The sequence below is a fragment of the Coprococcus sp. AF99-45 genome (genome assembly GCF_027663865.1).
GTDB classification, from domain to species: Bacteria; Bacillota; Clostridia; order Lachnospirales; family Lachnospiraceae; genus Allocoprococcus; species Allocoprococcus comes.
Genome location: NZ_JAQDGZ010000020.1, coordinates 1 through 54,999 on the forward strand (window position 1 = coordinate 1; position 54,999 = coordinate 54,999).

The following is a 54,999-nucleotide window of genomic DNA, read 5'->3' on the forward strand; positions in this document are numbered from 1 at the left end:
CGCTGATACCGTCTGGATTGTGCTTTTCCTTTCGTTTTTTGTTCCAACTAATTAGCCATGAGCTGCTTAATGCCCTGTGATTTTGCACCCGGATTGTCGTTTCCATATCCCTCCAAGAGATTGATAACGCCCCAAATGCCTAAGCCTGCGCCCAGTGCGATAACAAGGGTCTGTAATACGTCGATAGCAGAGTTAAAAAATTCCATAAAGCTCCTTTCTGCCGCAAATGCGGCTTGCCCCCTAAAAAGGGCATAAAAAACGGCGGTCAGTTTTGTAACTGCCGCGGTCGTAAGTCCCCACGCTGCGTAAAATTCTGCCGCGCGGCGGTATTCAGTTTTTAAGTGTGGGCGTTATGGATTTTCCAGTAGGGGCGCGTATTCTGCACCCACTCATAAATTTTGTTACTGCGTCAATTCCTCCTTTCTTTTCGCTGCTGCTCATACAGGGCTTCACACCGTTTCACAAACTGCTGGATAGCAGCCTGCCGCTGTCTTTCCTGCCACTCGGCAATGGAGATAAGTCCGTTTATGGCTTCTGTGATTTTCTTGTCCTTTTTCTTTCTGATACGTCTATTCATGGTCGGTGTCCTCCTGCAAATCGCTTTCGCTGATTTCGTAGTAGTCAAATACTTCGTCCGGCTTCACAAGGGCGGGTCTGCGCCTTAAATGCTTTTCCATATCAAAGGTATTTTTCTTGTCATAGTCGGAAAGATATTTATAGTTGGGGTGCTTTGTAATGTCGTACTTATCAGAGAAGAACGGGCGCACCCCTCGTAGCTGTAAAATACATTTCCCGCCGTCCATGACTGCTATTTCATCTTCCGTCATAAGCTGCTTGCCTAACTTCTGATAGTTCAGCCCATGCGATACCTCGCGCCCCCGGTTCTCGGAAGTGTTGAAGCTGTCAATGGTTTCTTTCCCCAAGATTTCCGACATTTCTTTGAGGGTGGTTTTCTCCTTGCCGCCCAAGAAAAGGGTGGTGTCGCAGTTGCCGACTATGGTATCGGCGTTGTCCTTATAGATTGCCTTTAACTGGCTTTGCGACTGTAAGATAATCGACGCGGAGATTTCCCGGCTTCGTATGGTGGCTATGAGCTTTTCAAACTTCGGTATCTGCCCGATATTTGCAAACTCGTCTAACAGACAGCGCACATGGACGGGCAGCCTGCCGCCGTATTCATCATCTGCCTTGTCGCAAAGCAGATTGAAAAGCTGCGTGTAAAGAATACTCACGACAAAGTTAAAAGTATCGTCGGTGTCGCTGATGATAACAAACAGGGCGGTCTTGCGGTCGCCTATGGTGTCAAGCTCCATTTCGTCAGTTTCCATAAGGTCGCGCAGCTCCTTAATGTCAAAGGGTGCAAGCCGCGCCCCGCAGGAAATGAGGATAGAGCTTCTTGTTTTTCCCGCAGATAACAGGAATTTCTTATACTGCCGGACGGCAAAGTGTTCCGGGTCTTTTTCCTCCAACCGTTCAAACATGAGGTCAACGGGGGACTGAAATTCCGGGTCGTCCTCGCGGGCTTCACTGGCATTTATCATTTCAAGCAGCGTCGTGAAGTTCTTTTCTTCCTCCGGGGCTTCGTACCAAATGTAGCCGATAAGGGCGCAGTAAAAGAGCCGTTCCGATTTTACCCAAAAATCCTCCCCGGCTTTTTCCCCGTCCCCTTTGGTGTTGGCAATCAAGGTATTTACCAGTTTCAAAATGTCTTTTTCGCTGCGGAGATAGGCAAAGGGATTGTATTTCATACTTTTTTTGAAGTTTATCGTGTTTAGCACCTTTATCCGATACCCGCCGCGCTGTAAGAGCTTCCCACACTCGACTAAAACCGTACCTTTCGGGTCGGTTACAACGTAACTTGAGTGCATTTGCATTAAGTTGGGCTTCACAAAAAATCTCGTCTTGCCGCTGCCGCTTCCCCCGATAACAAGGATATTTTTATTCCTTGCATACTTCGGCTGCTTCGGGCGGCTGTTCATGGTAAGCTGTTCCGTCTGTGTCAGCAGCACGTTATTTTGAAATATCGGGTCGGTGTAGGGCTTTATATCTTCGGCGTTGCCCCAACGGGCTGAACCGTATTCGATACCTTTTCGATATTTCTTCGCGTTCTTGCCTTTGAAGTACACCATAAGCCGGATAAGGACAGCCCCCACAATACCGATAAGCAAATCCATAGGGGCAAGGCTCGGAAGCGGGGTTGCAAAAGCCATAGAAAAGCCCTCCCCAAGCGACAGCACCTTGCCGGATAGGTCAGCCCCCGGCGCAAGGCGTACCGCCTGTCCGACTTTATCAAAGAGATACACAAAGAGCAGATAGGGAATGTTGGGAAGTAGCAGCTTTTTCCAGTTGATAGCGTTCATCTTACAATCCCCCTGTCTTTGTTTTTTACTTTGTCCCGCTGTGCGTTCAGAGCCGCCGCCTTTTCTTTGAGGGAAACAATCAGCTTGCGGATAGAGGGCTTTTGTCCCTGTGTCAGCTTCTTTGCGGAAAACTCCTTGAAAGCTGCGGTCAGTGCGTCCGCGTCCCGTCCCTTGAAAAACACAAGATAGCGGGGTGGGGTTTCGGTGCTGTCTTTCTTTAGTGCAAAATCAATCCCGTATTTTTTCGCCGTACTCTCAAAGGCTTTGATATTGTCCTTTGTGATTTCAATGTTGGAAACACCCGCGTTCTGCTTCATAAGCTGCTTTAGGGTCTGCTTTCCATGCGGGATTTTCTGTTTGTCATGCTGCTTTTTCATCTGTGCAAGCAGAGCTTTCATAGCCTTTTGGAGCTGCTGCGCGGTCAGCTTCCCGGTCTTGATGTAAAGGGCTATGGTCTTTTCGTTGGTTTCCTCCTGCAATGGGTGTCCTCCTTTCGTGTTCTATGGTGGTATGCCCGCCGCTGGGAAGCGGGGCGGGCATGAAAAAAGAGCGTCCGCTTTCACGCCGCCCTGTTAAATCCGTACTCGCAGCCCGGAAAGGTCTGCCGCCCGAATACCCACAAGATACCAGTTGTCCCCGTACTCCATACGGGTCGGCTTCCACTTGCCCCGCACAAAGACTTCCATGCAGTCGCCGCAATGCAAGCCCCCGTAATAGTCGTTTACGTCAAAGCGAATGTCGTAGCGGTCAGCGGTTTCATCAAAAATCAAAGCTCCTGTTTTCTGCGTCATAATCAAATCCTCCTTTGGGTTGGTTTACAGGCTTTCGCCCTCGTTGCAAGAATAATAGTCCGGGTCGCCAAACTGCGGCTTCTTCGGTGCCAGTGCGCCGCTTGCCATGTCGTGCGCTACAAGGGACGTATAGTAGCTGTTCATAGTGGACGGGGCATTGAAAAGCACTGCCCGCAGGTATTGTTTGATGTTGCGGATTTTGGTGGTGTTCTCGCTCATGCAGGCAAGGACAAATTCAATGTGGCTGCTGTCAAGTTTCATAAACCTTGCCTTGACAAGCCCTGCCGGATAATCGTCCCCGGCGATACGGATAGTTTTTCGTTTAGTGCAGACCGTTTCAAGTATGAGGGTCACAATCTCATTGATGAGGTCTTTATCAAGGCGGTTATCCTGCATGAGTATGTCATACTCGATATTGTCCTTGATGATTTCCTCATAAATATCAAATGCGCTCGGTTCCGTTTCCTTTCGCTTCCGTTCCGGCGGCTGTGCCGCGTCCTCTAAGGGAGAGGGATTTAGGGAACGGAAAGGAATGGAATGGGTACTTGATATATCTGTATTTAATTTTTCTTTTTTTGGTAAGTTAGTCTTTAATAGTTCTTTATTTAATTGCGTTGGATTTTCCAACGTAGGTTTTTCCAATGTTGGATTATCCAATGTTGGTTTTTCCAATGTAGGTAAATCCAACTTAGGCGGCTGCTCATAGATAACATACGTTGTACCGCGTAAGCGTCCTTTCTCATCACGTTCCCTTGAACGCTGTATATATCCGGCATTTTCCAGTTCCCGTACTGCTTCCCGGATAGCGTCAATTTTTTCCCGGTTGATAAGGGACAGTCCTGCAAGGGTGTAGTCCCAATCTTCGGGAAGTGAGAGCATTTGCGACAACAAGCCCTTTGCCTTTAGGGAAAGTTCCTTGTTGCGTAAATGGTGGTTGCTCATAACCGTATAACCTTTGTTCTTTTCCACGCGGAAAACTGCCATAGCTTCGTCACTCCTTTTCGTTGGATTTGTTACGCAGTAGAAACGCGGTTTTGAGGGAAAAGGTATCAACCCTTGTCCTTCTCATTTCCGCGCGCTAAGAGCCGCATAAATCAAGGCTTTGTTTGCCCTTACTGCGTAACATGAGGGCATAAAAAAAGCAGCGTTCCTGTTCTCCTGTGTAGGAGTGAGAAACGCCGCCTTATAGGTGGTGCTTATTTTATTTTTTCTTTTCGACGTGCCGCGTAAGGTGGTGCAGCGGTCTATCCGGCAGCCCGCAGGTGTTTTTTGCATATCAAGGCTCAATTTGTTAAAAGTAGTAAATGAGTAGTAAAATCAATCTGCAACCCTGCGAATATGCCCGTAAATCAAGCATTTTTCAAGACAATCAACTAATTTATTTTAAAATATAAATATAATAAAGTAAAACTAGTAATTGTGTAAAATGATTATAGTATTACTTAAAATAAAGATTAAAAGCAAGGGGTGAACGGATGTGGAAAGTGCCAGATGCAAGGCCTTTATGTATGCCGCGGATACAGGCAGTTTTACAAAGGCAGCGGAGAGATTAAATTATACACCATCGGGAGTCAGTCAGCTTGTTGGGACTTTGAGAGAGATTATCCGCTTATTAATTGTGAGACAGATTCTTTTATAATGCCGGCACTCGGAAGAGATGATGATGTGGTTTCACTGTTTGACAGAAATGGAATTGTGCCAAATATTCATTTTACAACACTGGAGAATTTTGCAACAATGGCAATGATTGAAAAGGGACTTGGAATGAGTGTGATGAATAATCTGATCACGGAAAAATGGAATTGTGATGTAGTGAAGATTCCGGTAGATCCACCATCAAGGATCACACTTGGACTTGCAGTTCCATCGTATAAACAGGCATCACCTGCGGTGAAAAGATTTATCAAATATGCGGTTGAGAGACTGAAAAAGATAGAATAGAGGAGAACAGAAAATGGCAGATTTATTTCATCGTGTAAGTATCAGAAAATATCAGGACAGACCAGTGGAGAAGGAAAAGATTATGGAAATCCTCCGCGCGGCAATGGCAGCGCCGTCTGCAAAGAACCAGCAGCCGTGGGAATTCTATGTAATTACCAAAAAAGATACACTGGAAAAGTTATCAAAGGCAAGTCCGTATGCAGGGATGACAGCGAATGCACCGGTGGCAATCGTATCAGCATATCGGAAAGACTGTGCAGTTCCATGCTATGCGGATATTGATATGAGTATTGCAATGGAGAACTTATGGCTCAAGACAGATGAGATCGGACTTGGCGGAGTCTGGCTTGGAATTGCTCCGATCGAAGAGCGTATGAAAGAAGTGGAAGAGATTGTTGGGATTCCGGACGATCAAAGAGCATTTGCAATCTTTCCACTTGGATATCCGGCAGAAGAAAGAGCGCAGCAAGACAGATTTGATGAAAGCAGGATTCATTTTGATGCGTAGAAGCTCTGTGAAAATGTTTAGGTAAAACATAAGAAAGCAGGACAGATATTTGATATCCTTATTCCTGAAAATGGGAAAAAAGTGATAGATGATATCTGTCCTGTTTGTGTATACGATGAGCCAAGTGCAGATCGAGTAGGGGGTCAGCCTACTCGATGATTACGACACAACCGGCGTCAGAAACTCCTTGATGTAATAAAGTGCTGCGCCGATTGCTGGTGTGTATTGTCCGTGATTCCCTACCAGAAGCTGATCTTCGGTCATCTGAAAGAGAGAACTTTCATTGACTTTATTTAGCAGATACTGCATATCCGCATCCAGAAAATACGGTGCAAGATATCCACTGATGATTACCGGACTGTCGATCACAAGGTTCAGATTGCGGATCGCAAATGCAAGATGGTCAAGATAGTCTCTCCAGATTTGTGTGAGATTCAGAGCATGTGTCTGATGCAGGAGGTTAAAAAATTCTTTGACCGGCATACCGGAAGCTGCTTTCAGGGCATTTGCAGAACAGTAAGTTTCCAGACACCCGTGATTGCCGCAATAACATTTCGGACCATTTGGATCAATGCAGATGTGTTCAATCAGACCACTACGCATATGATCGCCCTGGTGAACTTCATGTCCGGTGATGATCGCACCGCCAAGGTTAGGATTCAGAAGAAAAATCAGGGCACTGTCAAATTGTGGATGATTCCAGAGTTCCAGATCTGCAGCGGCTTTTGAATCGTGTTCCAGATGACATGGATACGGAAGTCTGGAAGAAAAATCAGACAGCTGCATGTTTGCATTTCCCATGATATCGCCGTAGGTTACGGCAGTTCCATCCGGTGAGATGATTCCCTGTGTGGCAATCGAAATTCCCTCAATTTTTTCAGGAGCGTAATGATTCTTCTGGATAAAGAGCTCTACATTTGCAGCAAGGGCAGTGTAGTAAGCATCGCTGTTCTCATATGGGAGTTCAATTGTCTCTGTTGCAACTGCATCTCCATATAAATTCACGGCTACAATATGAAACATATCTTTTAAAATCCCAAGTCCGATCGAAATACGGAAATCTTCAACAATTTTTATAATCTGGGCCTTTCGTCCGCCGGTTGATTCAAAATATCCATTCCGGCTGATCAGACCGTCATTTTCCAGCTCATTTAAATTCTGGCTGACAGTAGAAAGTCCCATCTGCAGATCCTGAACGATCTGGAGTTTGGATGTTTCTTTTTGCTGATAAATATATTGGTACACTTTTTCCCGATTGATTTTTTTCAGGGTAATCGTGGTCATTCCTTTTTCTTTCATGATATTCTCCTTTACTTATGCGTGAATCATACACACAAGATATGAACTTATTCTAATATAGATGTGCGGATAAAACAAGAGCTTTCTGATTCGCTTTGTGAAAAATAGATAAAAATAGAATTGTAAAATTGTATTTTTTGTCAATAGACAACTCACTTTTGTGGTTATATACTACACTTACAACTTAGATATAAGCGTAAGTCAAAAACATAACTAAAAAGAAAAAGTAAAACGGGAGGTAACAAAATGAAGTTAACAATCGAAGGAATCAAAGACCGTGCGGCATGGGAGAAGGCAGGAATTGCACTTCCGGGATATGATGTGGAGAAGATATCTGAAAAAGCAAAAGAAGAACCGGGATGGGTTCATTTTGGAATCGGTAATATTTTCCGTATTTTTATCGGTGGAATTGCAGACGGACTTCTGGAAGAAGGTGTACTGGACAGAGGAATCACCTGTGTAGAGACATTTGACTATGACGTAGTAGATAAAATTTATGATCCATATGACAATCTGGGACTGAGCGTAATTCTGCATGGGGACGGAACACGTGAATATAAAGTACTCGGATCCCTTGCAGAAGCAGTAAAAGCACAGTCTTCTGATTTGGCACAGTGGAACCGCCTGAAAGAGATCTTTACAAGCAAATCTCTTCAGATGGTATCCTTTACAATTACCGAAAAAGGATATGCTCTGCAGAAAGCAGACGGAACCTGGTTTCCATTCGTGGAAGCGGACATTAAGAACGGACCGGACAAAGCGACAGGAGCCATGGCAGTACTGGTAGCAATGCTTTATGAAAGATTCAAAGCAGGAAGATATCCAATTGCACTGGTATCTATGGATAACTGTTCCAAGAATGGTGCAAAACTCCGTGAATCTGTTCTTACAATGGCAGAAGAGTGGAAGAAGCAGGGATTTGTAGATGATGATTTCATTACATATGTAAGTGATGAAAAAGTCGTTGCCTTCCCATGGACCATGATCGACAAGATCACTCCACGTCCGAGCGAACAGATTGCAGATGATCTTGAAGCTCTCGGTGTGGAAAAAATGCAGCCGGTCATCACCGGAAAGAAGACTTACATTGCTCCATTTGTAAATGCAGAAAAACCGCAATATTTGGTCATTGAAGACAGTTTTCCGAACGGACGCCCGGCACTGGAAAAAGGATTTGGAGTTTATATGGCGGACAGAAATACAGTAAATCTTTCGGAACGAATGAAAGTAACGGTATGCTTAAATCCGGTTCATTCAGCCACAGGTCCGCTTGGTGTCGTACTTGGATATGATCTGTTCGCACATATGCTTAATACCAATGAAGATATGATGAAGATGGCAAGAATGGTTGCTTATGACGAAGGACTTCCGGTAGTGGCAGATCCTGGAATCCTTTCTCCACAGGCATTTGTGGATGAACTTTTTAATGACCGTTTTCCGAATGAATATCTGGGAGATACAAATCTCCGTCTTGCAGTTGATGTGTCACAGATGGTTGGTATCCGTTTTGGCGAGACGGTAAAAGCTTATGTGGCAAAATACGGAGATGCATCAAAACTGACAGCAATTCCGCTTGGTATTGCAGGCTGGCTCAGATATATGCTGGCAGTTGATGATGAAGGAAACAAATTCGAACTGGCACCGGATCCGATGAATGAAGAAATCGGAGAACAGCTTGGTGACATCGTAGTTGGAAAGCCGGAGACATTGAAAGACCAGCTGAAACCGATCCTGTCCAATGAACGTCTGTTCTTTACCGATCTTTACAAAGATGGTGTCGGTGAAAAGATTGAAGAAATGTTTCGTGAAATGATCGCAGGACCAGGTGCTGTAAAAGCAACGATCCACAAATATGTTCACTAATCAGGAAGAATACGGGAGGAAATGAAAATGTCAGAAACAGTATTTGCAGCAGATCCGACAAGACTGCTGATCGCAGCTCTGGTAAGAGCATCGGTTGGAGCGGCAGTGGTTGCGATGACGATGGCAGCCGGAATTATGGCATCCATGCCGGCGGTTGCAGGACTTTCGCCATTATACCTTGCAGCGATGGTCTGTGCGATTACCGGTGGTGCAACGGCATTCAGTCATGTGAATGATTCTGGTTTCTGGCTGGTAAGCTCCTTGCTGGAAATTGATGAAAAGACAACCTTAAAATCATGGACGATGATGGAGACGATTATCGGATTTACCGGTCTTATCTGTGCCCTGATTATCAGCATATTTGCTTAGGAGGAAAAAATGATTGCGAAAGTAATATTGGGAACCATGACAAATGCACGGAAACTGGTCAGCATTGCAGAGCGGATTTCCTGTGACGTAGAGCTTTGCAGTGGCAGATATGTGGTCAATGCGAAATCCATGCTCGGTGTTTTAAGTATGCCTGAATTTGAATACGGAGAACTGCATATCCACACGGACGAAGAAAATGAATGCAACCAGGTTCTGGAGAGACTGCTTGAAGAAGGACTTCTTGCAGATACCAATGATGCGGCAAAACGGTCGCTTTACGACATTACAACATTTGGTGAGATCCTGATCGATTTTACCTGGCAGGGAGTAAATGAAGACGGGCAGACACTATTTGCCCAGAATCCGGGTGGCGCTCCTGCAAATGTTGCAGTTGCGGTGGCAAAACTTGGTGGACATACCGCTTTTATCGGGAAGGCAGGAAAGGATATGCATGGAGAGTTTTTGAAATCTGTGCTGGAAAAAGAAAACGTGGAAACGGAAGGAATGCTTCTGGATGAAAAATATTTTACGACTCTTGCGTTTGTAAATATTGATGAGAATGGAGAGAGAACATTTTCTTTTGCAAGAAAACCGGGAGCAGATACCAGAATGGAAAAAGAAGAAATCGATGTTGATATTCTGGATAAGACACATATTTTCCATGTCGGTTCTCTGTCACTTACGGAACAGCCGGCAAGAGATACCACACATTATGCGATCCGGCGCGCAAAAGAAAAAGGAAGTATTATCTCGTATGATCCGAATTACAGAGCCTCTTTATGGAAGGATGAGGAGACTGCAAAGAAACAGATGAGAAGTCTGGTTCCTTACGTGGATATCATGAAAATTTCAGATGAAGAAACGAAGCTTCTGACAGACAAAAAAAGTCCGGAAGAAGCGACAGAAATTTTATTCCGGAAGGGTGTCAAGATCGTTGCAGTCACGCTGGGAAGCGATGGAGCATATCTGTACTGCAAAGAAGGCGGTGTACATATTCCGGGATTTGTGAGCAAAGCGGTGGACACCAATGGGGCAGGAGATTCCTTCTGGGGAGGATTTTTATACTGTATCAGCAAAGCCGGAAAGAGACCGGAAGCATTTACCATGGATGAACTGAAAGAGTATGTACGGTTTGGCAACGCGGTGGCAAGCCTTTGTGTAGAGAGGAAAGGCGCGATCCCTGCAATGCCGGAACTTGCACAGGTTGAAGAAAGGATGGGACGTTAAGATGGATCTGAAAACATATACAACAGGGATTCAGCATATCGGGATTCCGACAAATGATATTGAAAAAACAATTGCTTTTTATCAGAAACTGGGATTTGAGATTGCACTTCAGACGGTGAATGAAGAAGCAGACGAAAAGGTTGCATTTCTGGAACTGGAAACGCTTGTGATCGAGACTTATGAAAATAAGGCTGCAAAGATGGAGAGCGGAGCAATTGATCATGTGGCGATCAATGTGAAAGATATCGAAGAAGTGTATCGGTATATTGAAGCCGAAAAAATGAACACAGCGAAGGATACCATTCATTTCCTTCCGTTCTGGGATAACGGCGTGCGGTTCTTTACGATTGAAGGACCGAATAAGGAGAAGGTAGAGTTCAGTCAGTATTTATAAAATTGTAGATTTTTCGATGGCTTATTATGAGCGGATGGATGAAGCAGTGAGATATGGACCGGTTTGCAGAAGAGATATCCGTCTTTATAGTGAACAGGAACAACAAATTTATAAATATGTATTGGAAAATGGCTTTATTACTACTGCTGAAACAGTTGGAAGAAAAAGAACCACTGTCGGATAAAGAAGCAGATCAAATGGCATGGGTAAGAGCTGCTAATCAGCACAGACTTATACCTTTCTGGTGGACAATCAGGATATTGCACTTAATATTGTGATGTCAGGTTATCAGGCACTTTGTCTGGTGCAGGAAGATGACGGGTATTATTTCAGTGCAGATTCTTTTATAGAGGAAATGAGAGCTATTCAGTTTACTGGCAGCTGTTCAAAGAGAAAGAGTATCTTGGCAAACTGGATAATCAGAAAGAATTATGATAGTAATGATTGCAGAAGCAATAAAACGATACAAAAAAATGTGGGATAAAATTTCTCAGATGTTTTTACTTGGAAGTCTTTCGGGGATTGCAGTGCTAGGAGATGTAATCAGAGAATATCTGCTTGTGAATTTAATTGTGTTATCAAAATTTGGTTGATTAACCAGGTAAAAGTGATATACTGAATGCATAAGAAAAGAATCCGTGTGGAATTACAGTTTTGTTTTCACACGGTTTTTTAGAAAATGAGAGTTAGATATTACTAACATGAGCGCTGGCATTTTTTTGAAAATGAAAAAGAGGACGGATTTCTATGAGAATATTGATTTATGGTGCAGGTGTGATTGGATCCTTGTAGGCGGTCTTATTTGCAGAAACTGGTTATGATACTTATGCTTGCTGTTACATTCGAAAGTAGCTTTGGAGATAAATTTATGTATCAACATGCCAGGAAGGCACCAGATGAAATGAGGGAGCCGCATAAGCAATTTTATGCTTATATGAAAAAACTAAAGGAGGCCAGATATGAAATTTTATGAAAGTGGAGACAGTAGTAAACCAGTGATATTTTTATTTCCTGGTACCTGTTGCCTGTATAGTAGCTTTGATCATATACTGGATAGATTACATTCTTATTTTTACACGGTAACAGTTTCTTATGATGGATTTGATCCAAATGAAAAAACAGAATTTTATTCAATGGAAGATGAATGCGAAAAGATTGAGCAGGAAATCAAGAAAAAGTATGATGGAAGAATTAAAGCAGCGTATGGGTGTTCTCTTGGAGGAAGTTTTGTATCCCTTTTGATTCAGCGAAAAAGAATTCATATAGATCATGGCATTATTGGGAGCAGTGATATGGACGAAGCAGGTCGTCTTGTGGCAAAAATCAAGTCATCCATGGTAGTCCCTTTCATGTATAAAATGATACATACAGGTGCTCTTCCGAAATTTATGCAGAAAAAACTGAATAAGACAGATGAGGTTAAAAAAGAATTATATAATGGATTTTTGAATATGTTTGGAATCGGTAAAGGAGGAAATCCGTGGATTACAAAACAGAGTATTTATAATCAGTTCTATTCGGATCTGGTTACGAAAGTCCAGCATGGAATTGATGTGCCGGGAACAACTATCCATGTGTTTTACGCTACAAAGATGGGTAAAAAATATGAAAAGAGATATTGGACTTATTTCAAAAATCCGGATATTCGGAGACATAACATGCAGCATGAAGAACTGTTTTGCTGTCATAGTGCAGAGTGGGTGGAAGAAGTAAGAAAGGCAGTGGAAGGCGACAGATAATGAAAGAAAAAGTGAATGTGACAGGTGTGCCGGAAACGATGGTACAGACCCTGTATGCAAGAGCAAAAGAAACAAAAAAACAAAATGCAAAGATCAAAGATGAGATTGCAGTAGAACTTGTGGAAAAGCTGGACTATGACTTTTCTATAGCAGATAAAGATAACGCTATGAACTATGGTGTGATTGCAAGAACAATTGTATTAGACCGGATGGTTGAGCAATATTTGAAGAAGCATGAAAATACAGTTGTCGTAAATATTGCATGCGGACTGGATACCAGATGCTACCGGATGAAGGGAAAATATCTGCGCTGGTATAATGTAGACCTTCCGGAAACAATGAAAATAAGGAGCCAGTTCCTTACCGAAACTGATCCGGTGTATCAGATTGCAAAGTCTGCAATGGATGATTCCTACATAGATGATATCGATTATCACGGTAAGAATATTCTGGTAATAATCGAAGGACTTACAATGTATTTGTATGAGAAAGATATCAGGAAGATGTTTTCTATTATTGATAAATCATTTCAGAAAGTAACCGTAATGGTCGAAACCATGTCACCCTTTGTTGTAAAGCATATGAAAGAGAAATCCATAGAGGGAAGCAATGCAAAATTCACATGGGGAGTTAAGAACGGAACAGAACTGCAAAGAATTGTGCCGGGATTTTCTGTTCGGCAGGAAGTCAGTCTTGTTGAAGGAATGAAAGAGCTTATGCCTGTTTATTGTGTAATAGGTAAGATTCCGGCTGTTCGGAATATCTCAAATAAAATAATAGTTTTGGAGAAACGTGGCCGATATTAAGGAGATGATACAAATGAAGAAAAGACATTTTGATGTGGAAACAGATGGATTTTATGGAGCATATTGGAAGTGTAAAACAGGCTCAGACTGTGCAATGATTGCCATGATCGGGGATGATCCAGAGGATTATCTGGCGCGTATATCCGTGAAATGGCTACATAAACTCGGTGTGAATGTGATGACAATGTCACCTGGAAAAAAAGATTATGGACATCATAATTATCCATTGGAACGTATAGAGAAAGCAATCAATTGGTTAAAAGCACATGGTGATCAGAAGATAGGAATTGTCGGGGCATCTACTACAGGAACACTGGCATTGACTGCTGCTTCTTATTTTAAAGATATCACATTAACGATTGGTCTGACACCGAGTGATTTTATCTGGCAGGGGTTTATGCAGGGTAAAAAAGATGGCTGTAAGGAATGGCCGATTGAAGGAGAATCTCTTTTTTCTTACAAAGGAGAACCCCTTCCGTATATGCCATTTTGCTACAAACATCCGGATTACTGGCATGTGATTAAGAAAGAAACAAAACGGACCGGTGATATGATTAATTCAAGAAAACTGTTTGATGACTCGGAAAAGGCTCATCCAATCACAGAAGACGAGATGATCAAGATTGAAAAAATCCATGGAACGTTATTGCTGATTGGTACGGAAGATGATGTGTTGTGGGATACTGCAAAATATATCCGCCGAATGAAACAGCGAATGAAAGAACACCCTCATACATGCAGATTAGAGTTTGTAATTTATGAGCATGGAACCCATTTCGTTTTTCCAGATAGCATGCTAAAAACAATGCTCCCGGTTGGCTCCGGACTCTTTGTGAAACTGGCATTTCAGGCAGCAAGAAAATATCCGGAAGAATGTCGCAGAGCACGACTGGATATTGACCAGCGGGTAAGAAATGCTGTTGCAAAATGGAAGAGAGTAGATAGATAAAAAATAGACAGAAGGTGGAAGTGTGGTATTTAAAACAACAGGAAATAAATCAAATTCAGTCATTCTGTTTTTCCATGCAATGGGAGTAACTGGGGAAAGCAGTATGCCGGTTGCAGAGAAAATGGCAGAAAAATATTATTGCATTATGCCAACATCGACTGTGTATTGCTCCGGACAGAGGTATCAAAGCAAAAGAGATGAGATACAACAGATTGTACGATTTTTGGGGAACCATGGAATCAAAGAAATAGAACTTATAGTTGCATCTTCGATTGGAGCAGATCTTGCCATGGCATTCCTGACAGAGACAAAAATAACGGTAAAGCATGTTTTTTTTGATGGCGGACAGTTTGCCCAGATTGGAAAAGCAACTCGCAGAATCATGATCCCGTTCTTATATATAGCAATGAAAAGTTTATATTGGTCAAAAGGAAAGACACTAAAGAGAATCATGTGGTGTGACGATGACAAAATTAAAACCTATTTTATAGAGGCAGGGAAGAACTTGACATATGGAAATCTGAGAAGACAGCTGGCAGACAGCTTGGAAGATAAACCATTTCCAGAACTGTCAGAAGAATTGCAGAAACATACATTTTGGGAATTTGGAAGTATAGAAGAACATTTTAAATACAGAAATGCAGTGATGCAGACATATATACACGGTAATTTCCCGGTTTTTGAGGGATTTAACCATATGCAGTATCAAATTCGCGACCCGGAAGGGTTTGCCAGAATGCTCGAAACAATTATTGAGACTGACCGATTACCGGAATTGGCATTTGCGATGTGGTATAGAGGAAAATAGTTATGAAAAATGCTTATGAGCTTGCAGAAACTATATTGGAGTCCAGACCTGATAAGAATAGAGAATTAAAATCATCAGATTCTTTTGCAAGCATTGAATTATATGGTACATCAGCTTGTAAAAAAGTACAGGATATGGAATTCTGTGAATGTTTTCATTTGGAAAACGAGAGCGGTACAGGAATGATTACGTTGTATCATGTGTTTCCAGGGATTGATCTTGTTTATAATGATATGCATATGGAGTGTTGCAACAAGGATCAAAAGCCGGCTTCCAGTGTGATGGAAATAAACTATTGCATGGAAGGGCGTTGCGAATGCGTGTTTGAACAAAATGAATATGGTTATATAGCGGCAGGGGATTTGTCATTTTGTTCTTTGAAAAAATCTGGACATGTGTCAGAATTTCCTACATCGCATTATCATGGAATTACCATTACGCTTGATTTTTCCAAGATTACAGATGAAATGAAAAGAATACTGCAATTGTTGTCTGTAAATCTGGAGAAGATCCGTAACATTTCAAAAACACATAGTTTTACGATTATACGGGCAAATCATTCTATAGAACATATCTTTTCGGAATTGTATAAAGTTCCTGAGGAAATCAGATATGGTTATATTCGTGTGAAAATTCTGGAACTATTATTAGTATTAACTGGATTTGATTTAAAGAAAAATAATTCTGAACATATATATTTTTCGGAAGTACAGATTGATGCAATAAAACAGGTTCATGCGTTTTTAAAGGAACACTACAGGGAGCATTATACGATTGAAAAATTGTCAGTGCGTTTCAAAATGTCACCCACTGTTTTGAAAAAATGCTTTAAGGGTGTATACGGAGATTCTGTGTACGCTTATATGAAAAAGTACAGGCTGCAGATGGCGGAACGCCTTTTAAAAGAAAATAAACTTACGATTGGGGAGATAGCGTTACAAATTGGCTATCAGAATCCGAACAAATTTACATCCGCATTTCGTACAGAATACGGTATGTCACCAACAGAATATCGCAAGAAAAAGACACAGGAAAGTCTGAATGGATAGAAAAAGAGTCTGTTCAGTAATTGAGATTCTGTAATGGAATCTATAAAATATGCGTTGTGGTTAGAAAAATCTAACTGCAACGTTTTTTTATTTAAGGAGGCATATCATGAAACAGAAAAAAATTTTAACATTATTTTTAACAATTGCAATGTCATTTTCAATGTTGGTTGGTTGTGGTAATTCTACATCAGCAGAAAGTAAAGGTACAGCAACTGTTACAGAAAGTACAAATACGACGGACAAGAAACAGAAGACAGATGAAAATCAGGATGCTGCAAAGCAGCTTTTGGTTGATTTGACAGGTTCATATCAGGAACTCTGGCCGGTAATTCTTGATGAAAAATATCGGCAGATCTGGATTGATGATTGTACAGAATTGGTTGGCGAGGAAAATGTTGAAGCAGCATATGAAAAGTTAGCATCCATGGTTTCAGGAACAATTTATGGAGAAGAAGCAGTAGAAGCATACAAAGATGGCAATGGTGTTTATGACTGCTCTTTTACAGAAGGCGTAAATAAGCTGGAATTTGATGGTTCGGATTCAGTGATCAAGGGATATGATTCAGAAGGAAAAGAAATCTTTTCCCATACATATCATTATGTTGGAATGGAAGAAGTACGTGGATTATACGAATTTGAAAGTGATGATGCAGATTCAGGCGAATTTACTTATTTCTGCATTGCAGCGGATACAAATAATACAACCTATCATATTGAATTGCGCTATGGCAACAATCTGGAGACACTTGGAAAATATGATGAAGGGGATTATGCATACTGGCTTGGCTCAGGTATTTCAACAGACTATGATCAGACAATGGTTGAGAACTGTATAGAGCTTTTCTGCAAAGAAAATCTGTCTGAATAGAACAGACTTGTAAAACTGCAGAAAGCATCTGCGGAGTGGAAACTGAATACACGAGGAAAATAAAAAATTGAAACACCAAGACTTGACAAATTCCTGTAATGAGTTAAAATATAACAGTGTTATATAGCATTGTTATATTTTGAAAAGAAGTTTAGAGGATACGAAAAGAATGTCGACGAAAGCAGAAGATACACAGAAAAACATATTAGATACAGCCAGAAAACATTTTCTGAAAGATGGTTTGACAGGAGCATCTTTAAGAAACATTGTAAAAGATGCAGGACTTACTACGGGTGCATTTTACAAGTATTATCCGACGAAAGAGGCACTTTTTGATGCGCTGACGGATCCCTATATGGAACATATTTATCAGATTTATGACCAGATCGTTGAGGAGTTTGAAAAGCTTTCTGCCAGTGATCAGACAAGGAATATGTCGGATACATCCAGTGATGGGATGGAGCAGATGGTTGATTATATCTATGATCATTATGATAATTTCAGATTATTGTTGAAATGCGGAGACAGTGGAAAATTTGAACTATTCATACACAATATGGTAGAGCGGGAAATGAAGTCCAGCCTGAATTATATGGAAAAGATGAAAGAGAATGGGGTGAAAATACCGATTGTAGAGGAAAGTCTTATGCATATGATCTATACGGGATTTTTTTCATCAGTATTTCAGATCATTGAGCATGATATAGACAGGGAGACTGCAAAGAAAAATGTACATCAACTGAAAGAATTTAATACAGGTGGCTGGGAACGATTGTGGAATATTGAATTTCCAGTATAACTGATGCAGGAATTCTGAATAGGTTATGTGTGTTGCAGGTTCTGGATTTCTGAATAAAGTTCAGACAGGATAATAATATTAGGTGGTTGATGCCAGTAAACCACCTATTTTATTATATGTTGATTAGCATGAACTAACAGAAGGTAAAACAATAAAACGAAACAATAAAACGAACGTAAGGAGTGAACAGATGTGAAAGAAAAAAAGAAGTCGGCAGTCAGCTGGATCCTGACATGGGCCGGACAAAAAAGAATTGCCTATGTGTGGAGTGTGTTACTTGCAATAGGAAATGTGATTTTTAAGATTTTGCCGTATTTTATTATTGCAGATGTAGTAAAGCTGTTTTTAAATGGTGAAAAGGAGTTTGAAATATATCTTGCAAAAGCGGTTCAGATTGCATTATCGTTTATCATTGCAGAACTGCTTCATGCACTTTCGACAGCATTGTCACATAAAGCAACGTTTGCAGTACTTGCAAATATAAGAAAATCCTGCTGTGACAAGCTGGCGCGGGTACCTCTTGGCTATGTGAAAGACACACCTTCCGGTACATTTAAAAATATTATGGTGGAAAGAATCGACAGTATCGAGACAACACTGGCGCATATTGTCCCGGAATTCACGTCCAATCTGCTGGCACCGGTTGTGATTTTGATTTATTTCTTCCTGACAGACTGGAGACTGGCACTCTGGTCATTGGTGCCGGTTATAGTGGGATTTCTTTCCTATTTTGGAATGATGCTGGATTATAAACCAAGCTTCGAGAGAACGGTTCAGACAACAAAAGATCTGAATGATGCGGCAGTGGAATATATTGACGGAATCGAAGTGATCAAGGCATTTGGAAAGACAGAAAGTTCTTATGCAAAATTTACAAAGGCGGCTTTTGAATATGCAGATTCCTTTATTTCCTGGATGAAACGGTGCTCGATCTTTCATGGACTGATGATGGTGGTCACACCTTATACGCTTCTTACGGTATTGCCGTTTGGGGCACATTATGTAGCCAATGGAACACTTGCGATTTCAGATTTTGTCATCTGCATTATTTTATCACTTGGAATCGTTGGACCGTTGATCACAGTGGGTTCCTATACAGATGATCTTGGCAAGATCGGAGTGATTGTTGGTGAAGTGGCAGGAATTCTGGAACAGCCGGAGCTTGAACGTCCAGAGAAAAGTAAAAGTGTTCCAAAAGATAACTCTGTTACTCTTGAAGATGTCAGATTTGGTTATCACGACAAAGAGATTTTGCATGGCGTAACTATGGAGTTGAAAGCAGGAACGGTAAATGCAATCGTAGGACCTTCCGGAAGCGGAAAGTCAACCATTGCAAAGCTGATTGCATCCCTGTGGGATGCGGATTCCGGAAGTATCAAAATCGGCGGAACTGATGTAAAAGAAATGGCACTTGCAGATTTTAACCGGAAAATTGCATATGTTGCACAGGACAATTATCTGTTTAATGAAACGGTCCGTGAAAATATCAGACAGGGAAATCCGAATGCTACAGATGAACAGGTTGTTGAGGTGACAAAGAAAAGTGGATGCTATGAATTTATCATGCAGCTGGAGAATGGATTTGATACGGTTGTAGGAGGCGCAGGAGGACATCTGTCAGGTGGCGAGAGGCAGCGTATCTCCATTGCAAGAGCAATGTTAAAGGATGCTCCGATCGTGATCCTTGATGAGGCAACTGCCTACACAGATCCGGAAAATGAGGCAATTCTGCAGAATTCTATCGCAAAACTGGTAGCAGGGAAGACCCTGATCGTAATAGCACACAGACTTTCTACTGTTAAGGACAGTGACCAGATCTTTGTTGTAAATGATGGAAATGTAACAGCACATGGCACACATGAGGAACTTCTGGTGTCATGCCCGCTTTATAAAGAAATGTGGAATGCCCATATTTCTGTAAAAGATACGGTGAAGGAGGGAGAATGATATGTTTGGGATTCTGGCAAAATTCTTTCGTTTTTCAGGCAGGGAAAATGGCAATAAATTTAAACTGTCGATAGTGATCGGACTCATAGAGGCTCTTGCCTCAGCAATGAAGATTCCGGCTATTATGTACATACTGATTGGTCTGTTGAGTGGGAAACCGACAGGAAAATATATTGGAGGCTCCGTTGCGATTATGGTTCTTGCAATTGTAGTCGACGTAATCTGCAAGAGATACTCTACAGTGCTTCAGACAGAGGGAGGATATAATGCAAGTGCTTTTATGAGAATCAAGATTGCAGAACATCTGCGCTATCTGCCGATGGGGTATTTCAATTCCAATAGTATTGGGGAAATTTCTTCTATTACAACCAATACAATGGAAATACTTGGCGATGTGGCTGCGAGAGTGGTTATGCTGACCATGCAGGGAATTCTGGAAACATCAATGATCATTCTTATGCTGTTTATTTTTGACTGGAGAATCGGACTGATCGCTGCAGCAGGAGTACTTATTTTCTTTGGGGTCAATTCTGTGATGCAGAATGCGGGTAAAAAAGATTCAGAGCAAAAAGTGGTATGCGATACGGAGCTTGTAAACCAGATCATGGAGTATATGCAGGGAATATCAGAAGTAAAATCATACAACCTGCTTGGAAAACAGGCAAAAAGATTAAATGATGCAAATGAAGCATGCGAAAAGATTAATACAAAGATGGAGATGTTGTTTGTCCCTTATCATTTTCTGCAAAGCGTCATAACAAAAATCACAGGTGCGGTAATCGTAGCATGCAGTGCATATTTTTATATTAATGGAACTATGAGTGCGGTCTATGCGATCGGTATGACAATTTCAGCATTTATGCTTTATGCCAGTCTGGAATGTGCAGGAAATTATTCATCTCTTTTACATGTGGTAAGCGTATGTGTAGATAAAGCAAATGCAATATTGGAGCTGGATACCATGGATATCGACGGTAAAGAAATACAGCCGGAAAATTACGATATCAGACTTTCTAATGTTTCGTTTTCTTATGACAAACGGAAGATTATTGATGATATATCGCTCTCTATTCCGCAGAAAACGACAACAGCAATCGTTGGACCATCTGGTGGAGGAAAATCAACACTTTGCAATCTGATCGCCAGATTCTGGGATGTGGATTCAGGGGAAGTGACACTTGGAGGCGTGAATGTAAAAGACTATAGTATGAACAGTCTGATGCGTAATTTTTCATTTGTATTTCAGTCTGTGTATTTGTTTGCAGACACCATTGAGAATAATATTAAATTCGGACGCCAGGATGCAAGTCATGAGGAAGTGGTGGAAGCGGCGAAGAAAGCATGTTGTCATGATTTTATCAGCAAACTTCCGAATGGATATGACACAATGATCGGAGAAGGAGGAGCTACACTTTCCGGTGGCGAGAAGCAGCGTATTTCGATAGCCAGAGCGATCATGAAGGATGCACCAATCGTTATATTGGATGAAGCAACGGCCAATGTTGATCCGGAGAATGAAAAGGATCTGATGGATGCAGTAGATGCGCTTACAAAGGAAAAAACGATTATTATGATTGCCCACAGATTAAAAACGGTCAGACATGCAGACCAGATTGTGGTTGTTGACAAAGGACGAATTGTGCAGCAGGGAATACATGAGCAACTAATGAAGCAGGAAGGTATTTATAAGAGATTTGTGGATGCAAGGCAGCAGGCGGTAAGTTGGAAACTGGTGCACTGAGAAATAATCCACAGTTGGTGAATATCCAAATTGAATTGTCTGAAAGAGATTTAATTTAAGTTTCGCTAAGTTTCACTTATATAGGCAGAATGAGGGATATTCAATAAAGTAATATGAAAAAAGCACTGAAAACTGATCATAAACTTGCAGGGCGTTTATTTTCACCATTTTGCATTGCTCATAGCGTTCACAAAATCTTCACAAAAAAATTAGCACTCACCTCTTGACAGTGCTAATAATAAGTGTTATATTACAGCTAGAACAAAGGAGGGGGAACAAAAAGAGATGATAAAGATTCCACCGACCGGTGTTTGAGATGACAACAACACTTCAGAGTAAATCCGAATGTGCTAAATAAATTAATAAATGTCTTTTGAAAGGAGATATGACTTATGTTAATGCCTAGTATTTTTGGAGAGAACTTATTGGATGATTTCTTTGGAGAACCATTTGGAGGATATGATTACAGTGAATCCGGACTTATGACAACGGATGTAAAAGATACCGATAAAGGCTATGAAGTAACGATGAACATGCCTGGAGTTAAAAAAGAAGATGTAAAAGCAGAACTGAAAGATGGTTATCTGACAGTCAGTGCTGAGACGAACACGAAGAAAGATGAAAAAGCTGAAGATGGCAAGTACATCCGCCGTGAACGTTACAGTGGATCCTGCAGCAGAAGCTTTTATGTAGGTGACGGTGTCAAACAGGAAGACATCAAAGCCAAATTTGAAGACGGTACATTGAAACTGTTCGTACCGAAAGAAGCAGCAAAACCTGCTGTAGAACAGAAGAAATACATTTCCATTGAGGGATAATCAGAATACGGATTGTAAGCGTCCGGTTACAAGGCTGCCAGATGAGGCAGCCGCTTAAAAAGAAAGTTAGCTAAATTCAGATAGATTTATAAGGAGGAACGACTTATGTTAATGCCTAGTATTTTTAATGATAACTTATTTGATGATTTCTTTGATTTTCCATTTTATGATGATAAAGCAGATCGTAAGATCCAGAGAAAACTGTATGGACATCATGCAGGCAATCTGATGAAGACAGATATCAAAGAGAAAAAAGATGGTTATGAACTGGAGATCGATCTTCCGGGATTCAAGAAAGATGAAGTTACAGCAGAACTGAATGACGGATATCTGACAGTCAGCGCTGCCAAAGGACTGGATCAGGATGAGCAGGAGAAAGAAACTGGTAAGTACATCCGTCGTGAACGTTATGCAGGAGCCTGCCAGAGAAGTTATTATGTAGGTGAAGATATCACGGAAGAAGATATCAAGGCTGAGTTTAAGCATGGTATCCTGAAACTCTTTGTCCCGAAGAAAGAAGTAAAACCGGCAGTAGAAGAGAAGAAATATATCAGTATCGAAGGATAATGACAACACGTTAAAAACTTTCAAATACACCATATGATGCGGGCAGCATACAGGAGCAAAATCCTGTATGCTGCCTTTTTTGCCATTTATATAAATGGAAATTTGAGAAAGTCTGGATAGTATAATGAAATTAGGATTTGATCTGTATTTCGAGATGTGGAAAAAGGGAGAAATATCCATCAGAAAAGCTGTGTGGTAGTGGTGAATCGAAAAATAAAATCTGAGAGAGTTTTCGAATGTGGGAATCGGAGAATTACAGATAATGAAAAATCAACCATGGGAAAGGGAATGTTTAGTGTTATGGCATGGACATTCCCTTTTCTGGACATAAGGATAATAAGAGGAACAGCTTGCTGGCATCGGCAAGCTGTATTATAGAAAAAGCCTTGCTTTATGCAAGGCTTTTGAAGTATGAGAAAGATTTTCATTTACCAGATTCCAAGCACATGCTGCATGGAAAGACTGGCGATCGTGATACCGATCCAACAGCAGAAACCAAGAGCGAGTGGTTTGCCGCCGGTTTTGATCAGCTTGATGATATTCGTATTCAGACCGACTGCACTCATGGCGAGGACGATGAAGAACTTGCTGAGTGTCTTCAGCGGAGTAAATACATCTGCGGATACGCCGGCTGAAGTTGCGATCGTTGTGATCACGGAAGCGAGAACAAAGTAGAGGATGAACATCGGGAAAATCTTTTTAAATTCCACTTTCTTTCCTTCGGCTTTGGAGCTGCGTGTCCGGATAAATGCGAGAACCAGTGTGATCGGGATGATCGCGAGCGTTCTGGTAAGTTTGACCGTAACTGCCTTATCCAGTGTGGCAGAACCGAGGGCGTAGAGCGAATCCCAGGTGGAAGCCGCTGCAGTTACGGAAGAGGTATCGTTGATCGCAGTTCCGGCAAAGATACCGAAGGCTTCTCCGCTTTTGGTTGAGAATCCAAGCAGTGCACCAAGTGACGGGAAGAACAGTGCGGCGAGCATGTTGAAAAAGAAGATAACAGAGATTGCCTGTGCAACTTCTTCATCATCCGCATCAATGACCGGTGCTGTTGCGGCAATTGCAGAGCCTCCGCAGATGGAAGATCCGACACCGACCAGTGTGGAAATATTTCCCGGTACATGCATAACTTTATGTAACAGATATGCAATGATCAGGGACGTTGAAATCGTCGTTACGATAATTGGCAGTGACTGTTTTCCGGTTTCCAGAATCACGGAGAGATTCAGTCCGAAACCGAGAAGGATTACAGCGTACTGAAGAACCTTCTTTGACACAAAAGTAATACCGTCCTGAAACATGGATTTGTCTTTTAATAATAAAGTAATGATCATTCCGGCAAGGATACCGAATACCGGTCCGCCGATGATCGGAAATGTCTGTCCGAGGAACCAGCATGGAACGGCGATGACCAGACAAAGTAAGATGCCTTTCCAGCTTTTTGTTATAAAATTCATAGAAATACCCCTTTCAAGTGTAATAAATAAGTTACTCTCATAACAATCTGTCCTATCATAGCATAAAAACAGCAGAATAAAAAGATGAAGGAAGGAAAATTCCCAAAGTAATTTGAGAATAAGGTGGAAATAACGAAAGATTCCCGATATAATAATATATGATTTTGGGGACAAGGAGGTAAAGTGTGATAAAACGGGGAATCCGGACATTGCACAAAAGAAAGTGATGCATACACTGAAAAAATTTGTAAAATATTATGCGCCGTACAGGACAGTATTCTTTCTGGATCTGATCTGTGCGGCGATCATCAGTCTGGTGGATCTTGCATTTCCACAGATTTTAAGATCACTGACAAAGACTTTATTTACAGAGGATCCGTCACAGATCCTTGGAGCACTTCTGCCGATCGGACTGGCTTTGCTTGTGATGTATATCATACAGACATTTTGTAAATATTATGTCAGTTATCAGGGCCATATGATGGGGGCACATATGGAACGGGATATGCGCCAGAAGTTATTTGATCATTATGAGAGACTTTCTTTTTCTTATTATGACCAGAATAATTCCGGACAGATGATGAGCAAGCTGGTGTCGGATCTGTTTGATATTTCCGAGTTTGCGCACCATGGACCGGAGAATTTATTTATATCCGTAATTAAAATCGTTGGTTCGTTTACATTTTTGTTTCTTATTAACTGGAGACTGGCGATTCCGCTGCTTGTGATGGTTGTATTTATGCTGATCTTTTCTTATAAGCAGAACCGTCAGATGCAGGAGACTTTTATGGACAACCGGAGAAAGATCGGGGATGTCAATTCCAGTCTGCAGGATACACTTGCGGGAATCCGTGTGGTGCAGTCTTTTGCAAATGAAAAGATTGAACGGGAGAAATTCGAGAAAAGCAATGAAGGATTTCTGGTATCCAAGGATGCAAACTATCATTGTATGGGAAGCTTTATGAGTGGCAATCTTTTCTTCCAGGGAATGATGTATCTGATCACATTAGTGTTCGGCGGATGGCTGATTGCACATGGGAAAATGGAAGCTGCCGATCTTGCCATGTATGCGCTTTACATCGGAATTTTTATCAGCCCGATCCAGATTCTTGTGGAGCTTACCGAGATGATGCAGAAAGGTCTTTCCGGTTTCCGGCGTTTTCTGGATGTTGTGGAGACGGAGCCGGAGATTGTAAATGCACCGGATGCGGAGCCACTTGAAAATGTAAAGGGTGAAGTGGAATATAAAAATGTTTCTTTCCATTACAGCGATGATGATACGCCGGTACTGGATCGGGTATCTTTTAAGATCCCGGCTGGCAGATCCATTGCCCTTGTGGGACCGTCGGGAAGTGGAAAGACGACGATCTGTTCCCTGCTTCCAAGATTTTATGATGTGACCGGAGGTGTGATCACGATCGACGGGCAGGATGTAAGAAAGCTGACACTGGAAAGTCTGAGAAGCCAGATCGGACTGGTACAGCAGGATGTCTATCTGTTCTGTGGATCGATCAGGGAAAATATTGCTTATGGAAAACCGGGGGCATCGATGGAAGAAATTATCGATGCGGCGAAGAAGGCAAATATCCATGAATTTATCATGTCCCTGCCGGATGGATATGACAGCTTTGTAGGAGAACGAGGAACCCGTCTGTCGGGTGGACAGAAGCAGAGGATTTCGATTGCAAGAGTATTTCTTAAGAACCCGCCGATATTGATTTTGGACGAGGCGACCAGTGCGCTTGACAATGAGAGTGAGCGCTGGATCCAGCAGAGCCTGGAAGAGCTTGCGAAGAACCGGACCACGATCACGATCGCACACCGGCTTTCTACGATCCGCAATGCGGATGAGATTCTTGTGGTTGCAAATAATGGAATCGCTGAACGGGGAAATCATGATGAATTGCTTGAGCAGGGTGGAATTTATGCACATTATTATGAGATGTCATAATAGTAAGTGAGAAAATCAAAATAAGTAAACAAAAAAGCTTCTTTTCAGAAAAACAGGAGGGCCGTTTCTGAAAAAGAAGCTTTTTATATCGTAAAATTGTAAGCAGTGTGTGCTGGTCTATATTTGCAAAACATTACACAGCTTAATCACACATATGGCAGGCTGCGCATGCAGACGGTGTCGTTGCGCATCCGCCGAGAGCTGTCTCCCGAAGCTCTGCCGGAAGACGCTTTCCTACAGTGTACACCGCTTCCAGCATTTCATCGAATGGAATCAGCTGTCGTACTCCGGAAAGGGCGATCTCTGCAGCGATCGTTGCATTTGCCACACCGGCAGCATTACGGTTCTGGCAAGGATATTCGACCAGCCCGCCGACCGGATCGCAGACCAGACCGAGCATATTCATAAGAACAGTGGATGCTGCGGCAAGGGATTGTTCCGGGGATCCGCCCATCAGTTCGACGGTTGCAGATGCCGCCATTGCAGATGCGATTCCGACTTCTGCCTGACATCCACCGACTGCTCCGGCGACAGTTGCATTGCGCATAGCAAGATAACCGATCGCGCTGGCATTATAAAGTCCCTGCTTGATCTGTTCATCGGAAAGATCATAGGTTTCCTGGAGGGCAAGCAGAAGTCCCGGAACGATACCGGCAGATCCGGCAGTCGGGGAAGCTACGATCACACCCATGGAAGCATTGGTTTCCAGAGTTGCCATCGCGTAAATGACAGCTCTTTCCAGAAGATCTCCGCAAAGACCTTTTCCGGTATCTTTGTGATCTGAGATCTTTTTTGCTTCGCCACCGATCAGTCCACCCATGGATTTGACCGGGGTATGGATCGGAGTAGAAGCGGCTGATTTCATGATCTCAAGAACACGATCCATTTTGCGGTCTGTCTCTTCCGGATCCTGTTCTCCCTCTGTGAGCTCTCTCTGAAGCATCACAGCAGAAATTGAAAGACCTTGTTCCTGACAGACTTTTAATAATTCTTTTGCATTTCTAAAATCCATAATCTGTATTCTCCTTCCAATTACATCTGAACAACCATAACGTTGTATACATTTTTGTTTCTTCTGATTGTATCTGCGATATCTTCCGGTACCAGATCATCGGATTCTACGATGGTATAAGCGGTATTTCCTTTGGATTCGCGGAACAGACGCATGAATGCGATATTGATTCCAAGTTCACTGAGGCATTTGGTAATGTAAGCAACAACGCCCGGTGCATCTTTCTGGACGACGATGATCGAGCTGTATTCTCCGGTAAAATCAACCTCCACACCATTGATCCGGCACAGGCGGGCTTTTCCGCCACCGAGAGATTCTCCGCGGATCGTCATCTCCTGCCCTTCTTCATTTACCATTAGGATATCGACGGTATTCGGGTGTACGTCGGTTTCTACGTTGTTCGGAATGAAAGAATATTCGATTCCGTTGTCTGTCGCGATCTGGAAGGAATCGCGGATGCGCACGTCATCGGTGGCAAATCCCATAATACCGCCGAGAAGAGCACGGTCCGTACCATGACCGTGATAGGTTTTGGCAAAAGATCCATAAAGGGTAAATTCTACTTTTTTAAGAGAACCGGTGAGAAGCTTTCTTGCAAGCAGAGCGATTCTGGCAGCTCCCGCAGTATGGGAGCTTGATGGTCCGATCATATTCGGTCCCATGACATCAAAAACACTGATAAAGGACATAGTAAACCTCCTATAAAATAATTGTTTCACGTAAGTAAAAAGGATTGACGTCTTATTAGTTATATTGTACCATCAACTTATGAGTGAAACAAATTCATAGATTTTATGAAGACGTTGAAAATTTTTCATAATGGAGTCAGAAGATGGAATTACGTCAATTACAGACTTTTATACAGATCGCGCAGATGCAGAGCTTTTCCAGAACGGCAGAGATGCTGGGGTATTCGCAGTCGGCAGTGACGGTTCAGATCCGACAGCTGGAAAACGAACTTGGGAAAAGGCTGTTCGACAGGACAGGAAAGAAAGTGGTGCTTACCCCGCAGGGGGAAGAATTTCTGGAGCATGCCAACCGGATCCTTTATGATGTTCATCAGGCGAAAGCATCCATGAATGATACGGATGAATTGAAAAATCCACTTCACATTGGGACGATCGAGTCTCTGTGTACGGTGAAATTTCCAAAGATCATAAGGAAATTCAGGGAACAGTATCCCAGGGTTTCTATCCGGATCACGGTAGATTCTCCGGAAAAGCTGATCCAGATGATGGAACATAATGAACTGGATCTGATCTATATTCTGGATACACCAAGATGGGACAGCAACTGGATCAAGGTGATGGAGAAGGCAGAACCGGTTATGTTTGTGACATCAGTCAGTCACCGGCTGGCAAAAGAAAGAAATTTATTGCTTGATGATCTGCTGAAAGAGTCTTTTTATCTTACAGAGCGCAATGCCAATTACAGGCAGGCACTTGATGGTCAGCTGGCGTTAAGAAGAAAAGAGCTTTCTCCGATGCTGGAGATCAGTGATACTGCATTTATCAAAAAAATGCTGATGCGTGGGGGAGGCGTTTCATTCCTGCCACGTTTTGCAGTAGAAGATGATATTGAGAAAAAGAAACTCACACTTTTGGATGTGAAAGATATAGAAATTACGATGTATCGTCAGATTTTCTATCATAAAAATAAGTTCAAGACAAAAGAGATGGAGAAATTTGTAGAGTTTGCACTGGAGGACAACTAAAAGAAAATACGGAACAAGACAATTGCGGAATTTTGCAAAAATAAATAGAAAAATCAGTTGACAAATGGAAAATATCAGCATATACTACAGCTAATTAAAGCAATAAACCGATGAACAAGAGGAGTAAGTAAAGATATTTATTTCCAGAGAGCTGCCGGTGGTGGAAAGGCAGTAGTAAGAGTTTTTACCGAATGGACTTGTGAGGGCAGCTTGAAACTGCAGAGCAGGAGTAGACGCTGACGGGATGCTCGCCCGTTACCAAGGAGATGTGTATGTCAGTACGCAGTTGAGAGGTCGATCAAAATCGGCAATAAGGGTGGTACCGCAGAAGTAGAATTTCAAGAGCTTTTGTCCCTGTATAAGTGAAAATCTTATACAGAGACGAAAGCTCTTTTTCGTGCTACAAAGAGGGCGTGCACGTCCGAAAAAGAATGATTCTTTACAGGACGTATAAGCAGTATTCACACGACCGAGATGCAGCGTAGCGGAATCGAGGTGAATACGCACGCCCGGAGTAAATCATTCAAAAAAAGCTTACTCAACATAAAAACAACAACGAAAATTCAGGAGGAAAGAATCATGTACCCAGATTGTGATGAAATTTTAAAAATGGCACCGGATTATGACATCATTCCGGTTTGCCGTGAAATCTACGCAGACGTTATTACACCGATCACACTTCTACGGAAGCTCGCAGCAGTCAGTAAACGCTATTACCTGCTGGAGAGTGTAGAGGGTGGCGAAAAATGGGGACGATATTCTTTCCTTGGCTTTGATCCGGTGATGCGTGTGAAATGCAGCTGCGGAAAAGTCACTATCGAAAAGGATGGAGAAGAAAAGGAGAAGTGATGGCAGTCCAGCATAAAGAGTATCCGGTGTACGGATTACAGTTTCATCCGGAATCGATTCTGACACCGAAGGGAAGGAAGATTCTGGAGAATTTTCTGGGGCTGTAGAGAGGAAAGGTGTCAAAATACCTTTTGAAACCAACTCATAAAATAGCAGAGACAACAAGGCAGATAAGATGGAGGACAAAAATTATGATCAGAGAAGCAATTGCAAAGTTAACAAAAAAAGAAGATCTTACATACGAAGAGGCAAGAGGTGTCATGGAAGAAATGATGGATGGTACTGCTACGCAGGCGCAGATGGGCGGTCTTTTGATGGCACTTTCCATGCAGGGCGAGACCATTGATGAGATTACCGCATTTGCAGAAGTGATGCGTGAAAAGGGTGTGAAGATCAAACCGGAGAGAGAGGTCATTGATATCGTCGGAACGGGCGGAGACCAGGTGGGAACCTTCAACATTTCCACAACATCTGCATTTGTAGTGGCAGCAGGCGGCGTGCCGGTTGCAAAGCATGGAAACCGCAGCGTGTCCAGCCGGAGCGGAGCAGCTGATGTTCTTGAAAAGCTTGGCGTGGAAGTTGCACTTACTGCGGAGCAGAATGAAACAGTATTAAACGAGACTGGTATCTGCTTCATGTTTGCACCGGTTTACCACTCATCGATGAAATATGCGGCACCGGTCAGAAAAGAGCTGGGAGTGAGAACAGTATTCAATATTCTCGGACCTCTTTCCAATCCGGCAGCGGCAACCATGCAGCTTCTCGGTGTATATGATAAAGAGCTTGCAGGAACGATGGCAGAGGTACTTTCCAATCTGGGTGTGACCAGGGGCGTTGCCGTTTGTGGCGAGGACGGACTGGATGAAATTACACTCACCGGAGAAACAGATGTACACGAAATCCGTTTTGGAGAAATTACTTCTTATACGATCACACCGGAACAGTTCGGGCTGTCCAGATGCCCGCTTGCCGATCTGATCGGAGGAACACCGGAAGAAAATGCACAGATCACGATGGATATTTTGACTGGAAAAGAGACCGGGGCAAAGAGAGATGTGGTTTTGATGAATGCAGGTATGGCACTTTACCTTGGAATTGATGGAATCACGCTTGCCGAAGGCGTGGAAAAAGCAAAAGAACTGATCGAGAGCGGAGCAGCACTTAAGAAGTACGAAGAGTTCCGTGAGGCAACAAAAGCAGTCACAGCAAAATAGGAGAGGGCAATGATTTTAGAAAAGATTGCAGCAGATACGAAGCTGCGTGTGGAAAAAGCAAAAAGAAAGGTTCCATATTCGGAAATCTGCAGAAGGGCAATGGCGATGGATGCCAATACCGGCTTCCCATTTGAAAAGGCACTTGCAGAGCCGGGGATCCATTATATCTGTGAGGTGAAAAAAGCGTCCCCGTCAAAGGGTGTGATCGCGCAGGATTTCCCGTATCTGGAGATTGCAAGGGAGTATGAAAAAGCAGGGGCAGCTGCGATTTCCTGTCTGACAGAGCCAAAATATTTTCAGGGGAAGGACACTTGCCTGAAAGAGATTACGGAAAATGTATCGATCCCGGTGCTCAGGAAGGATTTTACCATTGATGAGTATATGATCTATGAGGCAAAGACACTGGGGGCTTCGGTGGTGCTTCTGATCTGTGCACTTCTGGATACCGAGACACTGAAAAGATACATAAAAGTTGCGGACCGGCTTGGTCTTTCCGCACTGGTGGAAGTCCATGATGAAGAAGAAATGCAGTCAGCGATTGAAGCAGGAGCAAGGGTAATCGGTGTAAATAACCGGAATCTGAAGGATTTTACCGTGGATATCGGTAACAGCATCCGGCTTCGCACTCTGGCACCGGAAAATGTACTTTTTGTAGCAGAAAGTGGGATAAAGACAGCGGAAGATATTGAAAAACTGCGCGAGGCGAAAGTGAACGGGGTACTGATCGGTGAGACACTGATGAGAAGTCCGGATAAGAAAGCGGCGCTTGAAAAACTGAATGGTGGAAGCTTATAAATGGGAAAAACAAAAATTAAAATATGTGGTCTGAAAAGACCGGAGGACATCTGGATCGTGAATCGCCTGAAGCCGGATTTTGTCGGGTTTGTATTTGCGGAAAGCAAGAGAAAAATTGACAATAAACAGGCGGAAAAACTACGTGAAGCACTGGATCCGGATATTCCGGCAGTTGGAGTTTTTGTAAATGAACCGATCCAAAATGTCACAGAACTTTGCCGGGAAGGGATCATTCAGTTGGTGCAGCTTCACGGGAATGAGGATGACTGTTATATAGAAGAGATCAGGAAGAACCTGCCGGATACTCCGCTTATCAAGGCGGTGAGGGTGCAGTCAAAAGAGCAGATTCTGGAGGCAGAAAAGCTGGATGTGGATTATCTGCTTCTGGATACTTATGTAAAAGGGCAATATGGTGGCAGCGGAACCGGTTTTGACAAGGCACTGATCCCAAAGCTTACAAAGCCATATTTTCTTGCAGGTGGTCTGGATGCAGAAAATGTAAACGAAAATATTTCCAGATGCAATTCGTTTGCGGTGGATGTGAGCAGCGCAGTCGAAACGGATGGCGTAAAGGATGAAACAAAAATAGAGGAATTCATAGAAAGGGTACGAAATCATGAGTAAAGGAAGATATGGAGAATACGGCGGACAGTATGTGCCGGAGACGCTGATGAATGCAGTGCATGAGGTAGAAGAAGCATATGAGAAATATAAAAATGATCCGGAATTTAACCGGGAACTGGATGATCTGTTAAAGAACTATGCAGGGCGCCCGTCACTTTTATATGAGGCAAAGAAGATGACCAGAGATCTTGGCGGAGCAAAGATTTATCTGAAACGTGAAGATCTGAATCATACCGGTGCACATAAGATCAACAACGTTCTAGGTCAGGTGCTTCTTGCAAAGAAAATGGGGAAAACCCGTGTCATTGCAGAGACCGGAGCCGGACAGCACGGCGTGGCAACAGCGACAGCAGCAGCACTGATGGATATGGAATGTGAAATCTTTATGGGAAAAGAGGATACGGATCGTCAGGCACTGAATGTCTATCGTATGGAACTTCTTGGAGCGAAGGTGCATGCTGTTACAAGCGGAACCATGACGCTCAAGGATGCGGTCAACGAAACTATGAGGGAATGGGCAAACCGCATGGATGATACCCTTTATGTATTAGGTTCTGTTATGGGGCCACATCCATTTCCAATGATCGTCCGCGATTTCCAGAAGGTCATCGGAGAAGAGATCAAAGCGCAGATGTTGGAAAAAGAAGGTCGTCTTCCGGATGCTGTGATCGCCTGTGTCGGAGGCGGAAGTAATGCAATGGGAACTTTCTACGAATTCATTCCGGACAAGGAAGTACAGTTGATCGGATGTGAGGCAGCAGGACTTGGTGTGGATACTGAGAAAAATGCGGCAACGATCGCAAATGGTACAACTGGTATTTTCCATGGTATGAAATCTTTGTTCTGCCAGAACAAAGACGGACAGATCGCACCGGTTTATTCGATTTCCGCAGGACTGGATTATCCGGGAATCGGACCAGAGCATGCGATGCTTGCAGACGAAGGAAGAGCACAGTATGTACCGATCACCGATGAAGAAGCGGTTAATGCATTTGAATATCTGTCCAGAACCGAGGGAATCATCCCGGCAGTAGAAAGTGCACATGCGATTGCTTATGCGATGAAGCTGGCACCGACGATGGACAAGGACAAGATCATCGTTGTGACCGTATCCGGACGTGGAGACAAAGACGTAGCGGCAATTGCAAGATACAGAGGAGTGGAAATCTATGAATAAGATAAGCGAAGCATTTGAAAATAAAAAAGCATTTATCCCATTTATCACAGGAGGGGATCCGTCCTTGGATGTGACGAAAAAACTGATCCTTGCAATGCAGGAGGCAGGAGCAGACCTGATCGAGGTCGGAATCCCGTTTTCTGATCCGATCGCAGAAGGACCGGTGATTCAGGAGGCTGATGAACGTGCACTTTTAGCGGGCTGTACATTAGACAAATTATTTGATGCGATAAAGGAAGTAAAGGATGAGATTCATATTCCGATGGTATTTATGACTTATGTCAATCCAATTTTTACTTACGGAAAAGAGAAGTTTATGCAGCGATGTGTGGAATGCGGCATGGCAGGCGTGATCGTACCGGATGTTCCGTTCGAGGAAAAGGGAGAGCTTTCAGGAGTATGTAAGGAATATGGGATCGAACTGGTATCTCTGATCGCGCCGACCTCCCATGAAAGAATCAAAATGATTGCAAAAGAAGCGGAGGGATTTCTCTATTGCGTGTCTTCCCTTGGTGTTACCGGAGTCAGAAAGCAGATTACAACCAATATCGGTGAGATGATCGAGAAGGTAAGAGAAGTGACAGAGATTCCTTGCGCGGTAGGTTTTGGAATTGCCGAGCCGGAGCAGGCAAAGGAGATGGCATCCCTTTCCGATGGTGCGATCGTGGGATCGGCAATCGTGAAGATCGTCGCAAAGTATGGCGAGGATTGTGTGCCGTATGTGGCTGAGTATGTGAAGAAAATGAAAGCGGCTGTAGAAGAAGCCGGAAAATAAAGAGATATGGGAAATGGCTGTCCGGGTGGCAGCTATTTTGTGTGCATATAGAAAAATACTGATTTTGGCTTGGATGTATTACGAAAATTTATCTGAAGAGCAGGGAGAGCATAATATTTTCTACGTCATCTTGCGAAGTCTCAAAAAAGGATTTATACTAAAAATTAGCAGAAAATCATAAGAGGAAAGAAGGAAATAAAAGATGGAAAATTTCACATTTTATGCACCGACTTATTTTGCTTTTGGTAAGGATACAGAAAATGATACCGGAAAGTATGTAAAACGTTTTGGCGGCAGTCGTGTACTGCTCCATTATGGCGGAGGTTCTGTCATTCGTTCCGGACTTTTGGATCGTGTTAAGAAATCTCTGGACGGAGAAGGGGTTTCTTATGTAGAATTAGGCGGCGTAAAGCCAAATCCGAGAAGTGGTCTTGTATATGAAGGAATCGATCTGTGCCGGAAAGAAAAAGTAGATTTTGTACTGGCAGTCGGAGGCGGAAGTACAATTGATTCCGCAAAGGCAATTGCGGCAGGTGCAGTATACGATGGAGATTTCTGGGATTATTATGAAGGAAAGCTTGTCGAGGAAGCACTTCCGATCGGAACAGTTATTACGATTTCAGCTGCAGGAAGTGAAGGATCACCGGACTCTGTTATTACAAAAGAAGAAGGAATGTTCAAAAGAGGGGCAACCGGAGAAGCATTCCGTCCGAAATTCACGATCATGAACCCGGCACTTACACAGACACTTCCGGCATATCAGACAGCTTGCGGAATTACAGATATTATGGCACATCTGTATGAGCGTTATCTGACCAATACCGAAGAAGTAGAAGTGACAGACCGTATGATCGAAGGGCTTCTTCTGACGATGATCCATGAAGGACCGAGAGTCATTGCAGACCCGGATAATTATCAGGCAAGAGCAAACATTATGTGGGCAGGTATGATGGCACACAATAATTCCTGCGGAGTAGGACGTACACAGGACTGGACAAGCCATAACATCGAGCACGAATTATCTGCACTATATGACTGCGCGCACGGTGCAGGACTTGCGGTTGTTATGCCGGCTGTATTTACTTATACACTGGAACACAATGTGATGCGTTTTGCACAGGCTGCAGTCCGTGTCTGGGGCTGTCAGATGGATTTTGCAGATCCAAAGAGAACGGCACTGGAAGGAATTGAGGCACTTCGAAACTTTTTAATTTCGATTGGGATGCCAAAGAATTTTGCAGAGCTTGGAGCCAAAGAAGAAGATATTGAAAAGCTGGCACATACCTGCTGTTATGGAGATGTAAATACTGGTACAGTGGAAGGATTTGCAACTCTTGATCAGAAAGATGTGGAAAATATTTATAAACTGATGGTATTTTAGAAAAGGAATATCGGAAAACAGGAAATTTGGAAGAGGGAGTGCGTGACTTAAACTCAAGTCATACACTCCCTCTTTTTGAAACGTCTATTTTCCAACAGGCTATACATTTTCATAAATCGGTTCGAAATCATCTGCGCCGTGTCCACAGAGCGGGCAGGTGAATTCTTCCGGAAGATTGCTTCCTTCGTATACATAATTGCAGATCTTACAGCGCCATCCGATAATCTTCTTATCCTCTTTTTTCTGTTCTTGTTTTGGCTTTACATGTGCCTGATAATCTGCGTAAGTCAGAGGTGGATTGTTACTTAAAAGTTTCGCATCGGTTACTTCAGCAATAAAAAGGGTATGTGTTCCAAGATCCTGTCTGGAAACTACTTTTGCGCTGAGAACAGAACATGTCTGCCATCCGAGGTAAGGAACTGCATTTTCATCTGCAGGTGCAGTGATATTTGCGAATTTATCAACATCTCTGCCGGACTGGAAACCGAAATGCCGGATCGTTTCAAAAGAGCAGGTCTGGTCAAGCAGGCTTAACGTAAAAATGCCGCTCTCTTTGATCAGATCACAGGTATAGTTGCTATTCAGCACAGAGATTGCGATCCGTACCGGATTATTCGCAACCTGGATGCAGGTGTTGGTAATACATCCGTTTACTACATTCCCAGAGCGTGTTGCAAGCATAAATACTCCATAAGATAAATTGTAAAGTGCTTTTTTATCCATATGACATTCCTCCTGACTTTTAAAACTCGATAATAAGAATCATTACTATAATTAAAATATACATGATAAAAGAAAAATTGTCAATTACAAAATCAAGATTTCCGGAAAATCAGAATCACAAAAAATGTGATGATTTCTGATCCTAAGAAGGAAAGCCAGATTCCATTCAGCCCCAGAATCTGTGAGAACAGAATCGCACAGAAAGCAATTGCGATAATGCCGCGCATAACAGAACCAAGGACGGCAGGACGTGCCCGGTCGATTGCGGAAAAATAGGCAACCAGCACAATATTGATACCGGCGACTAAAAAGCCCAGGAAATAAAGCCTAAGACCAGTATGGGCGTAAGCAAGCAGCTGGAGATTATGTTCGCTGTTAAAGATACTGATAAGGGTATCCGTAAATCCGTAGATTAGTACAACGATCACAAGCTCGATCAGAAGTGCTGCAGCAAGAGACCAGTTGAGAAATTTACGGACTAGATCATGTTCACCCTTTCCGTAACTCTGGCTGATCAGCGGCTGTGCACCCTGGGCAAGTCCGTTTAGGATCGCCATTGCGACCAGTGAAATATTTGCAACTACGCCGTAGGCTGCGATCCCGATATTTCCCGCAATGCGCAGGATCAGCATGTTAAATATAATCGTAATGACAGCGGAAGAAATTTCAGCAAAAAATGCAGAAACACCAAGCTGGCAGCATCCGATGATCCGGCGAAGAGAGGGCTTGCGCCAGTGAAACTCTACATGGTTATTCTTTCCAAGATAATGTGTCGAACATACCAGCATCGTCACAACCGGTGAAAGAGCGGTTGCAAGTGCAGCTCCCAGAAATCCAAGATTCAAAGGGAACATGAAAATATAGTCAAATAAAATATTAAAGAAGCTTCCGGAAATGGAACCGATCATGGCGATAGAGGTCGCATGGTCATTCCTCGCAAATGCCGTGAAGGTATAGTTTGACATAAAAAACGGGGTAAAGAGCAGGACGATACGCATATAATTACGTCCAAGCCGGATGAGCCCGGCATCTGCCCCTAAAAGTGCAAGTGCTTTATGCGGAATGAAGATTCCGGTGAGCATAAAAGGAATGCTGCATATGAGACACCAGAAGATGGACTGGGTAAAATAGTAGTCTGAAGGTGAACCTTGGGCTGTGCTGATATTGTATCGTGTGGCGGAGCCGATTCCGATCATCGAACCGATTGCGAAGACCAGACCGAACACCGGCAGGATCAGATTCAGGGCAGCAAGTCCATCTGCACCGCATTTGTAAGAGATAAAAAAGGTATCTGCCAGAATGTAGACGGAGACACCGATCATTCCGGAAATACTCTGGGAAATGTATTTTAAAAATTTATGAAACATGTTTTTGAATTCCTCGTCTTTCTTAAAGCCAGATTAAATGAAATAACCATCTGTACCAGCCTGGTAATAAGCGGACTCTGATATCTCCATATAAGAATAGCATAAACATACGGGTTTGTCGAAAAAATAATCTTGCAATTACTGCGGTAACGTGCTATAGTAAGTTTTGTAAAACCAAATAATGCTTCAGGGCGGGGCGAAATTCCCCACCGGCGGTAAAGCCCGCGAGCCGTAAGGCATGAACTGGTGAGATTCCAGTGCCGACAGTAAAGTCTGGATGGAAGAAGTTGAATCGTTGCTGATAGAAAGATTCTCTGTCATATCTACAGGAATAAAGAAAGTAAAACGCTCTGGAACGTGAATCGTTTCAGAGCGTTTTTTCTATACCGGGAAATAAAGTTTTCAGGATAGAAGGTCTCCTGCAGATACGGCAGGATCTACAGAAATACAACCAATAAAAGAAAACCCTGACAGGAAAAAAGCTGTCAGGGTTTTCGTATTTCACAGAAACTTCCGGTTAAGTGGAAAAAACATTTTCACAGGAAAATTATCCGACAGATCTAAACCGTTCAGTAAAGTACATTTACCGGAGAACGTTTCCGGGAGAGATGAGAAAGGAGAAAAAATGACAGATGAATTTTACATGCGCCGTGCAATTGAACTGGCAAAAAAAGGACGTGGATGGACAAATCCAAACCCTATGGTTGGTGCCGTGATCGTAAAGAATGGAAGCATTATCGGGGAAGGGTATCACGAAAAATGTGGTGAGCTTCATGCAGAACGGAACGCAATCGCATCTCTGACAGAAAGCGCCGAGGGAGCAACACTTTATGTGACGCTGGAGCCGTGCTGCCATTATGGGAAGACACCACCATGTACGGAAGCGATTCTGGAACAGAAGATTGCACGGGTTGTGATCGGATCGAGAGATCCGAATCCGAAAGTGTCCGGCAAAGGAGCAAAGATTTTACGCGAGGCAGGCGTCCGGGTGGAAGAGGATTTCCTGCGCGAAGAATGTGATGCGTTAAATCCGGTCTTTTTCCACTATATTACAACAGGGCTGCCCTATGTGGTGATGAAATACGCAATGACGGCAGATGGAAAGATTGCGACAAAAACAGGAGCATCAAAATGGATATCCGGTGAGGAAGCAAGAAGTCTGGTACATGAGATGCGCCATGACTATATGGCGATCATGGCAGGAATCGGAACGGTTCTGGCAGATGATCCGATGCTGAATGTGCGTCTGGATGGAAAGAAAAGTCCGGTCAGAATTATCTGTGACAGTATGCTCAGGATTCCACTGGACAGTCAGATCTGCCAGACAGCAGGGAGATACCGGACGATCGTTGCATATGCCGGTGAAAAGGGAAATGCGATTTGTTTAGAAGAGAAAAAACACAGTCTGGAAAAGCTTGGAGTCGTGCTTCTCAGCGTTCCTTCGGAAAAAGGGGAGATCAATCTGCAGCTTCTGATGAGAAAGCTTGGAGAGCTGGGAATTGACAGTGTACTTATTGAAGGCGGTGGAACTTTAAATGAGGATGCCCTGCAATCCGGTATCGTAAATGAGGTGAAAGCTTTTATCGCACCGAAAATTTTTGGCGGAAGAGGCGGAAAGACTCCGGTGGAAGGCTTTGGAGTTGAGAAAGTAGACGATGCCATCAAGCTACAGCTTATGAGAATCTCGCAGGTTGGAGAAGATATTCTGGCAGAGTATAAGGTTTTGGAGGAAATGTAAATGTTTACAGGAATTGTAGAAGAAACCGGATCTATCCGGTCACTCCGACTTTCTGGATCATCCGGGAAGATTGCGATCCGGGCAAAAAAAGTACTCGGTGGAACCAGGATCGGAGACAGTATTGCGGTAAATGGTGTCTGCCTGACGGTGGTTTCTCTGGAAAAGGATGGATTTACCGCAGATGTGATGGCGGAAACAGTGAGAAGAACCAACCTTGGTGATACGAAGATTGGTGAGAAAGTGAATCTGGAACGCGCGATGGCGGCAGATGGCAGATTCGGTGGACATATCGTTGCAGGGCATATTGACGGGACCGGAATGATTGAAGAACTCAGAAAGGAAGAAAATGCGGTATGGGTAAAAATCCGGACAACGCCGGAGATTCTGGAACTGATCGTAGAAAAAGGTTCAATCTGTATTGACGGGATCAGTCTGACAGTGGCAGAAGTAAGTGAAAAAAGCTTTCAGGTATCAGTCATTCCTCATACCGGAGAGGAAACCACACTGCTGAAGAAAAAAGCTGGGGACAGGGTGAATCTGGAAAATGATATTGTAGGGAAGTATATTAAAAAGTTTCTTACACCATCGGAACCGGCTGGAAAATGTGGTGGACTTACCATGGAATTATTAGAGGAGTATGGAATTTGATGCGAAGAAATTCCGGGACCGGAATGGAGAGCATACAGAAGAACAGGATAAAAATGAGTTATAGATCGGACAGGAGGAAGTAACAAATGGAGAAACAGTATCAATACAATAGCGTAGAAGAGGCACTTGAAGAATTGCGCCAGGGAAGGATCGTTCTGGTAACGGATGATCCGGACCGGGAAAATGAAGGAGATATGATCTGTGCGGCGGAATTTGCAACTCAGGAGAATATCAATTTTATGGCATGCCATGCGAAAGGGTTGATCTGCACACCGATGAGTGCAGCGCTGGCCGGACGGCTTGGGCTTTCACAGATGGTCTCCGAAAATACAGATAACCATTCGACTGCATTTACGGTATCCGTTGACCATGTGGATACGACAACGGGAATTTCAGCAGCAGAGCGCGGATATACTATGCGCAGCCTGACAGAAGAAGGAACGAAACCGCAGGACCTTCGAAGACCAGGGCATGTATTTCCGCTGGTGGCAAGGCATGGAGGTGTGTTGGTAAGAAATGGTCATACCGAGGCAACGGTTGATCTGATGCGTCTTGCCGGACTGAAAGAATGTGGAATCTGCTGTGAAATCATGGAAGAGGACGGAACGATGATGCGGACAGAGAATCTCTGGAAGCTGGCGAAGAAGTACGACCTGAAATTTATTACGATCAAAGATCTGCAGGATTACTGCAGGATCCATGAAAAACATGTCGTAAGGGAAGCATGTGCAAAGATGCCAACCCAGTATGGAGAATTTCAGATTTATGGGTATGTGAATGACATCACCGGTGAACATCATGTGGCATTGGTGAAAGGTGAGATTGGCGATGGGGAAGATGTTCTGTGCCGTGTACATTCCGAGTGCCTGACCGGCGATACTTTCGGATCTCTCCGCTGCGATTGTGGAAAGCAGCTGCAGTCGGCGATGCAGCAGATCGAGAGAGAAGGAAGAGGAGTTCTTCTGTATATGCGACAGGAGGGAAGGGGAATCGGTCTGATCAACAAGCTGAAAGCGTATGAACTTCAGGAACAGGGATACGATACCGTGGAAGCCAACATCCGTCTGGGATTTGCACCGGATCTTAGGGAATACTGGGTAGGGGCTCAGATTTTATCGGATCTGGGAGTAAAATCACTCCGGCTTCTTACAAATAATCCGGAGAAGGTATATGGACTTTCCGGTTTCGGGCTTGCAATCCATGAGAGAGTACCGATTGAAATAGCACCGCAGAAATTTGATGCATTTTATATGAAGACGAAGCAGGAAAAGATGGGACATATCTTTAAAGAAATCAAATTTCAGTAAAAAGAGAATAAACAGTATTTATCATAGAAGAAACACTTTAATTACAGGAGGAAAAAAACATGAGACAGATTAATGTATTAGAAGGAAAAGTAGTAGCACCAGAAGGAATGAAAGTAGGAATTGTTGCTTCAAGATTTAATGAGATTATTGTTAATAAACTACTTGGTGGTGCGGTAGACGGGCTGGTACGCCATGGCGTGGAGGATGAAAACATAACGGCAGCATGGGTACCGGGAGCATTTGAGATTCCGACAGCAGCTTCTAAAATGGCGGCATCCGGAAAGTATGATGCGGTGATCTGTGTGGGAGCAGTGATCCGTGGAGACACAACGCATTATGATTATGTCTGCAATGAGGTATCCAAAGGAATCGCACAGGTCGGACTTACAACCGGAGTGCCGGTATTATTTGGTGTGATCACGACTGAAAATATCGAGCAGGCAATTTCAAGAGCCGGAAGTAAAGGCGGAAATAAGGGATATGACTGTGCACTTTCTGCAATCGAAATGGTAAATCTTCTGAGACAGATGTAATTTCCGGCTGACGGTTACAAAAAGAATCCCGTTTTCCGGCAGAAAAAGGGCAGATGCCGGGATTTACTGGACATTTATGCAGGAAAAAGGTATCATATCTGATAAGAGAAATCTGTAAAAGAAATAGTAAAGTTTCAATTCAGAGATAATGAAGGAGAAAATGAATTATGTATACAGCATCATCTGAGAGATATGATACCATGGTATATAACCGTTGTGGGAAAAGCGGGCTTTTGCTGCCGGCAGTTTCTTTAGGACTTTGGCACAATTTTGGAACCAATGCGGATCCGGAGAATATGAAGGCAATGTTGAGGACAGCATTTGATCTGGGAATCACCCATTTCGATCTTGCGAATAACTATGGACCGGAATACGGAAGTGCTGAGACGAATTTTGGGAAGATTTTAAAAGAAGACTTTGTACCATACAGGGACGAGATGATCATCAGTACCAAGGCAGGCTATGATATGTGGCCGGGACCTTACGGGAACTGGGGAAGCAGGAAGTATCTGCTCGCAAGCCTTGACCAGAGTCTGAAGAGAATGGGGCTGGATTATGTAGATATCTTCTATCATCACAGAATGGATCCGAATACCCCACTGGAAGAGACCATGGGAGCACTCGATTCCATCGTAAAGAGTGGGAAGGCACTTTATGTCGGAATTTCTAACTATGATGGTCCGACAATGGTACGTGCAGCGGAGATTCTGGAAGATCTGAAATGTCCGTTTGTCATTAACCAGAACCGGTATTCCATTTTTGACCGGACGATTGAACAGAACGGCTTGAAAAAGACGGCGAACCAGATGGGAAAAGGAATCATTGCATTTAGTCCGCTGGCACAGGGGCTTCTGACAGATAAATATCTGCACGGAATACCGTCAGACAGCCGGATTGCGGTGGATGGAAGATTTCTACATGCCGATGCATTGACGAAAGAAAAGCTTGCGCAGATCGAGGCTCTGAACAAGATGGCAGGTGAGAGAGGACAGTCTCTTGCACAGATGGCACTGAGCTGGATCCTGAAAGATGAGGATGTGACCAGTGTGCTGATCGGAGCGTCCAGACCGGAGCAGATCATTCAGAATGTGGAGATTGTGCAGAATACGAAGTTCACCCGGGAAGAACTGAAAAAGATCGATCAGATCAGCAGGGGCAATCTGTAAGTGAAACCTGCGCGAAGAAATTATTTGCAAAGGACGTAAAGGAAATATTGAATAAATGATTGACAGGAAGCAGCCATTGTGTTAATATAGTCCATGGTTGCTTCAGCAATCAACAATTTCATATAGGGGATTGGTCAAATGGTATGACAGGAGTCTCCAAAACTCTTAGCGGCAGTTCGATTCTGTCATCCCCTGTAACTTGAAGGACTCAGTTTGAGTCCTTTTTTTATCTAATGGACCAAGTGCGGAATGGTGATAGCGCAAGTCCAAATCAACTCTTCATTTTCCAAAACAAAATAATCATCCCGCTAGATATATATATTCGACATAGTCACTATACATAGTGCATAAAAATAAAAGAAAATAATTGTAAAAAATGCCAAAAATTCAACTGTACAAAAGCACAAAATCCGTCAAAAAAGAATCTCGAATGCTACAAACTAAAAAAAGTGTCAAAAAATAGAAGTAAAAACAGCTAAAGAAAATAAAAGAAAAACAGATGAAGATAGTGAAAATAGATAAAAAAATTGGTTTTTTTACTGTACAATCTACAAAAGCTGAAAATATTGACAAAGAAAAAGTGTGAGCGTAATATAAGCATGACTTTTAGAGGACACTCTAAAAAGTACTCTAAAATAAGAATAAATAAAACGAAAGGGAGGGAGCGATACGGAACATTTAACAGAGACTCTGTTAGAAGAGCTGAACTGCGAGACAGTGTTTACGATCCCGATATTCGGCGGAATACCGGTAAAAGAGTCGGTCGTAGTTACCTGGATCATCATGGCGGTAATCGTAGGACTTTGTATCATATTTGTCCGAAGCTTGAGCGTCGAAAATCCGGGAAAGGTTCAGCTTTTATTGGAATCCGCAATAGGAAAAGGACTGGACTTCTTTGAAGACATCATGGGAAAAGAAAACAGGAAATATATTCCGTATCTGATTACAGTGCTTATCTATATTGGGATAGCCAATATCATTGGTCTGTTCGGATTTAAGTCACCGACAAAAGACCTCAATGTAACAGCAGCACTTGCGATCATGAGTATGTGCCTGATTGAATTTTCCGGAATCCGGAAGAATGGATTTAAGCACTGGGCGGCGCATTTTGCAAAGCCGGTACCATTCGTAGCACCAATTATGGTTTTGGAGATTGTGATCAGACCATTATCACTTTGCATGCGTTTGTTCGGTAATGTATTGGGAGCGTTTGTTATCATGGAGCTTTTAAAAGCAGTGGCTCCGGTTCTTATCCCGATACCATTTAGTTTTTACTTCGATATTTTCGATGGATTCCTGCAGGCATATGTATTCGTATTCCTGACAGCACTTTTCATGAATGAGGAGCAGGAATAATCCCGAAATGACAGAAGAAACACAAATCTATAAGAAAAAAGGAGATTAAGATTATGTTAGTAGCAATTGGAGCAGCAGTAGCAGTTTTAACAGGTTTAGGAGCAGGACTTGGAATCAGCCTTGCAACAGGTAAAGCAGTAGACGCGATCGCAAGACAGCCGGAAGCAGAAAGCAAGATCAGCAAGAACCTGATCCTTGGTTGTGCACTTGCAGAGGCAACCGCTATTTACGGTTTCATTATCGGACTTCTTATCATCTTAATGCTGAAATAAGAAAAGTAAAATGAAGAAAGGCAGGTGGGACAGGTGATACAGTTTAATGTAAGCCTTCTCTTTACGATCATCAACCTGATTGTCTTTTATCTTTTGCTGAAAAAATTCTTATTCAAACCAGTAATGGGAATTATGGAAAAACGTGAAAAAATGATTGCTGACGGACTGAAAAATGCCAGTGATAGTCAGGAAGAAGCGGCGAGACTGAAAGCGGAATATGAAAAGGCTCTGGAAGGAGCAAAGGAAGAATCCATTCAGATCGTGGAAAAAGCTAAGAAAACTGCAGCCGGAGAATCAGAGCGTATCCTTCAGGAAGCCAATACGGAAGCCGTAGGAATCCTGAAAGATGCCAGAAAGACGATTGAAAATGAACGCAAACAGACCATGAATGATCTGCAAAGTGAGATCGCAGGACTGGCAATGCAGGCAGCACGTAAGATTGTGGATGACACAAAAGGAAATCAGGATATATATGATCAGTTTCTGAAAGGTGCAGGTGATGCTCATGTCAATGAAGAGGTTAAATAAAGAGTATTGCTGTAGCCCTTCGGCAAAACAGTATGCACGTGTTTTATATGAGCTTGGAATTTCAAAAGAAGCGGTAGGAGAGACTGAAAAGCTTTTTGAAGAAGTACCGGTGCTTGAAGAAACATTTGCAAGTCCGGTGGTACCGATGCGGGAAAAATTAAGTTCGATCGACAAGATTTTCCCGGACGAAATAAAAAACTTTCTCAAGGTTGTATGCCGTAATCAGAGAATGAGCGAGATCAGTCAGATTCTTTTTGCTTATGACAGATACTGTAAAATGCAGGAAGGAATCCAGATGGCAACGCTTACCTGTGTGGAAGCACCAGATGAAAAGCGGCTTGAGAAAATCAGAGAATTTCTTTGTGAGAAGTACCATAAGACAGATGTGAAGATTGAGATAGTCAAAGATCCGGCATTACTTGGCGGATTTATCTTAAAGACCGGTGATGATGAATATGACTGGAGTCTGAAAGGAAGATTATCGAGATTAGAGCAAAAATTGACCTGGAGGTGAACAAAGTGAGTTCAATTAGCTCAGATGAAATTATTTCTATTCTGAAAAATGAAATAGAGAACTTTGATCAGATCAGTAAAGACAGCGAGGTCGGTACGGTTGTCTCTGTCGGTGACGGAATTGCAAATATCTATGGAATAGAGCATGCAATGTACGGAGAAATCGTGACATTTGAAAATGGACTGAAAGGTATGGTTCAGGACATTCAGAAAGATACGATCGGCTGCATCCTGTTCGGATCAGATGTAGAGATCAAAGAAGGTACGAAAGTGATGCGTACCAAAAAGAAAGCCGGAGTACCGGTTGGTGATAAATTTATCGGACGTGTCGTAAATGCACTTGGAGCTCCGATTGACGGAGCGGGAGAAATCGAAGCAGAAGATTACAGACCGATTGAAAATGAAGCACCAGGAATTGTAGACCGTAAATCCGTCAGCGTTCCAATGGAAACAGGAATCCTTTCTATCGATTCTATGTTCCCGATCGGACGTGGACAGAGAGAGTTGATCATTGGAGACCGTCAGACAGGAAAAACTTCCATTGCTACAGACACGATTTTGAATCAGAAGGGTAAGGATGTCATCTGTATCTATGTAGCAATCGGTCAGAAAGCATCAACGATCGCAAAGGTTGTCAATACTTTTAAAAACGGCGGCGCAATGGATTACACCATCGTAGTAGCATCAACAGCAAGTGACTGTGCACCGCTTCAGTATATTGCACCATATGCAGGAACCGCGATCGCAGAACATTTCATGCATAAAGGAAAAGATGTCCTGATCGTTTACGATGATCTTTCAAAGCACGCAGTTGCATACCGTGCGCTGTCCCTGCTTCTTGGACGTTCACCGGGACGTGAAGCTTATCCTGGAGATGTTTTCTATCTGCATTCAAGACTGCTTGAGAGATCAAGCCGTTTAAGTGATGAAATGGGAGGCGGTTCGATCACAGCACTTCCAATCATCGAGACACAGGCAGGAGATGTATCTGCATACATTCCGACTAACGTCATTTCCATTACAGATGGACAGATCTTCCTGGAAAGTGATCTGTTCTTCTCAGGAATGAGACCGGCGGTTAACGTAGGTCTTTCCGTATCCCGTGTTGGTGGTGCAGCACAGACAAAGGCAATGAAGAAGGCAGCCGGAAGTATCCGTATCGATCTTGCACAGTATCGTGAGATGGAAGTATTCACACAGTTCAGTTCCGATCTGGATGCAGCAACAAAGGAACAGCTGGAATATGGATCTGGTCTGATGGAACTTCTGAAACAGCCACTCGGACATCCAATGTCCATGCATGAGATGGTCATCACCCTCTGCGCAGCACGAAATAAAGTGCTTCTGGGAATTCCGGTAAAAGAGGTTAAGAAATTCCAGATGGATATGCTGAATTATTTTGCAACAGTTCATCCGGAAATCAGTGAAGAGATTGAGCAGACAAAGGCTCTGTCCGATGAACTGGCTGCAAAGATTGTGGAAACAGCGAAGGAATTCAAAGACAGCAGGTGTTAATATGGCAAATATCAGAGAAATACAGACTCGAATCAACAGCGTCAAAGATACGATGAAGATCACGAACGCCATGTATATGATCTCGTCTACCAAGATGAGACAGGCGAAGAAAAAGCTGACAGATTCAGAGCCGTACTTTTACGGACTTCAGGGAGAGATTTCCAGAATCCTGAGGCATATTCCTGAGATCGAGCACCGGTATTTTGATGCGCGGGAAGAGATTCCAAAAGAGAAACGAAAGATAGGTTCCATTGTCATTACTGCGGATAAAGGACTTGCAGGAGCTTACAACCACAACATTGTCAAGGTGGAGGATGAGATCCTGGAGGAACCGGGAGAGCATAAGCTGTTCGTAGTCGGTGAGCTTGGCAGACACTATTATGCGAATAAGGGTGTGGAAATTGACACCAATTTCCTCTATACTGTGCAGAAACCGACCATGCACAGGGCAAGAGATATCGCGGAAGTGATTCTTTCCCAGTATGAGAGAGGTGAACTGGACGAGGTCTACATCGTTTACACCAGAATGGAAAATTCGATGCTGACAACGGTTGAAAAAATGAAGATCCTGCCGCTTGAGAGATCTTCATTTAATGAAATGAAAATGCCGCTTAACATCCATAGAGAGGCGATCGCGCTTTATCCATCAGCAGAGGCGGTTCTGGACAGCATCGTACCAAACTACGTGGTTGGTATGATCTATGGATGTCTGGTAGAGGCATATGCAAGCGAACACAATGCGCGAATGACAGCAATGCAATCAGCAACAGACAGCGCGCAGGAAATCATCAAAGATCTTTCTATTATATATAACAGGGCAAGGCAGGCTGCAATCACACAGGAAATTACTGAGGTTTGTGCAGGCGCCAAAGCCCAGAAACGGAAAAGGAAGTGAAAACAGGTATGAATAAAGGACGTATTGTACAGGTCATGGGACCAGTTGTTGACGTTGTATTTGAAGACGGAAATCTGCCGTGCATCAAAGATGCCCTGCAGGTGGAGAACAACGGAAAAACCTGTATTATGGAAGTTGCGCAGCATCTGGGAAATGATGAGGTTCGTTGTCTGATGCTGGCAGCAAGTGAAGGACTTTGCAAGGACATGGAAGTAACCGCTACCGGTTCTGGAATTAAAGTACCGGTTGGAGAGCAGACCCTTGGACGTCTGTTCAACGTACTTGGAGAAACCATCGACAATGGCGAAGAAATCAAAGAAGATACCGAACACTGGGTGATCCACAGAGATCCGCCGTCATTTGAAGACCAGAGCCCGGTTGTAGAAATCCTGGAAACCGGAATCAAGGTTATCGACCTGCTTGCACCTTATGCAAAAGGTGGTAAGATCGGTCTGTTCGGCGGTGCCGGTGTAGGTAAGACTGTACTGATCCAGGAACTGATCCGTAACGTAGCCACAGAGCACGGCGGATATTCCATCTTTACCGGTGTTGGAGAACGTTCTCGTGAAGGTAACGACCTCTGGACAGAAATGAAAGCATCCGGAGTTCTGGATAAGACAGCCTTAGTGTTTGGTCAGATGAACGAACCACCTGGAGCACGTATGCGTGTCGCTGAGACAGGACTTACAATGGCTGAATATTTCCGTGATAAAGAACATCAGAATGTGCTTCTTTTCATTGATAATATTTTCCGTTTTACACAGGCAGGTTCCGAAGTATCCGCACTTCTTGGACGTATGCCATCAGCCGTAGGTTATCAGCCGACACTGGCAACTGAAATGGGTGAACTGCAGGAGAGGATCGCATCTACAAAGAATGGTTCTGTCACATCCGTACAGGCTGTTTATGTCCCTGCCGATGACCTTACAGACCCGGCACCGGCAACTACATTTGCTCATCTGGATGCAACAACCGTACTCTCCCGTAAGGTTGTAGAACAGGGTATTTACCCGGCAGTTGATCCACTGGAATCTAACTCCCGTATTCTGGAGGCGGATATTGTCGGAGAAGAACATTATGAAGTTGCAAACCGTGTAACAGAGGTTCTGCAGAAATACAAAGAGCTGCAGGATATCATCGCAATTCTTGGTATGGAAGAGCTTTCCGATGAAGACAAGGCAACGGTTATGAGAGCAAGAAAGATTCAGAAATTCCTCTCCCAGCCATTCTTCGTTGCAGAGACATTTACCGGAGTTCCGGGAAAATATGTACCTCTGAAAGAGACGATCCGAGGATTTAAGATGATCCTCGACGGAGAAATGGATGAGTATCCGGAGAATGCATTCTTCAATGTAGGAACGATTGATGAAGTCATCGAGAAGGCAAAGGCTGAAAAAGCAGAATAGAGGTGCCAGGTATGGATACATTTGGACTTAAAATCATTTCCAGTGACCGGGTATTCTATGAAGGACGTTGCAGAAAGATGATCGTGCCGGTACCGGACGGCGGTGGAATGGAAATTCTTCCGCACCATGAAGATATGGTGATCGCTGTGGTGATCGGTGAGGCAATGCTTCAGTTTGAAGAAGGCGAATGGGTGAACCTTGCGGTCGGAACCGGATTCCTTGAGATCGTCAACAACCGTGTGACGATGCTGGTGCAGACGGCAGAGAAACCGGAGGATATCGATGCCAGACATGCCCAGGAGCAGATGGAGTATGCAGAAGAAAAGCTTCGCCAGAAACAGAGTATACAGGAATATTACCGGACACAGGCTTCGCTTTCAAGGGCGATGAACCGGTTGAAGGTGTCGAAGCGAAAAAAATGGTAAATAGGAAACAAATTTATGTGGAAGCGCGTAATCTACTACAGATTGCGCGCTTTTTCAATACGGAATTTTTGACAAAATTTATTGGGAAAAATGGTACAATCTTTTACAAAATAAAAGTTCCGATACAGGGTAGTTTGTGGTAGAATATATAACAGTGTGCGTATACTGAGAAAAAGGATTTTGAGGTGTTCAAATAGAGTGTATTTCATCATAGAAGGAGCAAAAACGTGGAAAAAGAGGAACTTACGCAATTATTTAATTTCTTTCGGGAGATTGATAAGGAAAAATTTATTGGAAGGCAGACATATCTGACGGATGGGGTGCGTAAGGAGAATGACGCGGAGCATGCGTGGCATATGGCGATCATGACGGTTCTGCTTGCGGGATATGCCAATGAGAAGATTGATGTTCTTAAGACAGTGACGATGCTTTTGATCCATGATATTGTAGAAATTGATGCGGGGGATACCTATGCCTATGATGAAGATGCGAAGAAGACGCAGAGGGAACGGGAAGTGAAGGCTGCGGACCGGATTTTCGGACTTCTTCCGGAAAAGCAGGGAAAGGAATTTCGGGCGCTCTGGGAGGAATTTGAGGCACAGGAGACTGCTGAGTCGAAGTTTGCCCGGACGATGGACAATATCCAGCCGATCATGTTAAATGCGGCTACAGACGGCAAAGCGTGGGAGGAACACGATGTTCATATTGAACAGATCCTGAACCGTAACCGGAATACGTCAAAAGGCTCAGAAGCGATCTGGGAGTATGCGAAAGAAGAATTCTTAAGACCGAATCTGGAAAATGGCAAGATAAAAAAATAACATAAAAAAAACAAAAATCCCCCTTTTCATTTTCGTGAATATGGGGTATCATATACTACAGAGCGCAAAATATAGTGGAGAAACTTAAAAGTGACACTATATTTTGTGGAGCGATGGAACAAAGTTAGGAGAAAGTTGGGATGGATTTGGAAGTAAAGACGAGAGTAATCAAAAGAAACGGTGAGGAAGTAGACTTCCGGCTGGAGAAGATTGTGAATGCGATCAAAAAAGCGAATGAAGAGGTTGAGAACATCCACAGGATGAATGACTTTCAGATCATTGCAATTGCGGAGAAGATTGCACAGCAGGCAGAGGAATTTACGCATGCAGTGAATGTGGAGGACATCCAGGATATGGTTGAGACCGGCATTATGGAGATGCGTGGTTATGAGGTTGCCCAGAAGTATGTCCGCTATCGCTATAAGAGAGAATTAACCAGAAAGTCGAATACAACGGATAATGGAATTCTTGCATTGATCGATCATATGAACGAGGAAGTAAAGCAGGAGAACTCCAATAAGAATCCTGTGATCAACTCTACACAGAGAGATTACATGGCAGGAGAGGTCAGCAAGGACCTTACCAAGAGAGTCCTTCTTCCGGAGGAAATCGTCCGTGCACACGAAGAAGGAATCATTCATTTTCATGATATGGACTATTTTGCGCAGAAAGAGCACAACTGTGATCTGATCAACCTGGAGGATATGCTCCAGAACGGAACTGTCATCAGCGAGACGATGATCGAGAAACCACATAGTTTCTTTACCGCGTGTAATGTGACCACACAGATCGTTGCACAGGTTGCAAGTAACCAGTATGGCGGACAGTCATTTACGCTGTCACATCTTGCACCATTCGTAGATGTAAGCCGTCAGAAGCTCCGCAAAAGTGTCATTGAAGAAAGAATAGAATCCGGAGAGGTTCTGGATGATGCGATCATCGACAAGATCACAGAGAGAAGGCTTCGTACTGAAGTACAGAGCGGAATCCAGACGATCCAGTATCAGCTGATCACACTGATGACCTGTAACGGACAGGCACCTTTCGTAACGGTGTTTATGTATCTGGATGAGGTTCCGGAAGGAAGAACCAGGGATGACCTTGCGATGATCATCGAAGAAGTGATGAAGCAGCGTATGCAGGGTGTTAAGAATGAAAAGGGTGTATGGATCACACCGGCGTTTCCGAAGCTGATCTATGTACTGGATGAAGATAATATTACCGAGGATTCCAAATACTGGTATCTGACTGAGCTGGCTGCAAAATGTACGGCAAAGCGTATGGTGCCGGATTATATTTCTGCAAAGATCATGAAAGAACTGAAAAACGGAGATGTTTATCCGTGCATGGGGTGCCGCTCATTCCTTACCGTAGAAGATTCCCAGAGAAATGCAGACGGAAGTCATAAGTTCTATGGACGTTTCAATCAGGGGGTTGTAACGATCAACCTGGTTGACGTGGCATGTTCAGCAGAGGGCAATATGGAACGTTTTTGGGAAATCCTGGATGAGAGACTGGAGCTTTGTCACAGAGCACTTCGGTGCAGACATGAACGTCTTCTTGGAACCGTTTCAGATGTTGCACCGATCCTGTGGCAGAACGGGGCACTTGCCCGTCTGAAAAAGGGTGAGACGATTGACAAGCTGTTATTTGACGGATATTCCACCATTTCTCTTGGCTATGCAGGACTTTATGAGATGTGTATGCGGATGCTTGGCAAATCCCATACAGATCCGGAGGCGAAGCCATTTGCACTGGCAGTTATGCAGCGCCTGAATGATAAATGTAAAGAATGGAAAGAAGCAGAAAATATCAGCTATTCCGTATACGGCACACCGATGGAATCTACCACATACAAGTTTGCGAAATGTCTGCAGAAGCGTTTCGGAATCATTCCGGGCGTTACAGATAAGAACTATATTACGAACAGCTATCATGTACATGTTACCGAAAAAATTGATGCGTTCAGCAAATTGAAATTTGAATCGGAATTTCAGAAGCTTTCACCGGGTGGGGCGATCAGCTATATCGAAGTACCGAATATGCAGACCAATATTCCGGCGGTACTTTCCGTATTACAGTACATTTATGAGAATATCATGTATGCAGAGCTGAATACCAAGAGTGATTTCTGTGAAGTCTGCGGTTATGACGGAGAGATTAAGATCATCGAGGACGAGACCGGAAAGCTGGTATGGGAATGCCCGAACTGTGGCAACCGGGATCAGGATAAGCTCTTTGTAGCGAGAAGAACCTGCGGATATATCGGAACCCAGTTCTGGAATCAGGGAAGGACCCAGGAGATTAAGGACAGGGTACTGCATCTGTAAGGATGGAAATGTTTTTGAAAATTTTAATAGTGAGAAGATATAATAAAGGACACGGCTTTCGCTTGGCGAAGCCGTGTCCTTTATTATAAATTATTTAAAATTAATTGGATAAACGTCTTTTATCAAACCATCCTGGTCATAAGAAAAATAGATTTTTTCGACCATTTCTTCTTTATTGATCTTAAAAGTCACAAGAACTGTTTCAGAATCATCTGTTTTGGAATCAAGTGAAATATCTTTTACCGTTATTTTTGTATTATTATAAGCTGCTTCGGACAGATAGGTCTGACCATAGGTTGAAATAAAATATTCTAATCGTCCCGTTTCAAAGTATTTTCCTACAAGTTTGTTCCAGTTTTCGAGAATTTTCTCAGAATTAACGGAAGCATTTTCAGAATCTGCCGTGCTATTCTCACCGATTACAGTAGAAGAATCCAAAGAATACAAGTCATCATTTGGTGCAGTGAACATCGCATTGAGTACTGCTTCAGCTTCCGGACTTACGGCTGATTCAGATGCTTTTTTGGTTGAGCAGCCAGTAAGAAGAATGAACAAAAATAACAGAATGAAACAGGTTTTGTGGGTTGCTTTCTTAGTCATGAAAATCCCTCCTTTATTAAAAAATTAAATATGTTAATTTGATAATATAATTGTAATAATAAAAAGTCAAGATGAAAAAATAATAAAATTTTAATCTGTAGTAGATATATTAAAAAAAGAAGTTTATAATATGGTAATAGGAGGTGATTATATGTTTAAAAAGAGATTAACAAATAAACAAATGGATGTAATGAATATTTTATGGGAAAATGATAAACCAATGGCTGCATCTGAAATCTTGAAAGCAAATGAAAAATTAAATATTAATACAATTCATGCATGTATTAGAAAATTATTAGAAGAAGAATATGTAAAAGTTGCATATATTGATTATAGTGGTAATGTTATGAGTCGATATTTTATGCCAACAGTTTCTAAAGGAAAATATTTTAGTGAGAGCTACAAAGATATTATTGGATCAAAAAAATTGATATTAACTTCTTTAATAGAAACGGAAACCAATATTGAGGAACTCGAACAGCTTGAAAATTTAATTAGGAAGAAGAAAGAAGAATTAAAGGAGTAGCCAGATATGTCATTGTCATTGGGACCTTTTATCACATGCTTCTTGTGTACAAATATTCTCTGCATAATATTACATTATCTGATATATAAGAAAAAAATATTTTTTGATAAAAGTTTACGTTTTATATTCTGGATAATAGGAATTATATTACTAAGGATGGTACTTCCATTTAATTTTCCATTTACATATACTTCTTATTCAGACAATATTTTACCCAAAATAGTAGATTTCATTTATTATAAATTACAACATGGGAAAATAATGATATTAGATATTGGTTTGATTATCTGGGGGATAGGAAGTATATTTCAGATCATAATAATGATACGAAGTAATATAAGATTACGAAGATATGTTAAAAATCATGTGATTAGTATGGAAAATCCAATAGCAGAAGAAATAATAGATATAGTACAAAATGAGTTACTTTTTGAAAAAATAGAAGTAGCTGTATTGCCAGAGTTTGTATCACCTGCAATTATTGGTATTAAACAACCAATATTAATCATTTCGGAAAAATATTGTTTTTCAAGACAGG

The 54,999-nt window shown here is 42.8% G+C and carries 57 protein-coding genes, 1 tRNA gene, 3 pseudogenes, 1 riboswitch and 1 other annotated feature; of the genes and pseudogenes, 48 read left to right on the forward strand and 13 right to left on the reverse strand.

The genetic code is table 11. From position 1 onward, the window contains the following. Positions 1–47 precede the first annotated feature (47 nt). The 6 genes from PGR14_RS12545 to PGR14_RS12570 form a co-directional block, all read right to left on the reverse strand. Positions 48–206, reverse strand: coding sequence for a Maff2 family mobile element protein (locus tag PGR14_RS12545; RefSeq protein ID WP_103900330.1), 159 nt, complete (start codon positions 204–206; stop codon positions 48–50). Positions 207–409: 203 nt separating this feature from the next. Beyond that, positions 410–577 carry a hypothetical protein gene (locus PGR14_RS12550; RefSeq protein WP_022621600.1) on the reverse strand — a complete coding sequence of 56 codons (168 nt, stop codon included), beginning with the start codon at positions 575–577 and terminating at the stop codon, positions 410–412. Then, complete coding sequence (locus tag PGR14_RS12555) at positions 570–2,360, reverse strand: VirD4-like conjugal transfer protein, CD1115 family (protein WP_118142532.1); 1,791 nt, start codon at positions 2,358–2,360, stop codon at positions 570–572. The genes PGR14_RS12550 and PGR14_RS12555 overlap by 8 nt, the downstream gene beginning before the upstream one ends. Further along, positions 2,357–2,839, reverse strand: coding sequence for a PcfB family protein (locus PGR14_RS12560; RefSeq protein ID WP_118142533.1), 483 nt, complete (start codon positions 2,837–2,839; stop codon positions 2,357–2,359). Before PGR14_RS12560 ends, PGR14_RS12555 begins: the two co-directional genes overlap by 4 nt. A gap of 93 nt (positions 2,840–2,932) precedes the next feature. After that, complete coding sequence (locus PGR14_RS12565; RefSeq protein WP_004611927.1) at positions 2,933–3,151, reverse strand: DUF5348 domain-containing protein; 219 nt, start codon at positions 3,149–3,151, stop codon at positions 2,933–2,935. A gap of 24 nt (positions 3,152–3,175) precedes the next feature. Continuing rightward, entirely contained in the window at positions 3,176–4,135 is a 960-nt protein-coding gene (locus PGR14_RS12570) for a DUF6017 domain-containing protein (protein WP_118142534.1), read from the reverse strand. 520 nt (positions 4,136–4,655) lie between these two features. Between PGR14_RS12570 and PGR14_RS16410 the strand changes: the two genes are divergently transcribed. The 3 genes from PGR14_RS16410 to PGR14_RS12580 are packed head-to-tail and all read left to right on the forward strand — an operon-like array spanning position 4,656 to position 5,600. Continuing rightward, positions 4,656–4,790 carry a helix-turn-helix domain-containing protein gene (locus PGR14_RS16410; protein ID WP_416387062.1) on the forward strand — a complete coding sequence of 45 codons (135 nt, stop codon included), beginning with the start codon at positions 4,656–4,658 and terminating at the stop codon, positions 4,788–4,790. Further along, positions 4,790–5,092 carry a LysR family transcriptional regulator substrate-binding protein gene (locus PGR14_RS12575; protein ID WP_207642810.1) on the forward strand — a complete coding sequence of 101 codons (303 nt, stop codon included), beginning with the start codon at positions 4,790–4,792 and terminating at the stop codon, positions 5,090–5,092. The genes PGR14_RS16410 and PGR14_RS12575 overlap by 1 nt, the downstream gene beginning before the upstream one ends. Before the next feature lie 13 nt (positions 5,093–5,105). Next, positions 5,106–5,600 carry a nitroreductase family protein gene (locus PGR14_RS12580; RefSeq protein ID WP_055249225.1) on the forward strand — a complete coding sequence of 165 codons (495 nt, stop codon included), beginning with the start codon at positions 5,106–5,108 and terminating at the stop codon, positions 5,598–5,600. Between the two features lie 159 nt (positions 5,601–5,759). On the opposite strand, the gene PGR14_RS12585 is transcribed toward PGR14_RS12580, so the two are convergent. Continuing rightward, positions 5,760–6,899, reverse strand: a complete 1,140-nt coding sequence (locus PGR14_RS12585) for an ROK family protein (protein ID WP_270223507.1) — start codon at positions 6,897–6,899, stop codon at positions 5,760–5,762. A 246-nt stretch (positions 6,900–7,145) separates the two neighbouring features. Here PGR14_RS12585 and PGR14_RS12590 point away from each other — a divergent pair, with 246 nt between their 5' ends. The 17 genes and pseudogenes from PGR14_RS12590 (at position 7,146) to PGR14_RS12670 (ending at position 22,843) form a co-directional block, all read left to right on the forward strand. Further along, the gene (locus PGR14_RS12590) at positions 7,146–8,762 is read left to right on the forward strand and encodes a mannitol dehydrogenase family protein (protein WP_022220875.1); all 1,617 of its coding nucleotides are present in this window, start codon (positions 7,146–7,148) and stop codon (positions 8,760–8,762) included. Positions 8,763–8,828: 66 nt separating this feature from the next. Further along, positions 8,829–9,131: pseudogene (locus tag PGR14_RS12595) on the forward strand (GntT/GntP/DsdX family permease); the annotation flags it as partial. Positions 9,132–9,353: 222 nt separating this feature from the next. Continuing rightward, entirely contained in the window at positions 9,354–10,358 is a 1,005-nt protein-coding gene (locus PGR14_RS12600) for a carbohydrate kinase family protein (protein ID WP_243273151.1), read from the forward strand. Position 10,359: 1 nt separating this feature from the next. Further along, positions 10,360–10,752 carry a VOC family protein gene (locus tag PGR14_RS12605; RefSeq protein ID WP_173699674.1) on the forward strand — a complete coding sequence of 131 codons (393 nt, stop codon included), beginning with the start codon at positions 10,360–10,362 and terminating at the stop codon, positions 10,750–10,752. 16 nt (positions 10,753–10,768) lie between these two features. Beyond that, complete coding sequence (locus PGR14_RS12610; RefSeq protein WP_227120309.1) at positions 10,769–10,936, forward strand: hypothetical protein; 168 nt, start codon at positions 10,769–10,771, stop codon at positions 10,934–10,936. Between the two features lie 247 nt (positions 10,937–11,183). Next, the gene (locus PGR14_RS12615) at positions 11,184–11,345 is read left to right on the forward strand and encodes a DUF6040 family protein (protein WP_270203250.1); all 162 of its coding nucleotides are present in this window, start codon (positions 11,184–11,186) and stop codon (positions 11,343–11,345) included. Positions 11,346–11,711: 366 nt separating this feature from the next. After that, positions 11,712–12,491: a hypothetical protein gene (locus tag PGR14_RS12620; protein ID WP_270223509.1), complete on the forward strand. Its 780-nt coding sequence runs from the start codon at positions 11,712–11,714 to the stop codon at positions 12,489–12,491. Further along, positions 12,491–13,297 (forward strand): class I SAM-dependent methyltransferase, encoded by an 807-nt coding sequence (locus PGR14_RS12625; protein ID WP_195256009.1) that lies wholly within the window; start codon positions 12,491–12,493, stop codon positions 13,295–13,297. The genes PGR14_RS12620 and PGR14_RS12625 overlap by 1 nt, the downstream gene beginning before the upstream one ends. Positions 13,298–13,310: 13 nt before the next feature. Then, positions 13,311–14,246, forward strand: coding sequence for an acyl-CoA thioester hydrolase/BAAT C-terminal domain-containing protein (locus PGR14_RS12630; RefSeq protein WP_270223510.1), 936 nt, complete (start codon positions 13,311–13,313; stop codon positions 14,244–14,246). Positions 14,247–14,268: 22 nt separating this feature from the next. After that, positions 14,269–15,054 (forward strand): hypothetical protein, encoded by a 786-nt coding sequence (locus tag PGR14_RS12635; protein ID WP_270223511.1) that lies wholly within the window; start codon positions 14,269–14,271, stop codon positions 15,052–15,054. Positions 15,055–15,056: 2 nt separating this feature from the next. Continuing rightward, a complete protein-coding gene (locus PGR14_RS12640) occupies positions 15,057–16,103 on the forward strand; it encodes a helix-turn-helix domain-containing protein (protein ID WP_270223512.1) in 1,047 nt (348 codons plus the stop codon). A 106-nt stretch (positions 16,104–16,209) separates the two neighbouring features. Next, on the forward strand, positions 16,210–16,971 hold the full coding sequence (locus PGR14_RS12645) for a hypothetical protein (protein WP_270223513.1): 762 nt from the start codon (positions 16,210–16,212) through the stop codon (positions 16,969–16,971). 169 nt (positions 16,972–17,140) lie between these two features. Continuing rightward, positions 17,141–17,770: a TetR/AcrR family transcriptional regulator gene (locus PGR14_RS12650; RefSeq protein WP_021739680.1), complete on the forward strand. Its 630-nt coding sequence runs from the start codon at positions 17,141–17,143 to the stop codon at positions 17,768–17,770. A 192-nt stretch (positions 17,771–17,962) separates the two neighbouring features. After that, positions 17,963–19,717, forward strand: coding sequence for an ABC transporter ATP-binding protein (locus PGR14_RS12655; protein ID WP_270223514.1), 1,755 nt, complete (start codon positions 17,963–17,965; stop codon positions 19,715–19,717). A 1-nt stretch (position 19,718) separates the two neighbouring features. Beyond that, complete coding sequence (locus PGR14_RS12660; protein WP_270223515.1) at positions 19,719–21,458, forward strand: ABC transporter ATP-binding protein; 1,740 nt, start codon at positions 19,719–19,721, stop codon at positions 21,456–21,458. Between the two features lie 392 nt (positions 21,459–21,850). After that, entirely contained in the window at positions 21,851–22,276 is a 426-nt protein-coding gene (locus tag PGR14_RS12665; protein ID WP_008374340.1) for an Hsp20/alpha crystallin family protein, read from the forward strand. Positions 22,277–22,381: 105 nt separating this feature from the next. Further along, positions 22,382–22,843: an Hsp20/alpha crystallin family protein gene (locus tag PGR14_RS12670; protein WP_008374342.1), complete on the forward strand. Its 462-nt coding sequence runs from the start codon at positions 22,382–22,384 to the stop codon at positions 22,841–22,843. Between the two features lie 428 nt (positions 22,844–23,271). On the opposite strand, the gene PGR14_RS12675 is transcribed toward PGR14_RS12670, so the two are convergent. After that, a complete protein-coding gene (locus PGR14_RS12675) occupies positions 23,272–24,300 on the reverse strand; it encodes a YeiH family protein (protein ID WP_055249234.1) in 1,029 nt (342 codons plus the stop codon). Positions 24,301–24,526: 226 nt separating this feature from the next. Here PGR14_RS12675 and PGR14_RS12680 point away from each other — a divergent pair, with 226 nt between their 5' ends. Then, positions 24,527–26,251, forward strand: coding sequence for an ABC transporter ATP-binding protein (locus PGR14_RS12680; RefSeq protein WP_008374347.1), 1,725 nt, complete (start codon positions 24,527–24,529; stop codon positions 26,249–26,251). Between the two features lie 142 nt (positions 26,252–26,393). On the opposite strand, the gene sdaAA is transcribed toward PGR14_RS12680, so the two are convergent. Next, positions 26,394–27,263, reverse strand: coding sequence for an L-serine ammonia-lyase, iron-sulfur-dependent, subunit alpha (sdaAA, locus tag PGR14_RS12685; protein ID WP_008374349.1), 870 nt, complete (start codon positions 27,261–27,263; stop codon positions 26,394–26,396). A 20-nt stretch (positions 27,264–27,283) separates the two neighbouring features. Beyond that, complete coding sequence (sdaAB, locus tag PGR14_RS12690; RefSeq protein ID WP_270223516.1) at positions 27,284–27,952, reverse strand: L-serine ammonia-lyase, iron-sulfur-dependent subunit beta; 669 nt, start codon at positions 27,950–27,952, stop codon at positions 27,284–27,286. 143 nt (positions 27,953–28,095) lie between these two features. Between sdaAB and PGR14_RS12695 the strand changes: the two genes are divergently transcribed. The 9 genes and pseudogenes from PGR14_RS12695 to PGR14_RS12735 all read left to right on the forward strand — a co-directional run bounded on the left by PGR14_RS12695 (position 28,096) and on the right by PGR14_RS12735 (position 35,792). Then, the gene (locus PGR14_RS12695) at positions 28,096–28,977 is read left to right on the forward strand and encodes a LysR family transcriptional regulator (protein ID WP_270223517.1); all 882 of its coding nucleotides are present in this window, start codon (positions 28,096–28,098) and stop codon (positions 28,975–28,977) included. A gap of 101 nt (positions 28,978–29,078) precedes the next feature. Next, positions 29,079–29,336 (forward strand) — a binding site (T-box leader). A gap of 217 nt (positions 29,337–29,553) precedes the next feature. After that, a pseudogene (locus tag PGR14_RS12700) lies at positions 29,554–29,799 on the forward strand (anthranilate synthase component I); the annotation flags it as partial. Positions 29,800–29,813: 14 nt separating this feature from the next. After that, positions 29,814–29,933 (forward strand): annotated as a pseudogene (locus PGR14_RS12705) (glutamine amidotransferase-related protein); the annotation flags it as partial. Between the two features lie 84 nt (positions 29,934–30,017). After that, complete coding sequence (gene trpD / locus PGR14_RS12710; RefSeq protein ID WP_270223518.1) at positions 30,018–31,040, forward strand: anthranilate phosphoribosyltransferase; 1,023 nt, start codon at positions 30,018–30,020, stop codon at positions 31,038–31,040. A gap of 9 nt (positions 31,041–31,049) precedes the next feature. Continuing rightward, entirely contained in the window at positions 31,050–31,835 is a 786-nt protein-coding gene (gene trpC, locus PGR14_RS12715; protein WP_270223519.1) for an indole-3-glycerol phosphate synthase TrpC, read from the forward strand. After that, entirely contained in the window at positions 31,836–32,459 is a 624-nt protein-coding gene (locus tag PGR14_RS12720) for a phosphoribosylanthranilate isomerase (RefSeq protein ID WP_270223520.1), read from the forward strand. Continuing rightward, on the forward strand, positions 32,452–33,636 hold the full coding sequence (trpB, locus tag PGR14_RS12725) for a tryptophan synthase subunit beta (protein WP_117556877.1): 1,185 nt from the start codon (positions 32,452–32,454) through the stop codon (positions 33,634–33,636). Before PGR14_RS12720 ends, trpB begins: the two co-directional genes overlap by 8 nt. Further along, positions 33,629–34,411, forward strand: a complete 783-nt coding sequence (trpA, locus tag PGR14_RS12730; RefSeq protein WP_117556879.1) for a tryptophan synthase subunit alpha — start codon at positions 33,629–33,631, stop codon at positions 34,409–34,411. The genes trpB and trpA overlap by 8 nt, the downstream gene beginning before the upstream one ends. A 202-nt stretch (positions 34,412–34,613) precedes the next feature. Next, positions 34,614–35,792 (forward strand): iron-containing alcohol dehydrogenase, encoded by a 1,179-nt coding sequence (locus tag PGR14_RS12735; RefSeq protein ID WP_022220883.1) that lies wholly within the window; start codon positions 34,614–34,616, stop codon positions 35,790–35,792. A gap of 99 nt (positions 35,793–35,891) precedes the next feature. On the opposite strand, the gene PGR14_RS12740 is transcribed toward PGR14_RS12735, so the two are convergent. Continuing rightward, positions 35,892–36,515 carry a flavin reductase gene (locus PGR14_RS12740; protein ID WP_270223521.1) on the reverse strand — a complete coding sequence of 208 codons (624 nt, stop codon included), beginning with the start codon at positions 36,513–36,515 and terminating at the stop codon, positions 35,892–35,894. 92 nt (positions 36,516–36,607) lie between these two features. Further along, positions 36,608–37,882 carry an MATE family efflux transporter gene (locus PGR14_RS12745; protein ID WP_270223522.1) on the reverse strand — a complete coding sequence of 425 codons (1,275 nt, stop codon included), beginning with the start codon at positions 37,880–37,882 and terminating at the stop codon, positions 36,608–36,610. Between the two features lie 178 nt (positions 37,883–38,060). Continuing rightward, positions 38,061–38,175, forward strand: a riboswitch (FMN riboswitch). A 332-nt stretch (positions 38,176–38,507) separates the two neighbouring features. On the opposite strand from PGR14_RS12745, the gene ribD reads away from it, so the two are divergent. From ribD to nrdD, 16 genes are all read left to right on the forward strand, one after another. Next, positions 38,508–39,620 (forward strand): bifunctional diaminohydroxyphosphoribosylaminopyrimidine deaminase/5-amino-6-(5-phosphoribosylamino)uracil reductase RibD, encoded by a 1,113-nt coding sequence (gene ribD, locus PGR14_RS12750; RefSeq protein ID WP_270223523.1) that lies wholly within the window; start codon positions 38,508–38,510, stop codon positions 39,618–39,620. Further along, entirely contained in the window at positions 39,621–40,268 is a 648-nt protein-coding gene (gene ribE / locus PGR14_RS12755) for a riboflavin synthase (RefSeq protein ID WP_022220887.1), read from the forward strand. An 86-nt stretch (positions 40,269–40,354) separates the two neighbouring features. Beyond that, the gene (locus PGR14_RS12760) at positions 40,355–41,575 is read left to right on the forward strand and encodes a bifunctional 3,4-dihydroxy-2-butanone-4-phosphate synthase/GTP cyclohydrolase II (protein ID WP_055156442.1); all 1,221 of its coding nucleotides are present in this window, start codon (positions 40,355–40,357) and stop codon (positions 41,573–41,575) included. A gap of 59 nt (positions 41,576–41,634) precedes the next feature. Continuing rightward, positions 41,635–42,108: a 6,7-dimethyl-8-ribityllumazine synthase gene (ribH, locus tag PGR14_RS12765; protein ID WP_270223525.1), complete on the forward strand. Its 474-nt coding sequence runs from the start codon at positions 41,635–41,637 to the stop codon at positions 42,106–42,108. 167 nt (positions 42,109–42,275) lie between these two features. Beyond that, positions 42,276–43,274 (forward strand): L-glyceraldehyde 3-phosphate reductase, encoded by a 999-nt coding sequence (gene mgrA, locus PGR14_RS12770; protein ID WP_270223526.1) that lies wholly within the window; start codon positions 42,276–42,278, stop codon positions 43,272–43,274. A gap of 124 nt (positions 43,275–43,398) precedes the next feature. Next, positions 43,399–43,469 (forward strand) — tRNA-Trp (locus tag PGR14_RS12775). A 495-nt stretch (positions 43,470–43,964) separates the two neighbouring features. Next, on the forward strand, positions 43,965–44,630 hold the full coding sequence (locus PGR14_RS12780) for a F0F1 ATP synthase subunit A (protein WP_081445281.1): 666 nt from the start codon (positions 43,965–43,967) through the stop codon (positions 44,628–44,630). A gap of 53 nt (positions 44,631–44,683) precedes the next feature. Beyond that, positions 44,684–44,902, forward strand: a complete 219-nt coding sequence (gene atpE / locus PGR14_RS12785) for an ATP synthase F0 subunit C (RefSeq protein ID WP_008374373.1) — start codon at positions 44,684–44,686, stop codon at positions 44,900–44,902. Positions 44,903–44,935: 33 nt separating this feature from the next. Beyond that, a complete protein-coding gene (atpF, locus tag PGR14_RS12790) occupies positions 44,936–45,430 on the forward strand; it encodes a F0F1 ATP synthase subunit B (protein ID WP_173698978.1) in 495 nt (164 codons plus the stop codon). Continuing rightward, the gene (atpH, locus tag PGR14_RS12795) at positions 45,414–45,944 is read left to right on the forward strand and encodes an ATP synthase F1 subunit delta (protein WP_330586197.1); all 531 of its coding nucleotides are present in this window, start codon (positions 45,414–45,416) and stop codon (positions 45,942–45,944) included. Before atpF ends, atpH begins: the two co-directional genes overlap by 17 nt. A 5-nt stretch (positions 45,945–45,949) precedes the next feature. Then, positions 45,950–47,458: a F0F1 ATP synthase subunit alpha gene (gene atpA / locus PGR14_RS12800; RefSeq protein ID WP_022220892.1), complete on the forward strand. Its 1,509-nt coding sequence runs from the start codon at positions 45,950–45,952 to the stop codon at positions 47,456–47,458. A gap of 1 nt (position 47,459) precedes the next feature. Next, complete coding sequence (gene atpG / locus PGR14_RS12805; RefSeq protein ID WP_270223527.1) at positions 47,460–48,353, forward strand: ATP synthase F1 subunit gamma; 894 nt, start codon at positions 47,460–47,462, stop codon at positions 48,351–48,353. Between the two features lie 8 nt (positions 48,354–48,361). Continuing rightward, complete coding sequence (atpD, locus tag PGR14_RS12810; RefSeq protein ID WP_022220893.1) at positions 48,362–49,759, forward strand: F0F1 ATP synthase subunit beta; 1,398 nt, start codon at positions 48,362–48,364, stop codon at positions 49,757–49,759. Between the two features lie 11 nt (positions 49,760–49,770). Beyond that, positions 49,771–50,184, forward strand: coding sequence for an ATP synthase F1 subunit epsilon (gene atpC, locus PGR14_RS12815; RefSeq protein WP_055249249.1), 414 nt, complete (start codon positions 49,771–49,773; stop codon positions 50,182–50,184). A gap of 227 nt (positions 50,185–50,411) precedes the next feature. Next, complete coding sequence (locus PGR14_RS12820) at positions 50,412–51,005, forward strand: HD domain-containing protein (protein WP_055156448.1); 594 nt, start codon at positions 50,412–50,414, stop codon at positions 51,003–51,005. A 140-nt stretch (positions 51,006–51,145) separates the two neighbouring features. Then, entirely contained in the window at positions 51,146–53,335 is a 2,190-nt protein-coding gene (gene nrdD, locus PGR14_RS12825) for an anaerobic ribonucleoside-triphosphate reductase (protein WP_008374382.1), read from the forward strand. Positions 53,336–53,425: 90 nt separating this feature from the next. On the opposite strand, the gene PGR14_RS12830 is transcribed toward nrdD, so the two are convergent. After that, the gene (locus PGR14_RS12830; protein WP_118217477.1) at positions 53,426–53,935 is read right to left on the reverse strand and encodes a hypothetical protein; all 510 of its coding nucleotides are present in this window, start codon (positions 53,933–53,935) and stop codon (positions 53,426–53,428) included. Positions 53,936–54,086: 151 nt separating this feature from the next. Between PGR14_RS12830 and PGR14_RS12835 the strand changes: the two genes are divergently transcribed. Further along, positions 54,087–54,461, forward strand: a complete 375-nt coding sequence (locus tag PGR14_RS12835; RefSeq protein ID WP_055246784.1) for a BlaI/MecI/CopY family transcriptional regulator — start codon at positions 54,087–54,089, stop codon at positions 54,459–54,461. Between the two features lie 261 nt (positions 54,462–54,722). Next, the coding region (locus PGR14_RS12840; protein ID WP_270223528.1) for a hypothetical protein at positions 54,723–54,999 on the forward strand (277 nt) is incomplete at its 3' end.

Coding starts and splice junctions, on each gene's coding strand:
- PGR14_RS12545 (WP_103900330.1), bottom strand. CDS start 206: ATGGAATTTTTTAACTCTGCTATCGACGTATTACAGACCCTTGTTATC.
- PGR14_RS12550 (WP_022621600.1), bottom strand. CDS start 577: ATGAATAGACGTATCAGAAAGAAAAAGGACAAGAAAATCACAGAAGCC.
- PGR14_RS12555 (WP_118142532.1), bottom strand. CDS start 2,360: ATGAACGCTATCAACTGGAAAAAGCTGCTACTTCCCAACATTCCCTAT.
- PGR14_RS12565 (WP_004611927.1), bottom strand. CDS start 3,151: ATGACGCAGAAAACAGGAGCTTTGATTTTTGATGAAACCGCTGACCGC.
- PGR14_RS12570 (WP_118142534.1), bottom strand. CDS start 4,135: ATGGCAGTTTTCCGCGTGGAAAAGAACAAAGGTTATACGGTTATGAGC.
- PGR14_RS16410 (WP_416387062.1), top strand. CDS start 4,656: ATGTATGCCGCGGATACAGGCAGTTTTACAAAGGCAGCGGAGAGATTA.
- PGR14_RS12575 (WP_207642810.1), top strand. CDS start 4,790: ATGCCGGCACTCGGAAGAGATGATGATGTGGTTTCACTGTTTGACAGA.
- PGR14_RS12580 (WP_055249225.1), top strand. CDS start 5,106: ATGGCAGATTTATTTCATCGTGTAAGTATCAGAAAATATCAGGACAGA.
- PGR14_RS12585 (WP_270223507.1), bottom strand. CDS start 6,899: ATGAAAGAAAAAGGAATGACCACGATTACCCTGAAAAAAATCAATCGG.
- PGR14_RS12590 (WP_022220875.1), top strand. CDS start 7,146: ATGAAGTTAACAATCGAAGGAATCAAAGACCGTGCGGCATGGGAGAAG.
- PGR14_RS12605 (WP_173699674.1), top strand. CDS start 10,360: ATGGATCTGAAAACATATACAACAGGGATTCAGCATATCGGGATTCCG.
- PGR14_RS12610 (WP_227120309.1), top strand. CDS start 10,769: ATGGCTTATTATGAGCGGATGGATGAAGCAGTGAGATATGGACCGGTT.
- PGR14_RS12615 (WP_270203250.1), top strand. CDS start 11,184: ATGATAGTAATGATTGCAGAAGCAATAAAACGATACAAAAAAATGTGG.
- PGR14_RS12620 (WP_270223509.1), top strand. CDS start 11,712: ATGAAATTTTATGAAAGTGGAGACAGTAGTAAACCAGTGATATTTTTA.
- PGR14_RS12625 (WP_195256009.1), top strand. CDS start 12,491: ATGAAAGAAAAAGTGAATGTGACAGGTGTGCCGGAAACGATGGTACAG.
- PGR14_RS12630 (WP_270223510.1), top strand. CDS start 13,311: ATGAAGAAAAGACATTTTGATGTGGAAACAGATGGATTTTATGGAGCA.
- PGR14_RS12640 (WP_270223512.1), top strand. CDS start 15,057: ATGAAAAATGCTTATGAGCTTGCAGAAACTATATTGGAGTCCAGACCT.
- PGR14_RS12645 (WP_270223513.1), top strand. CDS start 16,210: ATGAAACAGAAAAAAATTTTAACATTATTTTTAACAATTGCAATGTCA.
- PGR14_RS12650 (WP_021739680.1), top strand. CDS start 17,141: ATGTCGACGAAAGCAGAAGATACACAGAAAAACATATTAGATACAGCC.
- PGR14_RS12660 (WP_270223515.1), top strand. CDS start 19,719: ATGTTTGGGATTCTGGCAAAATTCTTTCGTTTTTCAGGCAGGGAAAAT.
- PGR14_RS12665 (WP_008374340.1), top strand. CDS start 21,851: ATGTTAATGCCTAGTATTTTTGGAGAGAACTTATTGGATGATTTCTTT.
- PGR14_RS12670 (WP_008374342.1), top strand. CDS start 22,382: ATGTTAATGCCTAGTATTTTTAATGATAACTTATTTGATGATTTCTTT.
- PGR14_RS12675 (WP_055249234.1), bottom strand. CDS start 24,300: ATGAATTTTATAACAAAAAGCTGGAAAGGCATCTTACTTTGTCTGGTC.
- PGR14_RS12680 (WP_008374347.1), top strand. CDS start 24,527: ATGCATACACTGAAAAAATTTGTAAAATATTATGCGCCGTACAGGACA.
- sdaAA (WP_008374349.1), bottom strand. CDS start 27,263: ATGGATTTTAGAAATGCAAAAGAATTATTAAAAGTCTGTCAGGAACAA.
- sdaAB (WP_270223516.1), bottom strand. CDS start 27,952: ATGTCCTTTATCAGTGTTTTTGATGTCATGGGACCGAATATGATCGGA.
- PGR14_RS12695 (WP_270223517.1), top strand. CDS start 28,096: ATGGAATTACGTCAATTACAGACTTTTATACAGATCGCGCAGATGCAG.
- trpD (WP_270223518.1), top strand. CDS start 30,018: ATGATCAGAGAAGCAATTGCAAAGTTAACAAAAAAAGAAGATCTTACA.
- trpC (WP_270223519.1), top strand. CDS start 31,050: ATGATTTTAGAAAAGATTGCAGCAGATACGAAGCTGCGTGTGGAAAAA.
- PGR14_RS12720 (WP_270223520.1), top strand. CDS start 31,836: ATGGGAAAAACAAAAATTAAAATATGTGGTCTGAAAAGACCGGAGGAC.
- trpB (WP_117556877.1), top strand. CDS start 32,452: ATGAGTAAAGGAAGATATGGAGAATACGGCGGACAGTATGTGCCGGAG.
- trpA (WP_117556879.1), top strand. CDS start 33,629: ATGAATAAGATAAGCGAAGCATTTGAAAATAAAAAAGCATTTATCCCA.
- PGR14_RS12735 (WP_022220883.1), top strand. CDS start 34,614: ATGGAAAATTTCACATTTTATGCACCGACTTATTTTGCTTTTGGTAAG.
- PGR14_RS12740 (WP_270223521.1), bottom strand. CDS start 36,515: ATGGATAAAAAAGCACTTTACAATTTATCTTATGGAGTATTTATGCTT.
- PGR14_RS12745 (WP_270223522.1), bottom strand. CDS start 37,882: ATGTTTCATAAATTTTTAAAATACATTTCCCAGAGTATTTCCGGAATG.
- ribD (WP_270223523.1), top strand. CDS start 38,508: ATGACAGATGAATTTTACATGCGCCGTGCAATTGAACTGGCAAAAAAA.
- ribE (WP_022220887.1), top strand. CDS start 39,621: ATGTTTACAGGAATTGTAGAAGAAACCGGATCTATCCGGTCACTCCGA.
- PGR14_RS12760 (WP_055156442.1), top strand. CDS start 40,355: ATGGAGAAACAGTATCAATACAATAGCGTAGAAGAGGCACTTGAAGAA.
- ribH (WP_270223525.1), top strand. CDS start 41,635: ATGAGACAGATTAATGTATTAGAAGGAAAAGTAGTAGCACCAGAAGGA.
- mgrA (WP_270223526.1), top strand. CDS start 42,276: ATGTATACAGCATCATCTGAGAGATATGATACCATGGTATATAACCGT.
- atpE (WP_008374373.1), top strand. CDS start 44,684: ATGTTAGTAGCAATTGGAGCAGCAGTAGCAGTTTTAACAGGTTTAGGA.
- atpH (WP_330586197.1), top strand. CDS start 45,414: ATGAAGAGGTTAAATAAAGAGTATTGCTGTAGCCCTTCGGCAAAACAG.
- atpG (WP_270223527.1), top strand. CDS start 47,460: ATGGCAAATATCAGAGAAATACAGACTCGAATCAACAGCGTCAAAGAT.
- atpD (WP_022220893.1), top strand. CDS start 48,362: ATGAATAAAGGACGTATTGTACAGGTCATGGGACCAGTTGTTGACGTT.
- atpC (WP_055249249.1), top strand. CDS start 49,771: ATGGATACATTTGGACTTAAAATCATTTCCAGTGACCGGGTATTCTAT.
- nrdD (WP_008374382.1), top strand. CDS start 51,146: ATGGATTTGGAAGTAAAGACGAGAGTAATCAAAAGAAACGGTGAGGAA.
- PGR14_RS12830 (WP_118217477.1), bottom strand. CDS start 53,935: ATGACTAAGAAAGCAACCCACAAAACCTGTTTCATTCTGTTATTTTTG.
- PGR14_RS12835 (WP_055246784.1), top strand. CDS start 54,087: ATGTTTAAAAAGAGATTAACAAATAAACAAATGGATGTAATGAATATT.